The sequence below is a fragment of the Fundicoccus sp. Sow4_D5 genome, from assembly GCF_052116365.1.
GTDB lineage: Bacteria > Bacillota > Bacilli > Lactobacillales > Aerococcaceae > Fundicoccus.
The window spans coordinates 1-41,368 of record NZ_JBQKLF010000016.1 but is presented as its reverse complement, the minus strand read 5'-3'; the positions used below and the strand labels follow the sequence as shown (position 1 = coordinate 41,368).

Genomic DNA, 41,368 nt, shown 5'->3' with positions numbered 1-41,368 from the left:
CTTGTTAGCGTGGCTACTTAAATGAACCTGATATGCGGACTAGTGGACTCGAAATGGCTATCCAAAGACTCGTCCTGCTGGAGAGGTGGATCTGAGAGCGCGGAATAATCAAATTTATTTAGTCTAACCAATTAATTAAGCCAGTAAGCAGATAGACTCTCTATCGTGCTTACTGGCTATTTATATACGTAGAACATGCTCTCTTATTTTGCCTTAAAACTATTATCTGAGGATAGTTAGTAAAGAGGCAAGTTGGGGAAAAGAAAAAGCGTCACTCACCTTTTAAAAGGCTAGCGACGCTTGGATAATTACAAAATGATCAATCGTTCGTTTCGTAACGATTGATTAACCCCAAACAGAGTCAAGGATCATTGTTTGTTTTCTATCAGGACCTACTGAAAGAGTTGCGATTTTTACACCAACTAATTCACTAATGCGACGAACATAATTTTGAGCATTTTGTGGTAACTCTTCGTATGTTTCACAACTAGTGATATCTTCAGACCAACCAGGTAATTCTTCATAAACTGGAATACACTCACCAAGTTGTTTTAAGCTTGCTGGGTAATATTCGATAGTTTCACCAGAACTAGTACGGTAAGCAGTACAGATTTTAACTGTTTCTAAACCACTTAAAACATCAATACTGTTTAGTGATAAATGAGTAATACCTGAAACTCGTTTTGAATGGCGCATTACAACACTATCAAACCAACCAATACGTCTTGGGCGACCTGTAGTTGTTCCGTATTCACGACCCACTTCACGAATTGTATTGCCAACTTCATCGAATAGTTCTGTAGGGAAAGGACCGTCACCTACTCTAGATGTATATGCTTTACACACACCAACAACAGTATCAATTTTAGTAGGGCCCACACCACTACCTATTGTAACGCCACCTGCTACAGGGTTTGAAGATGTTACGAAAGGATAAGTTCCTTGATCGATATCTAACATAACACCTTGAGCCCCTTCGAATAAGACACGTTTACCATTATCGAGTGCATCGTTTAAAATAACTGATGTTTCATCAACATATTTCTCGATTTCTTGACCATAGGCAAAGTACTCTTCGAAAATATCGTCGAATTTCAACGGGCTATGTCCGTATACTTTTTCAATTAGTTTATTTTTTTCTTCTAAATTAATTTTTAAACGTTCTTCAAATATTTCTTTATCTAATAAATCGGCAATTCGGATACCTACTCGGGCAGCTTTATCCATGTATGCTGGTCCGATACCTTTAATTGTCGTTCCAATCTTATTGTCACCTTTTGAATCTTCTTGAAGTTGATCTAAAAGAATGTGATATGGTAAGATAACATGCGCTCTCGCTGAGATTCGTAGATTGTCGGTAGAAACACCTTCATCTTTTAAGTAATTTAACTCTTTGACGATTGATTTTGGATTGATGACAACACCATTTCCAATAACGCTAATTTTGTCTTGAGCAAATATTCCAGAAGGAATTAAGTGCAACTTGTAAGTTTTACCATCAAACTTAATAGTGTGCCCGGCATTGTCGCCACCTTGATAACGTGCAACAACTTCTGCATTTTCGCTCAGGAAGTCAGTAATTTTCCCCTTACCTTCGTCTCCCCACTGAGTTCCTACAACAACAACTGATGACATATAAACGACTCCTTTATATCCTATTTTAAGAATATGAATTCTAATTCGTACTTTGACTGCATTCTGCAGGGTTAGTAAAAACCTCAACACGGTACACCCTATTATACGCTAAATTCTTTACGATTTCTTTATTAATATAGTGTAGTTTACTAAATGATAGAAATTGATCTGTAAAACGTCACGTTTAGTGATCAGATTTTAACTCATTTATGTTTCAACTTAACATGGCATTTACTCATTTTTATCAAACCATTAGAACTGCAAAGCCTACTCATAGAAAATACTATAAGTGACAAAGATATGCAAGAAACCCAACGGGCAATAAACTTAGTGGAGCCAACTTAAAACAAAAAAACTGACACAGCTAGTTTACTTAACGAGCGTGTCAGTTTTTTATAAGGCTTCAGTCAATTAAAGTAGATTTTAGTAGAAAGCCCAATAATTGAGGCCATCTTCTAAAAATATCCGTTCATCAATTCCTTGGATACTATACATCTTAGAAGGATCATCGTTAGGATCATTCACGTAGACCTTTCCGTCTTCGTATCCCCTTATAACTAGGATATGACCCGTTTCAGTGAAAAAGCCAGGTTCAACAGAGGCAACAATAATCTGGCCTTCTTGAACAGCTTCCATCGCAGTGTAAAAATCACTACCGAAGTTAGTCATGGAATAGCCAAAGTGTTGTGCGAAGTCATAAAAGATTGTCCATGAGGTACCAGCATTATGAACGTAATACGTTTCTTTACTCCAGTCCAAAATATCCTGAGGAAGCACTTCTTTTCCAGAATTATTTGCATGAACCATTGCTAGAGACACAATGGCACAGCCGTTTTCTCCAAGTTGTTGTGAAGTATTAGATCCATATCTTAAATCACGCCACTCAGGATCTTTTTGCAGTAGTAAAGGAACATCAATTTGTTGTATTTCTTGTAAGTTCTCTTCTTGGGCTGGATGTTCTGGTAAAAATAATGCACCTAATTCATCTAATGTTAGATTTGTATCATTAATTGCAGCGAGTATGTCTTTTTGCGCTGTTAATGGATTGTTTTGATATTCAGTTTCAATAATCTTTTGAACCTGTTGTTCAAGTACTGTATCGGACGGTTGATATTTATTTAATATAGTATTAAAATCTTTTTCTTCAACTTTTACAAGTTCTGTTTGCGAAGAAATATCTACCGAGCTTTCTGATTCAGGACTTGTCAGGATGTTTGAAACGGTTGTGTTATTTTTAAATGAATCTTCAGCAATGATAGCATTATTATGTGCCGTTAAATTACCGAGATGAATGATTAAAAATACACCAACCACAATAAAAATAATTGAAAAAAGTGTTGCGAAATAATTTACTTTTGTTGCTTTAGGCATAACTTGCCTCCTCGTGTCTCAAATATGCATTTGACAATATGCATCGATATTATTCTAGCACATATCTATCTCATTGTACTTAAATTTTGTTTCAAATTAGTGAATAATTCTATAATAATACATACTTGTAATCTGTTTGAGAAGTCTATGCTAAAAGTATTCGTGAATTAGATAAAATTTTAAGCATTATTATAAACAAAAAACGATTCATTGTTAAATAATTCGACAAAGTGCATCAAATCAATTAAAATCGTGTTATATAATGTGACATCAAGTGTGAAAAAAAAGTTGACTATCAGTATCGTGATTTTTATAATTAAAACAAATTTTAAGGAGTGCGGCCAATGGCAGAAAAAGAGTTTAGAAAATCATTAGCGGTTTTTCCAATAGGAACTGTTATGCAATTGACAGGCTTATCTGCCCGTCAGATACGTTACTATGAGGATTATCAACTGGTTACGCCACAAAGAAGTGACACGAACCGAAGAATGTATTCGTTAAATGACGTTGATCGATTGCTTGAAATCATAGATTTATTAGATGAAGGAATGACATTGAAAGGAATTCAAAAACGTTATTCAAGTCCGCCGATCGAACCAATTGAAGAGGATAAGATTAGATTAACCGATCAAGATGTTCGACGGATTCTGCGTGATGAGTTAGAAATTCAAGGTCGCTTTCACTAATTTAAACGAAATGTGGGGGAAATTATTATATGACAACGAAATGGACTAAAGAAGCAATCATTAAAGATGCACAAAGCAAGAATGTACGTTTTATTCGTTTAATGTTTACGGATATTGCAGGAACAATTAAAAACGTAGAAGTTCCTTTTTCTCAATTAGAAAAAGCGCTTAATGGAAACATGATGTTTGATGGCTCTTCAATTGAAGGATTCGTAAGGATTGAAGAAAGTGACATGTATTTGGTACCTGATTTTGATACTTGGTTAATCTTTAACTGGCACGCAGATGAAGAAGCCGGAAGAATTGCACGCTTAATCTGTGATGTTGAAAATACGGATCGGAAACCATTTCCGGGAGACCCACGTAGTAACTTAAAACGTATGTTAGAAAAAATGCGTAAGTTAGGCTTTACTGATTTTAACTTAGGCCCAGAGCCAGAATTCTTTTTATTCAAATTGGATGAAAAGGGTGAACCAACGATGAGTCTGAATGATAATGGTGGTTACTTTGACTTAGCGCCAACAGACTTAGCTGAAAACTGCCGTCGAGACATTGTGCTTGAATTGGAAGAATTAGGTTTTGAAATTGAAGCCAGTCATCACGAAGTGGCACCCGGACAACATGAAATTGATTGGAAATACTCAGATGCTATCACTGCGTGTGATAACATTCAAACGTTCAAATTAATTGTAAAATCTGTAGCTCGTCGTCATAACTTGCATGCAACTTTTATGCCAAAACCTATTTTTGGAATTAATGGTTCCGGAATGCATTTTAACATGTCCTTATTTAACAAAGACGGAAATGCATTTTATGATGAGTCTACCGATGACCAATTATCACAAACAGCTTTATATTTCATTGGAGGCATGCTGAAGTATGCTCGCTCATTTACAGCTGTTTGCAACCCCACAGTGAATTCATACAAACGACTAGTGCCTGGCTATGAAGCACCTGTTTACGTTGCGTGGAGTGAGCAAAATCGTTCACCACTGATTAGAATTCCTGCGTCAAGAGGAAATTCGACTCGCGTTGAAATACGTAGTGTGGATCCATCTGCGAACCCTTACCTTGCTTTAGCAGTATTATTACAAGCGGGCTTAGAAGGGATTGAAAAAAAATTAACGCCGCCATCATCCGTCGATCGTAATATTTATGCGATGACTCGTGAAGAACGTTTAGCAGAAGGTGTGAACGACTTACCTGGTTCATTACGTGAGGCTTTAAAAGAATTAAAAAAAGAACCCGTAATTTTAGATGCATTAGGTCCACATATTGCGGAAAACTTTATTGCAGAAAAAACGATGGAATATTTTGCTTACCAAAAACATGTTACTCAATGGGAAGTTGATAAATATTTAAAACTGTATTAAACAATAGTATGATGAACCTATCAAGTAAAATTGATAGGTTTTTCAGTATATATTTTATGGAGGAGTGAGTGTTAGTGGTAAAGCAAAATGATGTTTTAATGCAATATTTCGAATGGTATTTGCCAGATGACGGAAATTTATGGAAGCAGCTAAAAGATGATGCGGCTCATTTGCAGAAACTTGGAATTAATAATCTCTGGATGCCACCTGCATCAAAAGCAACTGGTTCCGGAGACACTGGCTACGGAATCTATGATTTATTTGACTTAGGAGAATTTGATCAAAAAGGATCAATTCGCACGAAGTACGGGACCAAAGATGAGTATATTGAGGCAATTAATGAGTTGAAAGAGCATAATATTCGACCCATCGCGGATATAGTTCTAAATCATAAAGCAGGCGCAGACGAGAAAGAGACTTTTAAAGTACTTAAAATGGATTCAGATAATCGTCAAAAAGCCTTGTCAGAACCTTATGATATAGAAGCATGGACTCACTTTACGTTCCCAGGACGTCAAGGAAAATACAATGAATTTGAATGGCATTATTATCATTTTACAGGAATAGATTATGATGCACGCAATGATGAGTCTGGTGTTTACTTGATTCTAGGTGAAAATAAGGGCTGGGCTGATAATGAGTTAGTTGATTCTGAAAAAGGGAATTTTGACTACCTGATGTTTACGGATATCGACTATTCTCATCCAGATGTTATTCAGAATATTAAAGATTGGGCCCGTTGGTTTATTGAAACAACTGGTATTCAAGGATTTCGTTTAGATGCTATTAAACATATTGATGCCAAATTCATTGAGCACTTTATACAAGCTGTAAAAGATGCAATGGGGGAAGAGTTTTATGTGTTTGGTGAATATTGGCAAGCGAACTATGATGCGAAACGAAACTATTTAGAAGCCATTGATTATGAGTTTGACTTGTTTGATGTCGGCTTACATATGAATTTCTTTGAAGCTTCAAACCAAGGAGCTAATTACGATTTAAGGAAAATTTTTGATAATACATTGATGCTACATAATCCTTGGAACGCAGTGACCTTTGTTGATAATCATGACACACAAAAAGGGCAGTCCTTAGAGTCAGAAGTAAAAGAGTGGTTTAAATCTTTGGCCTATGGTTTGATTTTACTAAGAGAAGAAGGTTTGCCATGTGTATTCTATGGCGATTACTATGGGGTCGAAGGTGAGAATGGTCATGAAGGTTATCAAGATATGTTGAATGCTCTACTATACGTCAGAAAACATCATGCTTATGGTCAACAAACGGATTATTTTGATCATCATAATTGTATTGGTTGGGTACGTTTAGGTAATGACGACCATCCTGATGGTGTTGCAGTAATTCTTAGCAACAGTGAAGAGGGCTGGAAAGAAATGAATATGGGACCTGCAAATGCCGGGAAGGTTTTTGTGGATTATTTAAATCATCATGAGGCAGAAGTAACCATTAGTGAAAACGGTTCTGCAACGTTTCCTGTGAAGGCTGGTTCAATTTCGGCTTGGGTAAACAAAGAGGCTCATTATTCATAGAGTGCTATTAAGGGAATAATTAAGTTGAAGAATATGATTTTTTTCTTTAAATTAGGATGAATAATCTGTATCGTAGAAAAAACCGACAAAAAACCTCTTAGCGAGTGAGACTGCTAAGAGGTTTTTTGGATGATTATACGCTATATTAGGATTAACGACGAATGACTTCTTCAGTCGCTTTATCAAAGAAGTGAGCTTTGTTCATATCGAATGATAAATCAATCACTTCACCCGGTTTGTGGTAGTCACGAGCATCTACACGAGCAATAAATTCTGTGTCGCCAACTGATGAGTAAAGCATTGTTTCAGCACCAAGTAATTCAGAAACAGATACTGTTGAAGTAACGACTGAGTCTGGTGAAGCTTCTAATGCAACCATTTCAGAATGGATATCTTCTGGACGAATACCAAATACTAATTCTTTACCGTCATAACCACGTTCTACTAATAATGAACGTTGTGGTTCTGTAACGATTAAATCTAAACCTTTACCGTTTGTGATTTTACCGTTGTTAAATGTAACATTAAAGAAGTTCATCGCTGGTGATCCGATAAAGCCTGCAACGAATACGTTGACTGGTAAGTCATAAACTTGTTGTGGCGTTCCAATTTGTTGGATGAATCCATCTTTCATGATGACGATACGTGAAGCCATTGTCATCGCTTCAGTCTGGTCATGAGTTACATAGATAGTCGTTGTGTCTAAACGTTGGTGTAACTTAGCGATCTCAGCACGCATTTGTACTCTAAGTTTCGCATCTAAGTTTGATAAAGGCTCATCCATCAAGAACACTTTCGCGTCACGAACAATCGCACGGCCTAAAGCCACACGCTGACGTTGTCCACCTGATAAGGCAGCTGGTTTACGGTCTAAATATTCTCTTAAGCCTAAAATATCTGCAGCATTATCAACACGTTCTTTAATTTCAGCTTTAGGATACTTACGTAATTTTAAACCGAATGCCATGTTGTCAAAAACAGTCATATGTGGGTATAAAGCGTAGTTTTGGAAAACCATCGCGATGTCACGGTCTTTAGGTGCCACATCGTTCATTAAACGATCGCCAATGTATAATTCACCTTTAGAAATATCTTCTAATCCGGCGATCATACGTAGCGTAGTAGACTTACCACAACCAGAAGGCCCTACGAATACGATAAACTCTTTATCTTCAATATCTAAGTTAAAGTCTGTAACTGAATAGTTTGTAGCACCATCATACATCTTGTGGATGCTATCTAATTTAATTTGTACCATTTAATCAAGCTCCTTTGTTTATTACTTATCTGTAATATTAAATTTATTATAGTTGAAAGCGTTTTAAGAAACCATTGGCTCATTGCACAAAAAAACCTCGTCATAGTGTACACAAAGGGTTGTAAACCATTACAAAGGAATAATAACGGGAATGTGTGAATAAATTGTGTTATTTATGGATTAAATTCCACAGACAGCATAAAATTTGGTAGAATATAGAATGATATTGTGGAAAAGAGGGTCCGGATGAAAATAGAAAGAAAACGTGGCTTCGAAGTTATTTCAGCCTATCATGATAAAGGAATTAATATACCTGTTAGAGCAACCCATAAGGCAGCGGGTTACGATCTTGAATCAGCTGAAGACATTATTTTGCCGACATTTTGGAAACAGATTTTTAGATTTGTACTTACAGAGTTAAAACAATGGATTTTTTCTTCACCAAAAAAAGAAGACTTAGGTGAACTCCCCTTAATAGAAAGAATTTTAAAACCTACATTAGTACCGACAGGTTTGAAAGCTTATATGCAAGACGATGAATATATGCAAATCGTCAATCGATCAAGCAATCCCCTGAAAAGATTTTTGGCCTTACCTAATGGAATTGGTATTGTGGATGCTGACTACTATAATAATGAGAGTAATGAAGGACACTTATATGTTCAGTTAATTAACTTTGGCTTAGTTGATCAAGTAATTACAAAAGGCGATCGAATTGCTCAAGGAATTTTCTCTCCTTATTTAATTGTCGACGGCGATCAAGGGGGGACATCAGAAAGAAGCGGTGGTTTCGGTTCTTCTGATAAATAAATGATTAATCAAGGAGTGAACAAATGGCTAAAAAAAGAGTAATGTTTGAATGTTTAGCTTGTGGTTATGAATCTCCTAAATGGTTAGGGCGCTGTCCTAACTGTGGTGCCTGGAATCAGATGGAAGAACAGTTAGTCCAAAGTGAATCTGCTTCTAAACAAGCGAAAGTTCAAGTAACAACATCTAAACATCAACAAACCGGACGTGCACTAAAACTAGACGAAATTACCTATAATAGTGAAACCCGTTTTTCAACAAAGTTTGATGAGTTTGATCGTGTGTTAGGTGGTGGAGTCGTACCAGGTTCACTGGTATTAATCGGTGGAGATCCTGGTATAGGAAAATCTACCTTGCTACTGCAAGTTTCAGTACAACTCGCAAATGCTGGTCAAAAGGTTTTATATGTAACGGGTGAAGAAAGTGCTCAACAAATAAAAATGAGAGCAATTCGTTTAGCTTTAAAAGGTGACAATTTTTGGTTATTAGCTGAAACTGATTTATTAACGATTGGTTCTGAAATTGAAAGAATTGAACCAGACATCGTGATTATTGACTCTATTCAAACGATGCAAGTTCCCGAGCATACGGGAGCAGTCGGTAGTGTGTCTCAGTTACGTGAAGCGACGAGTGTCTTAATGCGAATTGCAAAAGATAATCAAATTGCGATCTTTATTGTTGGACACGTGACAAAAGAAGGGAATATCGCTGGACCAAGAATGCTAGAACATATGGTAGACACGGTGTTATATTTTGAAGGTGAAAGACATAATCGTTTTCGTTTACTACGGGCGGTCAAAAACCGTTTTGGATCGACAAATGAATTAGGAGTCTTTGAGATGTTAGAGGTTGGTTTACAGGAAGTTGGGAACCCCTCAGAACTCTTCTTAGAGGAACGATTACCCGGAGCGACAGGTTCAACCGTTGTGGCTGCTTTAGAAGGCACACGGACTATTTTAGCTGAGGTACAGTCGCTTATGACACCCACTGCTTTCGGTAATGCGAAACGAACAGCAAGTGGTATTGATTATCAACGTATCTCATTGTTATTAGCAGTAATGGAAAAACATTGTTCTATGTTAGTCCAAAATCAAGATGCTTTCTTTAAAATCACTGGTGGTGTTAAACTTAATGAACCTGCGATTGATTTAGCAATTGGCATTAGTATTGCTTCGAGTTATTGGAATAAAGCCACAAAGGCAGATGATGTGTTCATTGGTGAAATTGGTTTAACTGGTGAAATTCGTCGTGTTAGTCAAATCAAGGAACGATTAAAAGAGGCGGATAAGCTTGGTTTTAAACGAGCGTTTATTCCTAAGAATAACTTTAACGATCTTGATATTGATTTTGAAATTGAGCTAGTTCCTGTCGCAACGATTAAACAAGCTGTAGAACGTGTGTTTCCACGACAATAAATAAAGCGAAACAGGCGTTGTTTTTTTAAAAAAAAAACAGATACTTTTTACTGTTTAATTATTTTATAGGAGGTGAAAAAATGTTCAAAAGAGTCGTTATGTTTTTATCAGTTATTGTAGGATTGAGCTTTGGCTTTACCGTGGGTCCGTATATATGGACATCGCTGGGATCAGACAATCGAATACTTAACAATCCATATTTAAATGGACTTATTTTTGTTATTATATTTATTATTCTGGGTTCGTTAGTTGCACCGTTGATAGAAAAAGGAATTAAGCGATTATTGGAAATCATCAATAGTCAGACGACGACAAATTTAATTTTGGGAACGATTGGTTTGCTAATCGGATTATTAATTGGTTATTTCCTAGCGTTACCATTCGCAAGTTTAAACATCCCATTTGTGTCATCCACTTTACCGCTTATTCTTTCAATCGTTTTTGCTCTGATTGGGTATCAAACAGCAACTAGTCGTAAAGATGAATGGCGTAAGCTATTTAATCGACAAGCCAGTGAAAATGAATTTGAAGCTGAAATAGAATCACAAGTATTAGAAAGAAAAGTAGGCGAAGCCTTTCATAAGTATAAGTTACTTGATACAAGTGTTATCATCGATGGAAGGATTGCTGATATTGTTAAAACTGGATTTGTCGAAGGGATTCTAGTCATTCCGAATTTTGTTTTGAAAGAATTACAGTATATTGCCGATTCGTCAGATTCTTTGAAGCGTGCTAAAGGTCGTCGAGGATTAGATATCTTAAATACACTTCAAAAAGATGACGAAGTACCCATTGAGTTTTATGAAGGTGACTTTGAAGAAATTGCTGAAGTCGATTCAAAGTTAATCCGTCTAGCCAAGCTAATGGATGCGGCAATTGTAACGAATGATTACAATTTGAATAAGGTTAGCGAATTTCAAAATGTAACGGTCTTTAATATTAATGCGTTAGCCAATGCTGTAAAACCAGTAGTTATTCCTGGAGAACTGATGCGTGTCCAGATTATCAAGGCGGGAACTGAAAGAAAACAAGGTGTTGCTTACTTGGAAGATGGTACAATGATAGTTGTAGAAGAAGGCCAACATTATATGAATGAATGGCTTGAAGTAGTCGTAACAAGTGCATTGCAAACAGCAGCAGGACGTATGATATTTGCAAAACCAGCCCATTCCCAAGACCGTATTGAATAAAAATATTGTAAATAAAGATTAATAATGAAGTTTTTTATTGAAGGAGAATTGTATAATGAGTGACAAAATTCGTGTGAGATATGCACCAAGCCCAACAGGAGAATTACATATAGGGAATGCGCGTACAGCGTTATTTAACTATTTATTTGCCCGTCATCATCAAGGTGAGTTTATTATTCGTACAGAAGATACTGATATCAAGAGAAACTTAGCGCATGGTGAAGAGAGCCAATTAGCGAACTTAAGTTGGTTAGGTATTGACTGGGATGAAGCACCAAACAAACCAGGCGAATATGGTCCTTACCGCCAATCAGAACGTTTAGATATCTATAACCCATTAATTCAAGATTTAGTGGATCGTGACTTAGCTTATAAATGTTACATGACGGAAGAAGAATTAGAAGCTGAAAGAGACGCTCAAAAAGCTCGTGGAGAAATGCCACATTATGGCGGACAACACGCTAATTTAACAGCCGATCAACAAGCTGCTTTCGAAGCAGAAGGCCGCGAAGCAGTCATTCGTTTCCGTGTGCCAAGTGACGTTGTATATGAATTTAATGATTTAGTAAAAGGACCGATTAAATTCGAATCACGTAGTATTTCAGGTGACTGGGTAATTAAAAAGCGCGACGGTATGCCAACTTACAACTTTGCAGTAGCGGTTGATGATCATAAAATGGCTATTTCACACGTTTTACGTGGAGATGATCATATTGCAAACACACCAAAACAAATGATGGTATATGATGCATTTGGTTGGGATTATCCTGAGTTTGGTCATATGACATTAATCACCAATAGTGAAACAAATAAAAAATTAAGTAAACGTGATGGTGCGATTTTACAATTTATCGAACAATACCGTAACTTAGGCTACTTACCAGAAGCAATGTTTAACTTTATTACGTTATTAGGCTGGTCACCGGTAGGTGAGGAAGAGATATTTAGTCGTGAAGAATTAATTGAAATGTTTGATCATAAACGTTTATCAACTTCGCCAGCAGCTTTCGATACGAAGAAATTAGAGTGGATTAATAATACGTATATGAAGAAAGCCGCGTTAGAAACAGTAGTATCTTTATCATTACCTCATTTAATCCAAGCAGGTAAAGTAAGCGAAGATGCATCAGAAAAAGAACTTGCATGGGTAAGTAAACTAGTCAGTCTTTATCATGAGCAAATGTCTTTCGGTGCCGAAATTGTTGAATTATCTAGTCTGTTTTTCAACGAAACGTTAACGATTGATGATGAGAGTCGTGAAGTATTAAGTGCTGACACAGCAGCAACCGTTATTGAAGCAATGAAAAATAAATTATCTGAGTTATCAGATGAAGCGTTTGAAGCCAGTAATATCAAACCTCTTACTAAGCAAATTCAAAAAGAAACAGGTATTAAAGGACGTAACCTCTTTATGCCAATTCGTATTGCAGTAAGTGGGCAAATGCACGGTCCAGAACTTCCTTTATTAATTGAAGTATTGGGCAAAGAAAAAGCCATCAATCATATTGAACAAGTAATGTCTCAACTATAAGGCATTAACTTGATATTCACTAGCTGCCGAACGAGTTTTATTGCGAGGCAGCTAGTTTTGTCTATAATGAGAATTAGCAATGTGTTACAATGAGAGGCAAATTAACTAAAAAAATAGAATAAACAGCATAGAAGGAGCATGACCGATGAGTATTCAACTTTATAATACGTTGACCCGGAAAAAAGAGGCATTTAAACCAATTGAAGAAGGAAAAGTGAGATTCTATGTCTGTGGGCCAACGGTATATAACTACATACATATTGGGAATGCTCGCAGTACAGTCGCTTTTGACACGATTCGTCGTTACTTAGAGTTTCGTGGATATGAAGTAAACTATGTCAGCAACTTTACAGACGTTGACGATAAAATTATCAAAGCTGCTAAAGAAGAAAACTTAACACCTGTAGAAGTTGCGGATAAATACATTGAAGCATTCACACAAGATACAAGAGCAATTAACGTAAAGCCAGCGACGATTCATCCACGCGTGATGGATAATATTCCAGAGATTGTTTCTTTCGTTCAATCATTGGTGGATCAAGACTTCGCTTATGAATCTGAAGGAGATGTATACTTCAGAACGAATAAATTTGAAACTTACGGTCAACTCTCTGACCAGTCAATTCAAGATTTACTCGTCGGAGCAAGCGAACGTGTAGATGAAACATTAGCGCAAAGAAAAGAGGATCCTTTAGACTTTGCTTTATGGAAAGCGACTAAAGCAGATGATGAAATTAATTGGCCATCACCATGGGGCGCTGGACGACCAGGTTGGCATATCGAGTGTTCAGTTATGGCGACTAAATATTTAGGTAATACTTTAGATATCCATGGTGGCGGTCAAGATTTACAATTTCCCCATCACGAGAATGAAATTGCTCAATCAGAAAGTCATACCCATGAAGTGTTTGCCAACTATTGGTTACACAATGGTTTCGTTACAATGGGTTCTGATGAAGAAAAGATGAGTAAATCTTTAGGTAACTTTGTACTATTAAGAGATATTCTAAAAGAAGTTGAACCAATGGTTGTTCGTTTCTTATTAGGCACAGTGCATTACCGTCGACCATTGAAATACGATTGCAACGCCTTACAAGATGCACAAGCAAATGTGGACAAAATCCGCGAAGTGTTAAGAAAACTATCTTATCGTGCACAAGATGCAGTTACGATAGAAAATGAATTGACTGAAACACAAGAGTGGTTTGATAAAATCGCAGGACATAAAGCTGCTTTTATTAAAGCGATGGATGACGATTTTAACGCTGCTAATGGTATTACAACAGTCTTAGATTTAGTAAAAACGAGTAATCAATACTTAGAAAAAGCGACAGTAAACCAGACTGTCTTAGATGCTTTAACAGAATTATTGACTCAACTACTTGATATCTTTGGTTTAGACTTATCAGAAAATCAATTGCTAGACCAAGACATTCAAGACTTAATTGATGAACGTAAAAAAGCGCGTTTAGCAAAAGACTTTGCACGTAGTGATGAAATACGGGATCAATTGAAGGGACAAGGAATTATTCTAGACGATACACCACAAGGCACACAATGGAAGCGAGTGAAATAATGGGCAGTTCAGTTACAGTACAAGCAATTGATTTATTAAACGGTTCAACATTAGCTTATGTAGGAGATGCTGTGTACGAATTAGCAGTTAGAAAACACGTGCTTTCCAAAGGGATTACACAAGTGAATCACTTGCATCGCGCAGCGGTAACATACGTCGGGGCAGTAGGCCAAGCTAAAGTAATGTTGCATTGGATTAAGCAAGAGGATTTCTTAACCGCGCAAGAAATTACAATGTACAAACGCGGTCGAAATCACAAGGCAAATACGAAGGCTAAGAATGCTTCGATTGGTGATTACCGACAAGCAACTGGCTTTGAATCTTTATTGGGATGGTTAGCTTTGACGGAACAAACCGATCGATTAAATCAACTAATCAAAGAAGCAATCACAATGATTGACGAAGGAGAACAAGTAAATGAGTAATCAAAAACCACGTGGGAAAGGCAAACGTCATGAACGACCAAGAAAAAAAGACGCTTATCTACAGAATAAACGAGAGCAAGATATTGATGAAAAAGAGCAAAATAATGAAATTTTCTTTGGGAAACATGTTGTTTTCAACATTTTCAATGAGAATAAACAAGTAAATAAATTATTTATTCAAAAAGGAGTATCTGGGCCGCAAATTACGGATATACTTGCCTTAGTAAAACAACAGGGTGTCGTTTACCAAGAGGTACCGAAATCGAAGTTAGATGAATTGACGAATGGTGGAAATCACCAAGGTGTCGTGGTAACAACTCCTGCATTTCACTATCAGAGTTTCGAAGATATATTTGCCTTAGCAGAAGAAAGAGATGAAGCGCCTTTTATCTTAGTTTTAGATGGGATTGAGGATCCTCATAATCTTGGTTCGATTCTGCGTACGGCTGATGCTACAGGGGTTCATGGAGTGATCATCCCTAAACGTCGCGCCGTCGGCTTAACTGGTATTGTAGCAAAAACATCAACTGGAGCAATTGAACATGTTCCTGTCGTACGAGTAACGAACATTGCTCAAGCAATTGAACACCTTAAAGAAAAAGGAGTTTGGGTGTTTGCAACAGCAATGAATGGTGAAGATGTGCGAACTTGGAATAGCCAAGGAGCCATCGCGCTAGTTATCGGGAATGAAGGACACGGCGTTTCACAATTAGTTGAGGAATCAGCTGACGGAACGATCACCATTCCAATGGTTGGACATGTTCAAAGTTTAAATGCGAGCGTTGCAGCTGCCGTTTTAATGTATGAAGTGGCAAGAAATCGAATTCCGATGCCTCCTTCAACTAAATAAGTACGGAGGTGAGTGCAATGAAGCGGCAAGAAATAATGTTCGTGGACGGCTATAATATGATAGGTTCATGGCCAGAGTTGGCTCGCTTACAGAAGCGTGATGAAATACAAGCGGCACGAGATTTACTTTTGTTTGAATTGACAAATTACCGGAAATACAAAGACATTCAAACTTTGGTAGTCTTTGATGCACAGTTTGTGCCAGGTTTAACGAAAACTTATGATGAGTACGAAGTGCAAGTTGTCTTCACTAAAGAAGGGGAAACAGCTGATGCCTATATTGAACGTGAAGTAGAAAACTTTATCAATCCCTTAAACCGTGTCTACGTAGCCACTAGTGATAGTGCAGAACAATGGATGATTTTCCAAAAAGGTGCTCTGAGAAAATCTGCCAACGAATTGTGGATGGATCTAGAATATGCCAAACGTCAAATCAAACAAGATGTCCGAGAATATTATAATGATAAACTTCGAAGGCGAAGTCCTTGGGAAGTTGAACAATTAGCTGAATTAGATGCTTTGCGTATCTGGTTAGAGAACGATTCGGATTAGAAAGTACCAGCTTTCCTTTTAAAATAAAGGGAGGTAACAGATTTGCGGTTATATGAATCAACAACAAACGAAGATTTGGTTGCTATTTTGAAGGAAGAAATGTTAGATGAGGCTTTTGAAGAACTATTTAACCGATTTATACCAATGATCTATAGTATTCGTAGTGTTTACACGGTACCTGAATTTCAATTAGATGATTATTTTCAAGAGGGTAGAATTACATTGTTAAATGCGATTGATACTTTCGAATGTAATCGTAATGTTTACTTTGCAAGCTTTTTGCACAGATTATATAAGAATCACATTTATAATAAGCTAAGAAAAGTTTACTCACTTAAACGCCAAAATGGGTTTTGTGATTTGTCGATCGACACGCCCCACATTAGTGAAAAAACCTCTCAAGAAATCAATATTCTAGAGGTTATCTCTGATCCACATTGTTTTGAACCTGAAGCAACGATGATGATTAAAGAGAGAGCGAATGATTATTTCACACAACTTTCTGCGTTAGAAAAAAAAGCGATTGTCAGTTTTTTAGGACATACCACTTATGAAAATGTGGCGAAAGAATTGGAGCTGCCTGTTGATACTATCAGAAGTGCCATGAGTCGTGCTCGCCGGAAAATACGTCTAGAATTTAATGAAGTTGACTAATTAAGAATTTATTTTTATATAAAAAACCCAGACTACATCTTGACATTTTCACATTCAAGCCATATCATTAACTCTGACGCAAAATGTCATGTAAGGAGGGATTGCTATGGCACAGAAAAAGGCAGCCTTAGCGTGTACGGAGTGTGGCCAACGCAATTACCAGATGACGCCTACTCAAATGGGTAAAACAACGCGATTGGAAATCAAGAAGTTCTGTAGATATTGTAACAAACATACACAACATAAAGAGACTAAATAGATAGGATGATGATGATGGGTTACTTTAAAAATGTAATGACAGAAATGAAAAAAGTTACTTGGCCATCAGCGAAAGAAGTTAGAAAATATACAACAACTGTCATGGTAATGGTTGTACTATTTGCTTTATTCTTTGCTGTTGCAGATTATGGCTTCTCTAACCTTATCAACTGGTTAGTTACTTTATAATTAAAGGAATAGCTTCTATATAAACAATGGAAGTGTTATAATACCTATAGTTGAAAACCTACAATCTGTAGGTTTTTTTATTATGTTAGCAAATCGACTCAATAGATATCCCAATGAAGGAGCAATTAAAATGGAAATAAGCAAAGATTGGTATGTATTGCATACTTACTCAGGCTACGAGAACAAAGTTAAAGAAAATATCGAAATGCGTAAAGAAAGTATGAATATGGAGAATAATATTTTCCGTGTTGAAGTACCAGAAGAAGAGGTCACTGTCATGCAAGAAGGTGGCACAAGCAAAACGAAAATGGAAAAGACATTCCCAGGTTATGTCTTAGTTGAAATGGTTATGTCAGATGATGCGTGGTTTATCGTTCGTAATACACCAGGTGTAACAGGTTTCGTTGGTTCTCACGGAGCTGGAAGCAAGCCATCACCACTTTTACCAGAAGAAGTTGAAAGCATATTAGGTAATGCACCAGCAGCGCGTATCGACTTAAATGTTGAAGTAGGCGACCATGTGGAAATTACTGAAGGAGCATTCTCTGGCTTATCAGGTAGAGTTGAAGAAATTGAAGTAGAGCAACAGAAAATGAAAGTTCTTATTGAAATGTTTGGTCGTGAAACGGTTGCTGAACTTGAATTCCACCAAGTAAAAAAAGATAATTAATAAACAATCATCTCACTGAGAAACTATTTATAGGGTCAAGGTGAGTTTTTTGTTTTAAATGACAACTAGGTCATTTATATGTTAAATTATTGAAGAACGTACAGGGCGAGAAACAGATCTAAGGAATGATCCCCCTTGTACAAACAGACGAAACGAGGAATTTATCATGTTAAGTTACCATAAATTATTAAAATGGGCGACGCCTGCATTGTTCATGTTGGTGCTATTACTCAATTACTTTACATCTTTTGGTATTATTTTGCCTTTTAGTCAATCAGAAATTTCGAATCAATATCAAAATCTCTTTGCGCCGGCAGGTTTCACTTTTAGCATTTGGTCAGTGATCTATCTAGGAGTAATTGTTAGTCTAACTCTGGGGTTTAAAGTATCATCAAGTCACGAAAATTTAGCTAAGGGTTACCGACAATTAGTTCAACCCATTTATATCGAGTGGATGTTTTACAACATTCTTTGGACGATTGCTTGGAGTAATGACCAAGTGTTGATTGCTTTAATTGCGATGGTTCTATATGCACGTCGCATGTTGCAACTGATGACGCTCATCAGTGGGACTGCCATCTTAAGACAATCCCCTTGGTTATTGAAATATCCAACAGGTCTACATGCCGGTTGGTTGATTGTAGCAACCTTTGCTAACTTAACGACTTATGCAGTCAGCATTGGACTTGATGGAACAGGTACTTTAGGCTTTTGGTGGGCAATTGGCATGATGGTAGCAAGTCTGGCCACTGTTGTTTATTATTATGGAAAATATGGGAATGAAGCTATTATATTACCAGTATTATGGGCATTGATTGGAATAGTCGTTAAACATAATCCAGGAAGTGGATATGAGCATGCCAATGAATTATTAGCTTGGATAGCTGTTGGTCTATTCGTTCTTGGTAGCACCATTTATGCTCATCTATTTAAATTACAACTAAAGCAAATGAAGAAATAAAAAAAGCGTGTGTTGACTGATCAAAAGATGAGCCAACACACGTTTTATTTATTTATCGAACCAATATTTCAGCAATTTCTTCTAATTGTAAGCCGGTTGAATCTAAGCCACCACCACTTAAGTACCATAAGTCAGGTGTTAAGAAGATCAAACGACCAGTCTCAGAAGCGCGAATTGTTTGTAAATCATTACGTTGCATCAACATTTTTTGTTCATGAGCATCCTTTTCGGGATCATAGCGCATAGCTGCTGAACGGTTAATGATGAACACACGATCGGCATCTAAATCAGCAATTTCTGGAACCTTAATGCTTTCGCCTAATTCAGTAAAGCTGTAATCACGATCAACGGGTGTAAACCCTAGCAGAGTGAAAAATAAGGCGAAACGCGAATTAGGTTTGAACGTTGTAAATTTATTTTCATTATGTAGTAGTAATAATGTTTTACTCGGTGACACCTGACTAGTAGTGCGAATTTTATCTGCGCGTTTATTTAGATCAGTTAATAGACGCTGTGCCTCTTCTTCTTTACCAACGATTCTGGCTAATTCTAGATTTATTTCATCGAAATTAGACCAGTAGTTAGAAGTATCGGTCTCATAGTTAAATACAGGTGCAATCGTTTCTAACTCTTCCACTAAATGCAAAGTCCGAGCGGAAACAATAATTAAATCAGGGTTGAGCGAACGAATCAACTCAAGGTCAATATCTTTTAAGGACTTAGTATCAATCACTGAATCAGGCATACTGCTAATGTATTCAGGGATTCGATGTTTTGGCGCACCTACTACTAGGTTTTCAACGCCTAAAGCGCGTAGCGTGTCATAAGCATCATATCCAAGTGTCACAATACGAGACGGGAGAGTGTCAAACGTAATCTTTGCCTCTGGTTTTACATAAGAATTAAATATATTCATCATCATAACCTCCATATTTGATCATCCTTATTGTTATATTAACAGAAGCATCATTAAAAAACGATTAAAAGGAACTTTATTTGGCAAAAAGCTTGGAATATTAACTTATGCGTGCTATAATATCGCAGTGCGTCAAATAGTGCACATGAGTGGGAGGGGCCTAGGCTCCAATTACCACATCACGAACAAAAAATATTAAGGAGGAATGTTTCGTGGCTAAAAAAGTCGTAACACAAGTCAAACTACAAATCCCAGCGGGACAAGCAAGTCCAGCTCCACCAGTTGGTCCAGCTTTAGGTCAAGCACAAGTTAATATCATGGGGTTCTGTAAAGAATTCAACGCTCGTACACAAGATCAAATGGGTATGATTATCCCTGTTGTGATTGATGTATACGAAGACCGTTCATTTACATTTATTACTAAAACTCCACCAGCTCCAATCTTATTGAAAAAAGCTGCTGGAATTACTAAAGCATCTGGTGAACCAAACAAAAACAAAGTTGCTTCAGTAACTAAAGAACAAGTTAAAGAGATCGCAGAAACTAAAATGCAAGACTTAAACGCAGCAGACGTAGAAGCTGCTATGCGCATGGTTGAAGGTACTGCTCGCTCTATGGGAATCACAGTCCAAGACTAAGCACAAGGTAGCTTCTGTCCCCGTTTTCTATCGGGGGTGGGAGGAATAACCGCTAATACCACAAATTATAGGAGGAACAACAATGGCTAAAAAAAGTAAAAACTTTGTAGCGGCAAAAGAAAAAGTTGACCGCACAAAAAAATATGATGCCGCAGAAGCAATCGCATTAGCTAAAGAATTAGACTTTGCTAAATTCGATGCAACTGTTGAAGTATCTTACAACTTAAATATCGATGTTAAGAAAGCTGACCAACAAATCCGTGGCGCAATGGTATTGCCACATGGAACTGGTAAAACACAAACTGTAGTAGTTATCGCTCGCGGTGACAAAGCTAAAGAGGCGCAAGCAGCTGGAGCAGACTACGTAGGTGAAGCAGAACTAATCTCTAAGATTAGTGATGGTTGGTTAGACTTTGATGTTATGGTTGCTACACCAGACATGATGGGTCAAGTAGGTCGTTTAGGCCGTGTCTTAGGACCAAAAGGTTTAATGCCAAACCCTAAAACTGGTACTGTAACTATGGATGTTACAAAAGCAATTGATGACATTAAAGCTGGACAAGTAACTTACCGTGCTGACAAAGCAGGTATCGTGAACGTTCCAATCGGTAAAGTTTCGTTTGAAAATGACAAACTTGCTGAAAACTTAACAGCTTTACACGAGCAAATCGTTCGTTTGAAACCAGCATCAGCAAAAGGTACTTACATTACTAACTTAACGTTAACAACTACGTTTGGCCCTGGTATTAAATTAGATACAGCAACTATTTAATTAGTTGAAAGATCGGGATGATAAGAAAATCTTTATAAACTAAAGATTGACTCTCAAATTCATTTCCGCTAATATATATAAGTATTTACGACCAAAGACAGTAAGTGGCGAATGCCTTAATTTCTTACCGAGGAAGTTCCGAAGTGATGAGGAATCTATCTCTATGTCTAGGCGACATAGAGATTTTTTTATAACGAAAAAATCTCTAAATCAAAATTGATGGAGGTGAAACTGTTGACAAAAGCAATTATGATTAAAAAGCAAGAAGAAGTATCTTTGATTGCCGATGAATTAAGAGGCGCAACTTCAGTAGTTGTTGTTGATTATTTAGGTTTAACGGTAGAGGAAGTTACTAGCTTACGTAAACAATTACGTGATAGTAACACTAAGATGCAAGTTGTGAAAAACACAATCTTACGTCGTGCTGCTGTTGAAGCAGGCATTGAAGGACTAGAAGATGTATTCGTAGGACCATCAGCTGTTGTATATAGCACTGATGAAGTAGTTGCACCAGCGAAAATTGTAGCTGAATTTGCTGAAAAAGCAAACAAGTTATCAATCAAAGGTGGTTTAATTGAAGGTAAAGTAGCTTCAGCTGATGACATTAACGCATTAGCGAAATTACCAGACCGCGATGGACTATTATCTATGTTACTTTCTGTATTACAAGCACCAGTTCGCAACACTGCATTGGCTGTTAAAGCTGTTGCAGAAGCGAAAGAAGAAGACGCAGCTTAATTAAAACTAAACATATAAACGGAGGAAAACCAAAATGGCATTAAACATTGAAAATATTATTGCTGAAATTAAAGAAGCAACAATTATCGAATTAAACGACTTAGTAAAAGCAATCGAAGAAGAATTTGGCGTAACAGCAGCAGCTCCTGTAGCAGCAGCAGCAGGTCCAGCAGCAGAAGTAGAGCAAACTGAATTTGACGTTGAATTAGTATCAGCTGGTTCATCTAAGATTAAAGTAATCAAAGCAGTTCGTGAAGCTACTGGTTTAGGCTTGAAAGAAGCTAAAGAATTAGTAGATAGCGCTCCAAAAGTAATTAAAGAAGGCTTATCTAAAGACGATGCAGAAGCATTGAAAGCATCTTTAGAAGAAGTTGGCGCTTCAGTAGAAGTAAAATAATCTTTTACTCTCATAAAACGTACCTAGTATATTCTAGGTGCGTTTTTTTTTTTTTTTTTAATCAGAGAATATATTTTTGGGGTTTCGTTCAGCTTGTTGTTTTTCAAGGCGGTGGTCGCTTTCAAATTCTTATGTTTGTGAGGGCTTTTTCAGCTTCATAGACGAGGCACGCTTAGTTGATGAAGATAGATAAAGAAAAAAAATCAGCCTCATGAAGAGACTGATAAGTCGTAACTTATTTAGCATATTCAGCAATTAATTGTTCAAGGATAATGGCAACGCCATCGATTGTATTTGCTGGTGCAATGTTTTGCGACATAGCTTTAATATGATCAGGCGCATTATCCATCGCATAGCTATGTTTAGCCATCTGTAACATTGAACGGTCATTGAGTGAGTCGCCAATTGTTGCAACTTCATCTAGTGTATAACCTTGTGATTTAGCATAAGCTTCAACGGCTAAACCTTTCTGAGCATTAATGTGTGTGACTTCAATATTATCAGCAGCAGAAGAGGTGACGTCTAAATCAGAGAAATTACTTAGGTATTGACGAATTTGATCCAATAAATCCGTATTGGAACTGAAAAGTAGAATTTTTAAAGCGGGGTTATCTTTTGTTAATTCCATTTCAGTAATAGGTTTAACATCACCATAATGTGCGAGTAACTGAGCGTTAGTTACTTCATCAGTACCATCTGCTGCAGCGAGAACTTCTTCTTGACTAACATTCATAAAGTGTGCAATTCGTTTGATGAAGCCTTCATAATCTGCAACATAATAATTATTGGGTGTTGAAACAGCATAATCGATAGCTAAAGTATCTAAATGTTGAATAACACTTAAGACGGTTTCAGTTAATAAAGGATTTGAATCAGTCAAGGTACCATCTTTTTCATGAATCGATGCACCGTTTAAATTGATCATGCGACAGTATATATCTTGAGCTTGTGTCAGAACAGAGGCTGATTTAAAAGAGCGACCTGTTGCGATAATGAATTCAATATCAGTCGTTTCTTGTAATTTTTTTATTGCGGCAGCCGTTCTGTCGCTTATCACGTGGTTTTCATTAAGTAAAGTGCCGTCCATATCAGATGCAAAAAGTTTGATCATTGTTGACCTCCATTACGTTTTATCTAGTTTTAGTGTAACATGAATAGCCTAAAAAGTGATATAGTTATGGTACATGAATATGTTTTCTTAAGGAGCGAGAGAATGAGCGATCATTATTATACAAATAAACCTCAAAGTAGCCATGAACTAAAAGAGATTAGTGCAGAAGTTGGAAAACAAAGTTTACGCTTAAAGACAGATAGTGGTGTTTTTTCTAAGAATCGTATGGATTTCGGTTCTAAATTACTAGTGGAAACTTTTATTGAAGGGAAAGCAATGACTGGTGAGGAAAAAGTACTTGAGTTAGGCAGTGGCTATGGTCCTTTATTGTTGGCAGTGGCGAAACATTTTCCGCTTGCCAACTATGTAGGGGTTGAAGTTAATGAGCGTGCGCTTGAATTAGCGCAACAGAATACGCAATTAAATAAAGTGGCGAACGTTGAATGGTTGTTGCACGATGCGACGACTGTGCCTGTTGAGGCTGACTATGACTATGTATTAACGAACCCACCCATTAGAGCGGGCAAGCAAGTGATACGTGAATTTGTTCTAACGGCTGAAAAAGCACTGAAAGCGGATGGTGAACTCTGGTTAGTGATTCAGAAAAAGCAAGGAGCACCTTCTATGTCCGATTTTATGGAAGAAGTTTTTGGTAATGTTGAACTAATGGGCCGTGATAAAGGTTACTGGATTTTAAAAAGTGTTAAATAATATTAAGCTGATATTCTACAAATAGGATGTCAGCTTATTTTTATTGTATTAGAGTTTTCTCATTTTAGATATTTTGCTTGTTGTTAGAAGATTTATGTTTTATACTGTGATTATAAACAAAAGTCTTTCGAAAGGACATTTGTTGTAAAAGGAGGCGATGATGAGTTGTTAACACAAAACGAGCAACGTGTATTGGCTTTAATTGAAAAAGATCCATTTCTTACTCAACAAGAAATTGCTTCTCAATTAGATTTACCGCGCTCTACTGTCGCAACGATAGTTTCGTCATTGACGAATAAAAAGCAGTTGTTGGGTCGGGCTTATATTGTCAACCATGGCGCTGAAATTTTCTGTATAGGTGGAATGAATATTGACCGCAAGTATTTACTGGAGGCAGAGCTAATGCCTAAAACCAGTAATCCAGTCACTTCTTCAATGAGTGTCGGTGGCGTAGCACGCAATATTTCAGAAAACCTTGGACGCTTAGGGTTAAATGTTAACCTATTGTCAATCGGTGGTCGAGATCAAGATTTCGAAACTTTAAAGCAAGCGACGGAACCATTTGTTAATTTTCAACACGTGACGCAACTAGGGGAGTACTCAACAGGTTCTTATGTGGCATTACTAGATGACGACGGAGATATGCAGTTAGCTTTAGCGGATATGTCAGTAGCTGACACAATGAACCGTGAGTGGATAAGTTCTTATCAAAATCTTTTAGCTCAAGCTAAGATGATTGCATTGGATTTGAATGTACCATTAGAAACAACAGAATATGTCATTGAATTGGCGCGCAATAACGATATTCCACTTGTGATTATTCCGGTAAGTTCACCTAAGATGGCGCACTTACCACGTCAACTAGAGGGTGTTAAGTGGCTCATCGTCAATCTAGACGAGTCTGAAACTTTTTTCAATAAAAAAGTTGAAACACCAGAAGATGTTGAAGAGCTTGTTGAAAACTGGTTAGCCTTAGGTGTTGAAAATGTTATTATCACACGCGGCCAAGCGTCAACGTTCTATGGTAATCAAGCGGGTGAAAGAAAACAATTTGTACCACCTGTTTCGCCTTACGTCGAAGATGTCACAGGAGCTGGAGATTCTTATGCTTCAGGTTTAATTTACGGACAATTACAAGGCTACTCGCCAGTCGAAAGTATCCAATTGGCTATGACAAATGCTTATCACACCATTCAATCGCCTAAAACAGTACGCTTAGATTTAACGCAAGATATACTAGAAAAACAAACAGAAGAATTAAAAGAAAGAGGGATCATTTAAATGACACATCCATTATTATCAATTAGCAAAGAAGTACAAGCAGCTTTTGACAACAACCAACCAGTGGTAGCTTTAGAATCAACAATTATTTCTCACGGAATGCCTTACCCTAAAAACGTTGAAATGGCTAAAACAGTAGAACAAATCATTCGTGACAACGGTGCAGTACCAGCAACCATTGCGATTATGGATGGTAAATTTAAAATTGGTTTAGAAGAAGAAGACTTAGAATTGTTAGCAACGGCTGAAAACGTAGCAAAAGTATCACGTCGTGACTTAGCAAATGTCTTCGCAACAAAACAAATTGGCGCAACAACAGTCGCAACAACAATGATCGGTGCTAAATTAGCAGGAATTAAAGTGTTCGTTACAGGCGGAATCGGCGGCGTTCACCGTGGCTACGAAGACCACATGGACGTTTCAGCAGACCTAGAAGAATTAGGTCAAACAGATGTAACAGTAGTATGTGCGGGAGCAAAAGCGATTCTAGACTTGCCTCGAACATTAGAGTACTTAGAAACAAAAGGCGTGCCGGTAGTCGGTTACCAAACAGACTACTTACCAGCTTTCTATACACGTACGTCAGAGTACAAGTTGAACTTACGTAGTGATTCTACTGAAGAAATTGCTGACATGATGCGTTACCAAAAAGAACTGGGCTTAACAGCTGGAATCTTAGTTGCGAACCCTATCCCAGAAGAAGATGAGATTCCTCATGAAGAAATCGATGCCATTATCGCTCAAGCACTTAAAGAAGAAAAAGCTGCTGGCGTCAAAGGGAAAGACTCAACACCCTTCTTATTAGGTAAGATTGTTGAATTAACTGAAGGAAGAAGTTTAGAAACAAATATTGCTTTAGTATACAACAATGCAAAAGTTGGCGCGCAAATTGCTGCTGACTATCATAAAAAATAATTTAAAGACTCACACAAGAGGTTGCTAGCACCTTTGTGAATATCCCCTCAGTCATCGATCAGATGACTGAATTTTTTTGTGCTTAATATGAGTTAGCGTGTGATTCAGTTGGGTAGTCTATTATGATAGATACAAAGAGAAGAGTTGGTTTATGAATGAGATGATAGTTTTTGATTGCTAAATGAAATATTATGGCGTGTTTTGATTGAAAGTGATTGATTTTTATTTTAACTTTGTGTATGCTTAGAATAAGGAAGTGATGAAAATGCTTACAGAGGAGCGATTTGCTGTGATTCGGTCCTTGCTAGCGGATGATTCGGTGGTGAAGATTCAGGCGATTGTGGAAGCAACGCAGGCTTCAGAATCGACGGTTCGACGGGATTTGTCGCAATTAGAGGATTTGGGTGAGTTGGTGCGTGTGCATGGCGGAGCCAAACGGGTTTTTTCTGTGGATTTGGAGCCAAGTGTAAGCGAAAAGCGTTTGCAGTTTCAATCTGAGAAGTTGGCAATTGGACGCTATGCGGCGTCTTTGATTAAGGATGGCGAATTTGTATTTATTGATGCTGGGACGACAACATTAGCGATGGTGCCTTTTATTCAGGCTGAGAATGTGACGATTGTGACTAACGGTTTGGAGTTAGCCGCTCAGTTGGCTGATTCCAAGTTTACAGTGATTTTGCTAGGTGGTTTGATTAAGCCGAATACGCGAGCGATGATTGGGTCCGATACGCAAAAGCAGTTGCGTCAATATCGCTTTTCACGTGCGTTTATGGGGACGAATGGGATTAATGCCAGATTTGGTTTTACGACGCCCGATACTCAAGAAGCTCATGTGAAGGAGTCGGCGATTGGTCAGGCGAGTCGTGTCTATGTGTTGGCAGATAATAGTAAGTTTGACAAGGTGTCTTTTTGTCAGTTTGCAGATTTTGATAAGGTGATGGTCGTGACGAATCAGTTATCAAAGTCTTTGCATGAGAAGTTTGCGCCTTTATTAGACTTGGAGGAGGTTTGATGGATGTTATATACAATTACGTTTAATCCAGCTGTGGATTTAGTGATGAAAACTGATGTAGTTCATCTAGGTGAGTTGAATCGTGTCCAGAAGGATGAGTATGTCGCAGGTGGTAAAGGGATTAATATGTCGGTCTTATTGAAGCGTTTGGGACATGATAATATTGCGACGGGTTTTATTGGCGGTTTTACGGGCACTTTTGTTCGTGAGAGTCTTGAAAATGAAGGGGTGCAGACGGCTTTTCATCAGTTGGATGCAATCACGCGAATCAATGTGAAGTTACATACGGCCCAGGAGACGGAGTTAAATGCGAATGGACCGACAGTTACTGAGGCGGACGTAGCTGAATTAATGGCTTATTTCGATCAGAACTTAGTCGCGGGAGATGTGGTTTTTCTAGCAGGAAATGCGGCACCAGGGATGACGAGTGATCATTATGTGAAGGTCGCTGAATTATGTCGAGTTAAAGAGGCTTTATTCGTTTTAGATTCGAATAAATCATTATTGACAGCTTGTTTGCCACAGCGTCCGTTTTTAATTAAACCGAATGCTCAAGAGTTGAGTGAGATCTTTGAGACGCCGGTGGATACTTTAGATGATGTGATTGCTAATGCGCGTAAGCTACAAACTTTGGGAGCGCAGAATGTTATCGTGTCGCTTGGTGGCGAAGGAGCGGTTCTGGTGACGGATAGTCAAGAGATTTTCCGTTCGAGTGTGCCGCAAGGGACTGTCGTGAATTCCGTTGGTGCAGGGGATTCGATGGTGGCTGGTTTTATGGCAAAGTATATTGAAAGCAAGGATTATGCACAGAGTTTAAGGCAAGGGGCTGCTTGTGGGAGTGCAACAGCTTTCTCCGTGGGGATTGCTGAAGCAGAATTGGCAATGTCTTTAGTAGATGAAATTCAAATAAAAAGGATTGGTGAAGAATCATGAAATTAGCTCAATTATTTGTAAAAGCGGCGATGGATTTAAACTTGCAAACAGAGGATAAAGCGTCCACCTTACGTTATTTAGCTGAACGTTTTGCTCAAGCCGGTGGTGTCAGTGATGTTGATAGTTATGTTGAGAAGTTAAGTGCACGAGAAGCGCAGTCAACGACGGGTGTTGGCGATGAAATTGCGATTCCTCATGCTCAAGATGTGACAATTAAAGAAGCAGCCATTGTTTTTGCACGTTCCCAAACTGGGGTAGAGTGGGCTTCTTTCGATGGACAACCAGCGAAATTGATTTTTATGATTGCTGCACCTGAAGGTGGCGGTGAACACTTACAAGCTTTAGCGAAATTATCGAGTATTCTAATGAAGCCAGAAGCTAAGGCTGCTTTATTAGAAGCTGAAACTGCCGAGGCTGTTGTGGATGTGATTGCTCACTATGAAGCAGAGAAAGAAGCAGCTGAATTGGCACAAGCTAATGAAGAAGTAGCAAATTCGGCAACAACAACAAGCCAACTAACCGCAGAAGCAGTTTCAACAAGTCCTGAGACAGATGAGGTATACATTCTTGCAGTAACTGCTTGTCCAACAGGAATTGCCCATACTTATATGGCTGAAGAGAAATTAAATCAAGCTGCTAAAAAAGCTGGCTATGCGATTAAAGTTGAAACTAACGGTCAAACGGGTGTTGGCAATCGCTTAACGAAAGCAGATATTAATCGAGCAACCGCGATTATAGTGGCGGCAGATAAGCAAGTTGAGATGGCGCGTTTTGATGGCAAGCCAGTGATTGTGACAAAAGTAGCTGATGGTATCAATAAAGCTACTGAATTAGTTGAGCGAGCAGCTGCACAAGATGCAAAGATATACCGTGCGAACCAAGCGGATATGGCTGCTGGAGCAAACGATGAGACGGATGAAAAAGAATCACTAGGTCGTCAGTTTTATAAACATATGATGAACGGTGTATCGCACATGTTGCCATTCGTGGTTGCTGGCGGGATTTTGATTGCCTTTTCTTTCTTCTGGGGGATCAATTCAGCGAACCCAGCTGACCCAACTTACAATGAAGTCGCACATGTCTTAAAAACTTTAGGTGATTTATCCTTCGCGATGATGTTACCTGTTCTAGCAGGTTTCATTGGTCAATCGATTGCTGACCGTCCAGGTTTAGTGATTGGTTTCATGGGTGGTGTATTTGCAAACCCAGGTGTTTTATCGGGATTTAATGATGCGGGAATTTTTGCGGATACGATTGCTTCAGGTTTCTTAGGTGCCCTAGTTGCTGGTTTCTTAGCGGGTGGAATTGTTTGGGTCTTACGCAGAGCGCTCAGCTGGTTACCTAAATCGCTCGAAGGCATGAAACCTATTTTCCTATTCCCGGTTTTGGGCGTCTTAACGATGGGTTTATTGATGTTCTTCGTTATCAATGCGCCGATGGGAGGAATTATGATTGGGCTACAGAATCTATTAAACAGTGTGCCGCGTGAGTTATCACTTGTTTTAGGGTTTTTAGTAGCCGCGATGATGTCGATTGATATGGGTGGCCCACTGAACAAAGCCGCTTATGTAACAGGAACAGCCCTAGTAACAGCAGCAGATGGTGCTGGTTCAGACGTGATGGCAGCAGTTATGATTGGTGGGATGGTTCCGCCACTGGCAATTGCGATATCTGCAACGCTGAATAAAACCTTATGGGCTCCTGAACAAAGAGACAGTGCCTTAGTTAACTATGTCATGGGTGCAGCTTTCATTACAGAAGGAGCGATTCCTTTTGCAGCAGTCAACCCATTGAAAGTTATCCCGTCATTAGCAATTGGTAGTGGGGTAGCGGGTGCCTTGAGTATGTTGTTTGGTAGTGTGAGTTATGTACCGCACGGTGGTTTATTCGCTGTAATAGCCGGAGGAGTCACGAATCCAATCATGTATATTGTCTCTTGGCTAGTAGGTGGTTTCGTCGGAGCGATTCTATTGAACGTTTTGCTGAAAAAAGACACAGATAAATAATCCTAAAAGTACAATATCGCTTCGAAGACTCTGGTCAAGAGTCTTCGAAGCGATATTTTTGTGTTTATTTATAGAAAAAGTGAGTCAAAGCTACTGTTTATAAATTTTGAACGTAGCTAATATGGAGTTTAGGGCTTAATTCTTGCTAGGAGAAAGAGGTGCTTGTGTGTTCAGAGCGCTCAATGATTTCCATGAATTGTTTACCAGTAATGGTCTCTTTTTCGTAAAGGAATTTAGAGAGCTCATCCAACAGGTCACGGTTATCGATCAGAATATTTTTAGCTTTAGTATATTGGTTATTTATGAGGGTAATGATTTCGCGGTCAATCGCTGCTTGTGTTTGGGTTGAGCCAGTCGCGCTTGCTTCATTACCTAAGTACTGATTATTTCTTTGTTCGAAAGCAACCATCCCGAAAGTATCGCTCATTCCATATTGACTAATCATCGCGCGGGCTAATTGGGTCATTCGCTCAATGTCATTCGAAGCTCCTGTCGTAATGGAAGAGAAAGCCACTTCTTCGGCAGCACGACCTCCGGCTAAGGTGGCTAATTGATTTTCTAAGAACTCTTTAGAGTGCAAGTAGTCATTACCATTTTTGGACACTTGCATAGTATAACCTAAGGCACCAGATGTTCTTGGAATAATGGTTATTTTTTCTACAGGTGATGAACCTGTTTGCTTAGCTGCTACTAGAGCATGACCTATTTCATGATAAGAAACGACCCACTTTTCTTTATCAGACAAAATTGCATGTTTCTTTTGTTCGCCCGCCACGATTGTTTCGATACTTTCTTCAAAGTCAACTTGTGTGGCGAAGTCACGTTTGAAACGGACCGCTCTTAAAGCAGCCTCATTTACAATGTTGGCCAGTTCAGCGCCAGAGGCACCAGATGCCATGCGAGCGATGCGGTTATAATCGAGAGGTGTTTCGTGCTGGATTTTACTGGTGTGAACTTTTAAAATATCTTCACGTCCTTTTAAATCAGGTAACTCGACGCGAACTTGGCGGTCAAAGCGTCCTGGGCGTAGTAAGGCAGGGTCTAGAGATTCCGGTTGGTTAGAAGCAGCAAGAATCATGACGCCATTATTACCTTCAAAGCCATCCATTTCAGTTAAGAGTTGGTTGAGTGTTTGTTCTCTCTCGTCGTTACCGATTGCTTGCCCTCGTCTTTTACCGATGGCGTCTATTTCATCGATAAAAATGATACAAGGTGCTTTTTCTTTGGCTTGCTTGAACAAGTCACGGACTTTAGCCGCCCCTGCTCCGGCGAACATCTCTACGAATTCTGAACCAGACATTGAGAAGAAGGAAACTTTTGCTTCGCCCGCAACGGCTTTGGCTAACATGGTCTTGCCTGTTCCTGGAGGGCCGACTAATAAGACGCCGCTCGGCATTTTTGCACCAACAGCACTGTATTTTTCGGGATTATTTAAAAAGTCTACGATTTCAGCAAGGCTTTCTTTGGCCTCGTCTTGTCCGGCAACATCATAAAAGGTTAAGCCGTCAGTCGATTGTACATAAACACGGGCGTTACTTTTACCTAAGTTAAATTGCATGGCGTTTCCACCACCTGCTCGTTTAAGCATCTTTCTTGAAAGCCACTGGCCAATGGCGACGAAGATCATTATTTGAAAAATGAAACTTAGAAAGGAGGTCAGTGGGGAAGCCTGTTCAAGAATTTCGCCAGTAAAGGCAATGTCGGCATCAAAGAGAAATTGAGTTAGCCCTGGATCTTCAACCATGGCTGTTTTATAGATCGATTGATCCTCGCTACTTGTGAAGAGGATTTGATTCTCACTCGGCTGTAATTGAACTTGATTCACCTGACCTTGGTCAACCATTGTTAGGAAGTTATTGTAATTGACTTGCTCTATCTGGCGATCAGAATACCATGGCATAGCGATGAAGTTAAAGACGACGAGGCCTAACAAGACAATGCCGTAATAATAGAAGAGCGAACGTTTAGGGTTTTTAATTTCTTTCATATAGAAGATCTCCTTTTGGAATACTAAAGAATCAGACGCTAGATACTGTCTGCTTTTATATTATGATGTGAATATTAATTTTGTGTGAACATATTCATATAGGGAAAACAGTTTTGTGAAAAATCAAGTGAAAAGGCTCTTGACATTCAATTATCATGCGAGTAGAATAGATAGACGCAAGAGTAGGCATAGATGTGGGATTACACTTTGAAATATTGTCCAAAGTGCAGTTCTATTACAGATTAAACAAAAGATACAGTGGAGCTTTGTAAGAAATCACGATTCTTTTGTTCTTTTTTTGCTCAAAAATAGGGTAAAAAAGATTTTGTTATAGAATGTTAATATTCGTAACGCAATCGTAACATCTTGCCAAGTCGTAAATATTTTGAGGGGTGAACAGCTTGAGTCAACATCATATCGTCAAATATGGTAAAAAAGCAGAACGTCGTAGCTACGCTCGCATTGATGAAGTTCTTGAATTGCCAAACTTAATTGAAATTCAAACAGATTCTTATCAATGGTTCTTAGACGAAGGTATTAAAGTTATGTTTGATGACGTTTCTCCAATCGTCGATCACAGTGATAACTTAGAATTACATTTCGTTGATTATGAATTTAAAGAGCCGAAGTATTCAGTTAAGGAAGCTCGTGCACATGATGCTAACTATTCAAAACCAATCTACGTAACATTACGTTTAATCAACAAAGAAACACGCGAAGTAAAAGAACAGGAAGTCTTCTTCGGAGATTTCCCAATTATGACCGACATGGGAACATTTATTTATAATGGGGCGGAACGTGTCATTGTTTCACAATTAGTTCGTTCTCCAGGTGTTTACTTCCACGACAAAGTGGATAAAAAAGGTCGCCATAGTTTCACCTCAACTGTTATTCCTAATCGAGGCGCTTGGTTAGAGTTCGAAACTGACGCAAAGGGAATCGCTTATGTTCGTATCGACCGTACGCGTAAAATTCCTTTAACTGTCATGATGCGTGCTCTAGGCTTTGGTTCAGATGATGATATCTATGATATTTTATCTGAAACGGAATTATTAAATACAACAATTGATAAAGATGTTCATAAGAACATTGCGGACTCTCGTGTTGAAGAAGCATTGAAAGATGTTTATGAGCGTTTACGTCCAGGTGAACCAAAGACAGCAGAAAGCTCACGTAACTTATTAGTTGCACGCTTCTTTGATCCACGTCGTTACGATTTAGCACCAGTTGGTCGCTATAAAGTAAATAAAAAGTTACATCTAAAAAACCGTCTATTAAACCTGACTTTAGCTGAAACATTAGCTGATCCAGAAACTGGTGAAGTCATTTTTGCTGAAGGTACAGAATTAGATGCAGATAAGATTGAAGAATTAGCAGTACATTTAGACAATGGTTTAAATTTAGTGACTGCCATGCCTTCTCCAGATGGTGTTATCGGTGAGCCGATTGATTTACAAATGGTGAAAGTTTACTCACCTAAAAACCCTGAATTAGTAGTTAACGTGATTGGGAACGCAAATATCGAAGGCGTTAAGAGTTTAACACCAGCTGATATTATTGCTTCTATGAACTACTACTTACTATTAAGTGAAGGTATTGGAACGTCTGACGATATTGACCATTTAGGTAACCGTCGTATTCGTTCGGTCGGTGAATTATTGCAAAACCAATTCAGAATTGGTTTGTCAAGAATGGAGCGTGTTGTACGTGAACGTATGTCGTTACAAGACATTTCAACGATTACGCCTCAACAATTAATTAACATTCGTCCAGTTGTTGCAGCAATCAAAGAATTCTTTGGTTCTCACCAACTGTCACAATTCATGGACCAAGTTAACCCGTTAGGTGAGTTGACTCATAAACGTCGTCTATCTGCCTTAGGGCCTGGTGGTTTAACGCGTGACCGTGCCGGATATGAAGTTCGAGATGTTCACTACTCTCACTACGGTCGTATGTGTCCGATTGAAACGCCTGAGGGACCAAACATCGGGTTAATTAACAGTTTGTCTTCTTATGCGAAGATTAACAAATATGGTTTTATCGAAACACCTTACCGTAAAGTGGATAAAGTAAATGGCGGAGTAACAGATGAAATCGTGTATTTATCTGCGGATGAAGAAGATTTATACGTTGTTGCACAAGCGAACTCGCTATTAAATGAAGATGATACGTTCGTTAATGATGTTGTAATGGCTCGTTATATTTCAGAAAACTTGGAAGTTCCTATTAACCAAGTAGACTACATGGACGTTTCACCTAAACAAGTAGTTGCAGTCGCAACAGCGTGTATTCCTTTCTTGGAAAACGATGACTCGAACCGTGCGTTGATGGGTGCCAACATGCAACGTCAAGCCGTTCCTCTAGTTAATCCACAATCTCCAATTATCGGAACAGGTATGGAATATAAAGCAGCCCATGACTCTGGTGCAGCTCTAATTTGCCGCCGTGGTGGTGAAGTAGCTTACGTCGATTCAAACGTCATTAAGATTAAAATTGCTGACGGAACCGTCGATGAATATAGCTTAATTAAATTTGCACGTTCAAACGCGGGTACATGTTACAACCAGCGTCCAATTGTTGAAGTTGGCGATCATGTTGATGATCAAGATATCTTAGCAGATGGATCATCGATGCAGAATGGGGAAATGGCTTTAGGTCAAAACCCGTTAGTTGCCTTTATGACTTGGGACGGTTATAACTATGAAGATGCGATTATCATGTCTGAACGTTTAGTTAAAGATGATGTTTATACGTCAATTCACATTGAAGAGTATGAGTCAGAGTCTCGTGATACTAAATTGGGACCAGAAGAGATCACACGCGAAATTCCAAACGTAAGTGAAGAAGCCTTGAAATTCTTAGACAAAGACGGAATCATTTCGATTGGAGCGGAAGTAAAAGATGGCGACATCTTAGTGGGTAAAGTAACACCTAAAGGTGTTACGGAATTATCTGCTGAAGAACGTTTACTACACGCAATCTTTGGTGAAAAAGCCCGTGAAGTGCGTGATACATCGCTACGTGTTCCTCACGGTGGTGGCGGAATCGTTCACGATGTCAAAGTCTTTACTCGTGAAGCTGGTGACGAACTAGCTCCAGGTGTAAACAAACTTGTTCGCGTCTTTATCGTTCAAAAACGTAAGATTAGTGAAGGGGATAAGATGGCAGGGCGTCACGGAAACAAAGGTGTTGTGTCATTGATTATGCCTGAAGAAGATATGCCATTTATGCCAGACGGTACACCGATTGATATCATGTTGAACCCATTAGGGGTACCATCTCGTATGAACATTGGACAAGTATTCGAATTACACTTAGGTATGGCTGCTCGCCAACTAGGAATCAAAATTGCGACACCAGTATTCGATGGTGCTAGCGAAGAAGATGTTTGGAACACTGTTCGAGAAGCGGGAATGGAACACGATGCAAAAACAACCTTATATGATGGACGTACAGGTGAGCCATTTGACCGTAAAGTCTCTGTAGGTGTTATGTATATGATTAAATTAGCCCACATGGTTGATGATAAGTTACATGCGCGTTCAACAGGACCTTACTCACTTGTTACTCAACAACCATTGGGTGGTAAAGCTCAATTTGGTGGGCAACGTTTTGGAGAGATGGAAGTTTGGGCGCTTGAAGCATACGGTGCTGCTTACACTCTACAAGAAATTTTAACTTACAAATCAGATGACGTCGTCGGACGTGTTAAAACATATGAAGCGATTGTTAAAGGTCAGCCGATTCCAAAACCAGGCGTGCCAGAATCATTCCGCGTATTGGTAAAAGAATTACAAGCTTTAGGTTTAGATATGAAAGTTCTTGATGCTGATGATCAAGAAATTGAATTAAGAGATGATGACGATGAAGATGACGTAATCAACTTCAACGCATTAGACAAATACCGTGAAGAACAAAAAGCGGCAGAGTCTCAAAAAAAGATGTCGTAAAATCAGACAAATAAGTCGATGAATCATTAGATAAAGACATAAAATGCCTTGGAGCCATTTGGAGATAAGGCACTCCATGCAACTTGCAGCCAGCGGAGTGTTATTTCTCCGCAAGCTGATAAGTGACAAAATAAAAGGAGGTCGGCCCCTTGATAGATGTTAATAAGTTCGAATCCATGCAAATAGGATTAGCATCCTCCGAAAAAATTCGTAGTTGGTCTTACGGTGAAGTTAAAAAACCGGAGACAATCAACTATCGTACATTAAAGCCTGAGAAAGACGGTCTTTTCTGTGAACGAATTTTTGGACCAACAAAAGATTGGGAATGTTCATGTGGTAAATTAAAACGTGTACGTTACAAAGGTCGTGTATGTGATCGTTGTGGTGTTGAAGTGACGCGTGCTAAAGTGCGTCGTGAGCGTATGGGACATATTGAATTAGCTGCCCCAGTGACACATGTCTGGTATTTTAAAGGTATTCCGAGTCGTATGGGTCTTGTATTAGATTTAAGCCCACGCTTATTAGAAGAAGTAATTTATTTTGCATCATATATTGTAATTGATGCAGGAGATACGCCTTTAGAGCATAAATCATTACTGACAGAAGCAGAATATCGTGAGAAAAAACGTGAGTACGGCAACCGTTTCTACGCTAAAATGGGTGCTGAAGCAATCAAAGAGCTGTTACAAAACGTTGACTTAGAAAAAGAAGTGACTGAATTACGTGAAATGTTGAAGACTGCAACTGGTCAAAAGCGTACTCGTGCGATTCGTCGTCTAGATATTCTAGATGCTTTCCTAGAATCAGGTAACAGACCTGATTGGATGGTCTTAGATGTATTGCCAGTTATTCCGCCTGACTTAAGACCTATGGTTCAGTTAGAGGGTGGCCGTTTCGCTACAAGTGACTTGAACGATTTATATCGTCGAGTCATTAACCGTAATAACCGTCTAAAACGCTTATTAGACTTGGGCGCACCAAATATTATCGTTCAAAACGAAAAACGTATGTTACAAGAAGCAGTGGATGCTTTAATTGATAACGGACGTCGTGGCCGTGCGGTAACTGGACCTGGTAACCGTCCATTAAAATCTTTATCACATATGTTAAAAGGGAAACAAGGTCGTTTCCGTCAAAACTTATTAGGTAAACGTGTGGATTATTCAGGTCGTTCAGTAATTGTTGTTGGACCAAACTTAAAAATGTACCAATGTGGTTTGCCAAAAGAGATGGCAATTGAATTATTCAAGCCATTCGTTATGAAAGAGTTAGTTGAACGCGAAATCGCAAGCAACATCAAAAATGCTAAACGCATGATTGAAACTCAAGATGACGTGATTTGGCCAGTCATTGAAGAAGTCATTAGAGAGCATCCTGTTCTACTTAACCGAGCACCTACGCTTCACCGTCTAGGTATTCAAGCTTTCGAACCAACATTAGTAGATGGTCGTGCGATTCGTCTACATCCTTTAGTCTGTGAAGCGTATAACGCTGACTTTGACGGGGACCAAATGGCTGTTCACGTACCTTTATCGGAAGAAGCTCAAGCTGAAGCACGCCTGTTAATGTTAGCTGCGCAAAACATCTTGAACCCTAAAGATGGTAAGCCAGTTGTTACACCTTCTCAAGATATGGTTTTAGGTAACTACTACTTAACACTTGAAGAACCAGGTCGTGTAGGTGAAGGATTAGTCTTAAGTAGTGTTGGGGAAGCAGAAATTGCTTACTTAAACGGAGAAGCTCACTTACATACTCGTGTGGCGATTCCTACAACTGCTTTAGAAGGAAAAACATTCACTGATTGGCAAAAAGAACGTTTAATGGTAACGACAGTAGGTAAATTATTCTTCAACGAAATTATGCCGCCAGAATTCCCATACCTAAACGAACCAACAAATGAAAACTTAACAGAGAAAACACCAGATAAATATTTCTTAGAACCAGGAACTGACGTTGTAGCGGCAATTGCTGCAATGGAAATGGTTAACCCGTTCAAGAAAAAACATTTAGGTAACATTATCGCTGAAGTCTTCAAACGATTCCACATTACCGAAACATCTAAAATGTTGGATAGAATGAAAGACTTAGGATATAAATACTCTACTCGTGCTGGTTTAACGGTAGGAGTAGCTGATGTCCTTAGATTAGACACTAAATATGCTATCTTAGATGACGCACATTCACGTGTTGATAAGATTGCTAAGCAATATAAACGTGGTTTAATTACAGAAGAGGAACGTTACGGAAGTGTTATCCGTACTTGGGAACAAGCCAAGGATAAAATCCAAGATGACCTTGCTAATAATTTACCGCGTCTAAACCCAATCCACATGATGTCTGATTCAGGAGCTCGTGGTAACATTTCTAACTTTACTCAACTTGCCGGTATGCGTGGAAACATGGCTGCTCCAAGTGGTAAGATTATCGAATTACCAATCACATCTAACTTCCGTGAAGGTTTATCCGTTTTAGAAATGTTTATTTCTACTCACGGTGCCCGTAAAGGAATGACTGATACGGCCTTGAAGACAGCTGACTCAGGTTACTTAACGCGACGTTTAGTAGACGTTGCTCAAGATGTTATTGTCCGTGAAGATGATTGTGGAACAGATAAAGGTGTAACAGTTGCTGAAATCGCTGATGGCAATAGTATTATTGAAACATTAGAAGAGCGTCTAATTGGACGTTATACTCAAAAAACTGTTTACCATCCTGAAACTGGCGCAATGATTGTACCAGGCAATGTTGAAATTACTGAGGATTTAGCAACTGTGATTATCAATGCAGGTATTAAAGAAGTGACAATTCGTTCAGTATTTACTTGTGATACCGACCATGGTGTATGTAAACACTGTTACGGACGTAACTTGGCGACAGGATCACGTGTTGAAGTGGGTGAAGCGGTTGGTACAATCGCAGCTCAATCAATCGGTGAGCCTGGTACTCAATTAACGATGCGTACCTTCCATACGGGTGGGGTTGCCGGTGGTGGAGATATCACTCAAGGTTTACCTCGTATCCAAGAAATCTTTGAAGCGCGTGTACCGAAAGGACAAGCGACAATCACTGAAGTAGATGGAATCGTAGAGTTAATCGAAGAAAAACCATCAGACCGTTCGAGAGATGTCACTGTAAAAGGTGTAACAGATACTCGTACTTATAATATTCCTTATACTTCACGCTTACGTGTGAAAGAAGGCGATCATGTAGATCGTGGGGAAGCATTAACTGAAGGGTCTATCGATCCGAAAGAACTCCTAAGAGTTACAGACGTTATTACAGTAGAAAACTACTTATTAAGAGAAGTTCAAGCTGTTTATCGTGGGCAAGGGGTAGAAATCGGAGATAAACACGTTGAGGTAATGGTTCGACAAATGTTACAGAAAGTTCGCGTAATGGATCCGGCATCGACAAACATCTTGCCAGGAGCATTAATGGATATCTCTGACTTTACTGACGCAAACGCTAGCGCCATTAAAGCTGGCGACGTACCCGCAACAGCTAGACCAGTATTACTAGGAATCACTAAAGCCGCTTTGGAAACTAAATCATTTATTTCTGCAGCGTCGTTCCAAGAAACTACTCGTGTTCTAACTGATGCAGCAATTCGCGGTAAGAAAGACGTCTTATTAGGCCTTAAAGAGAACGTTACAATTGGTAAGTTAATTCCAGCTGGTACAGGAATGACTCGTTACCGTAAAATTGAAACAAACATCGATACGCCTGAAAAATCAGACGAACTAGTCTTAGAAGAAACACCACAAATGAAATAACATAAAAAATACCGTCAACACTTCAAAAGTGCTGGCGGTATTTTTTTTCTATAAATAAAGACACACTATATAGAAGGATAAACTGATAAATGGAATAAAAGGCAGATCCTTTGACTGATTATTAAGCCACCACACACTCCCGTACCAGAATAAGATGCCTAAACTTGCGGCGATAAATAAAAATGTAGGGAATTGGACTATCGGTATGGCAAGCTCAAGAATTAATAGAAGTTTAATATCTGCTCCGCCAATCCAATCATGACGAATAATATAAAAGAATAGCCCAAAACAACCGAAAAGAGCTAAATTAAACAAAAGTAAGAGTGTGTCCTGTCCCTGCCAATTAAACTGGTAGAGCAGCCATGCTAATAAGCATAGTTGCAAAGTGTCAGGCACCCACCGTTCGCATAAGTCACAATAGCTCATCAGAAGTAATAGAAAACATGTAAACAAGTGTTGACCAGATAAACGATCATAATGAAAGAAAGCATGAAGAAATAAGCAACCAGTGAAAAGCTCAGACAGCCAATAGAAGGGACTAAGCACTTTATGACACTGTCGACACTTACCCCTTTGGATAAAATAAGAAACAAGCGGCAGGAGTTCATACCAACTCAAAAGACTTTGGCAGCTATCGCATTTGGACCGAGCAAACAAGTGAAACTGACCACGTGTCCAAAGGCCAGCAATGCAAAAGAGGAAAGACCCAACCATACAGCCGGAATAGAAGACAAAGAATGTTATTATCATTTAATCACCTCCTCTATAAATACGCAAAAGAAGGCCAAATATGCTTTTGTTAATAAAAATTACAAAAAGTTGCTTAAAAAGTCTAAAAAAGTTTGACAAAAGGGTCATTCCCATGGTATATTATTATTTGTTGCTAAGGCAGATACAAACAACGAAAAAAATAATTCAAAAATACATTTGACACCACGTCAAACGTATGGTATTATTTAAAAGTTGCTGAAAGAGAAGTGAACAAAAGTATAAGAGAAGGTTAAGATTAACCCAATCAGCTTTGAAACGCTTTCAACTTAGTAATATAAAGTGTATAATAATTACACGGTCAAAACAATGTTGAAAAACTTAAAACAAATTTAAAAAACTTGTTGACAAGTAACTGACTGACATGTTATTATAAATAAGTTGTCACAGCGAAACAAACTGTTCGTAGCTGACACAAAGCTCATTGAAAACTAAACAAAGATAAACACCAAGATGTGTAAGAGTTTATTGGCTACGGCTGATAAACACAACCGAATAAATTTCGAGACACTG

35 protein-coding genes and 1 other annotated feature are annotated in these 41,368 nt (G+C 38.5%); of the genes, 28 read left to right on the top strand and 7 right to left on the bottom strand.

Annotation, left to right across the window (positions count from 1 at the left end):
* Positions 1-345: 345 nt before the first annotated feature.
* Both ACTQ45_RS13110 and ACTQ45_RS13105 read right to left on the bottom strand, forming a co-directional pair.
* Entirely contained in the window at positions 346-1,635 is a 1,290-nt protein-coding gene (locus tag ACTQ45_RS13110) for an adenylosuccinate synthase (RefSeq protein WP_441751743.1), read from the bottom strand.
* 423 nt (positions 1,636-2,058) lie between these two features.
* On the bottom strand, positions 2,059-3,006 hold the full coding sequence (locus tag ACTQ45_RS13105; RefSeq protein WP_441751745.1) for a C39 family peptidase: 948 nt from the start codon (positions 3,004-3,006) through the stop codon (positions 2,059-2,061).
* Between the two features lie 344 nt (positions 3,007-3,350).
* Between ACTQ45_RS13105 and ACTQ45_RS13100 the strand changes: the two genes are divergently transcribed.
* The 3 genes from ACTQ45_RS13100 (at position 3,351) to ACTQ45_RS13090 (ending at position 6,612) form a co-directional block, all read left to right on the top strand.
* Positions 3,351-3,692, top strand: coding sequence for a MerR family transcriptional regulator (locus ACTQ45_RS13100; RefSeq protein ID WP_441751747.1), 342 nt, complete (start codon positions 3,351-3,353; stop codon positions 3,690-3,692).
* A gap of 29 nt (positions 3,693-3,721) precedes the next feature.
* Positions 3,722-5,065: a type I glutamate--ammonia ligase gene (glnA, locus tag ACTQ45_RS13095; RefSeq protein ID WP_441763996.1), complete on the top strand. Its 1,344-nt coding sequence runs from the start codon at positions 3,722-3,724 to the stop codon at positions 5,063-5,065.
* Between the two features lie 74 nt (positions 5,066-5,139).
* Positions 5,140-6,612, top strand: a complete 1,473-nt coding sequence (locus ACTQ45_RS13090) for an alpha-amylase (protein ID WP_441763995.1) — start codon at positions 5,140-5,142, stop codon at positions 6,610-6,612.
* Between the two features lie 151 nt (positions 6,613-6,763).
* Here the strand turns inward: ACTQ45_RS13090 and ACTQ45_RS13085 are convergent, their stop codons facing one another.
* Positions 6,764-7,870: an ABC transporter ATP-binding protein gene (locus ACTQ45_RS13085; RefSeq protein ID WP_441763994.1), complete on the bottom strand. Its 1,107-nt coding sequence runs from the start codon at positions 7,868-7,870 to the stop codon at positions 6,764-6,766.
* Positions 7,871-8,116: 246 nt separating this feature from the next.
* On the opposite strand from ACTQ45_RS13085, the gene ACTQ45_RS13080 reads away from it, so the two are divergent.
* From ACTQ45_RS13080 to ACTQ45_RS13020, 13 genes are all read left to right on the top strand, one after another.
* Positions 8,117-8,680, top strand: coding sequence for a dUTP diphosphatase (locus ACTQ45_RS13080; protein ID WP_441751755.1), 564 nt, complete (start codon positions 8,117-8,119; stop codon positions 8,678-8,680).
* A 23-nt stretch (positions 8,681-8,703) separates the two neighbouring features.
* Positions 8,704-10,092, top strand: a complete 1,389-nt coding sequence (gene radA, locus ACTQ45_RS13075; protein ID WP_441763993.1) for a DNA repair protein RadA — start codon at positions 8,704-8,706, stop codon at positions 10,090-10,092.
* Between the two features lie 80 nt (positions 10,093-10,172).
* Positions 10,173-11,282, top strand: coding sequence for a PIN/TRAM domain-containing protein (locus ACTQ45_RS13070; RefSeq protein WP_441751757.1), 1,110 nt, complete (start codon positions 10,173-10,175; stop codon positions 11,280-11,282).
* 55 nt (positions 11,283-11,337) lie between these two features.
* Positions 11,338-12,813 (top strand): glutamate--tRNA ligase, encoded by a 1,476-nt coding sequence (gene gltX / locus ACTQ45_RS13065; protein ID WP_441763992.1) that lies wholly within the window; start codon positions 11,338-11,340, stop codon positions 12,811-12,813.
* A 145-nt stretch (positions 12,814-12,958) separates the two neighbouring features.
* Complete coding sequence (gene cysS, locus ACTQ45_RS13060; protein ID WP_441763991.1) at positions 12,959-14,389, top strand: cysteine--tRNA ligase; 1,431 nt, start codon at positions 12,959-12,961, stop codon at positions 14,387-14,389.
* A complete protein-coding gene (locus tag ACTQ45_RS13055) occupies positions 14,389-14,814 on the top strand; it encodes a Mini-ribonuclease 3 (RefSeq protein WP_441763990.1) in 426 nt (141 codons plus the stop codon). Before cysS ends, ACTQ45_RS13055 begins: the two co-directional genes overlap by 1 nt.
* Positions 14,807-15,664, top strand: coding sequence for a 23S rRNA (guanosine(2251)-2'-O)-methyltransferase RlmB (gene rlmB / locus ACTQ45_RS13050; protein ID WP_441751764.1), 858 nt, complete (start codon positions 14,807-14,809; stop codon positions 15,662-15,664). The genes ACTQ45_RS13055 and rlmB overlap by 8 nt, the downstream gene beginning before the upstream one ends.
* 17 nt (positions 15,665-15,681) lie before the next feature.
* On the top strand, positions 15,682-16,215 hold the full coding sequence (locus ACTQ45_RS13045) for an NYN domain-containing protein (RefSeq protein WP_441751765.1): 534 nt from the start codon (positions 15,682-15,684) through the stop codon (positions 16,213-16,215).
* Between the two features lie 42 nt (positions 16,216-16,257).
* Positions 16,258-16,869 carry a sigma-70 family RNA polymerase sigma factor gene (locus ACTQ45_RS13040; RefSeq protein WP_441763989.1) on the top strand — a complete coding sequence of 204 codons (612 nt, stop codon included), beginning with the start codon at positions 16,258-16,260 and terminating at the stop codon, positions 16,867-16,869.
* 106 nt (positions 16,870-16,975) lie between these two features.
* A complete protein-coding gene (gene rpmG / locus ACTQ45_RS13035) occupies positions 16,976-17,128 on the top strand; it encodes a 50S ribosomal protein L33 (RefSeq protein ID WP_441751769.1) in 153 nt (50 codons plus the stop codon).
* A gap of 14 nt (positions 17,129-17,142) precedes the next feature.
* A complete protein-coding gene (gene secE, locus ACTQ45_RS13030; RefSeq protein ID WP_441751771.1) occupies positions 17,143-17,316 on the top strand; it encodes a preprotein translocase subunit SecE in 174 nt (57 codons plus the stop codon).
* Between the two features lie 130 nt (positions 17,317-17,446).
* A complete protein-coding gene (gene nusG, locus ACTQ45_RS13025; protein ID WP_441751773.1) occupies positions 17,447-17,986 on the top strand; it encodes a transcription termination/antitermination protein NusG in 540 nt (179 codons plus the stop codon).
* 166 nt (positions 17,987-18,152) lie between these two features.
* Complete coding sequence (locus ACTQ45_RS13020) at positions 18,153-18,947, top strand: hypothetical protein (protein WP_441751775.1); 795 nt, start codon at positions 18,153-18,155, stop codon at positions 18,945-18,947.
* A 52-nt stretch (positions 18,948-18,999) separates the two neighbouring features.
* Here ACTQ45_RS13020 and ACTQ45_RS13015 read toward each other — a convergent pair whose 3' ends face one another.
* Positions 19,000-19,863 (bottom strand): ABC transporter substrate-binding protein, encoded by an 864-nt coding sequence (locus ACTQ45_RS13015; protein WP_441763988.1) that lies wholly within the window; start codon positions 19,861-19,863, stop codon positions 19,000-19,002.
* A gap of 212 nt (positions 19,864-20,075) precedes the next feature.
* Here ACTQ45_RS13015 and rplK point away from each other — a divergent pair, with 212 nt between their 5' ends.
* The 4 genes from rplK (at position 20,076) to rplL (ending at position 22,408) form a co-directional block, all read left to right on the top strand.
* Positions 20,076-20,501 carry a 50S ribosomal protein L11 gene (gene rplK / locus ACTQ45_RS13010; RefSeq protein ID WP_311454218.1) on the top strand — a complete coding sequence of 142 codons (426 nt, stop codon included), beginning with the start codon at positions 20,076-20,078 and terminating at the stop codon, positions 20,499-20,501.
* An 82-nt stretch (positions 20,502-20,583) separates the two neighbouring features.
* Positions 20,584-21,273: a 50S ribosomal protein L1 gene (gene rplA, locus ACTQ45_RS13005; RefSeq protein WP_441751779.1), complete on the top strand. Its 690-nt coding sequence runs from the start codon at positions 20,584-20,586 to the stop codon at positions 21,271-21,273.
* A gap of 73 nt (positions 21,274-21,346) precedes the next feature.
* Positions 21,347-21,471, top strand: a sequence feature (ribosomal protein L10 leader region).
* Positions 21,472-21,507: 36 nt separating this feature from the next.
* Positions 21,508-22,011 (top strand): 50S ribosomal protein L10, encoded by a 504-nt coding sequence (rplJ, locus tag ACTQ45_RS13000; RefSeq protein ID WP_441751781.1) that lies wholly within the window; start codon positions 21,508-21,510, stop codon positions 22,009-22,011.
* 34 nt (positions 22,012-22,045) lie between these two features.
* Positions 22,046-22,408, top strand: a complete 363-nt coding sequence (gene rplL, locus ACTQ45_RS12995; RefSeq protein WP_441751783.1) for a 50S ribosomal protein L7/L12 — start codon at positions 22,046-22,048, stop codon at positions 22,406-22,408.
* 235 nt (positions 22,409-22,643) lie between these two features.
* Here the strand turns inward: rplL and ACTQ45_RS12990 are convergent, their stop codons facing one another.
* Entirely contained in the window at positions 22,644-23,519 is an 876-nt protein-coding gene (locus tag ACTQ45_RS12990; protein ID WP_441763987.1) for a Cof-type HAD-IIB family hydrolase, read from the bottom strand.
* A 102-nt stretch (positions 23,520-23,621) separates the two neighbouring features.
* Between ACTQ45_RS12990 and ACTQ45_RS12985 the strand changes: the two genes are divergently transcribed.
* The 6 genes from ACTQ45_RS12985 to ACTQ45_RS12960 all read left to right on the top strand — a co-directional run bounded on the left by ACTQ45_RS12985 (position 23,622) and on the right by ACTQ45_RS12960 (position 30,377).
* Positions 23,622-24,230 carry a class I SAM-dependent methyltransferase gene (locus ACTQ45_RS12985; RefSeq protein WP_441751787.1) on the top strand — a complete coding sequence of 203 codons (609 nt, stop codon included), beginning with the start codon at positions 23,622-23,624 and terminating at the stop codon, positions 24,228-24,230.
* A 165-nt stretch (positions 24,231-24,395) separates the two neighbouring features.
* Positions 24,396-25,511, top strand: coding sequence for a PfkB family carbohydrate kinase (locus tag ACTQ45_RS12980; RefSeq protein WP_441751789.1), 1,116 nt, complete (start codon positions 24,396-24,398; stop codon positions 25,509-25,511).
* On the top strand, positions 25,512-26,426 hold the full coding sequence (locus tag ACTQ45_RS12975; RefSeq protein ID WP_441751791.1) for a pseudouridine-5'-phosphate glycosidase: 915 nt from the start codon (positions 25,512-25,514) through the stop codon (positions 26,424-26,426). It begins immediately after the preceding gene.
* Between the two features lie 265 nt (positions 26,427-26,691).
* Entirely contained in the window at positions 26,692-27,438 is a 747-nt protein-coding gene (locus ACTQ45_RS12970; protein ID WP_441751792.1) for a DeoR/GlpR family DNA-binding transcription regulator, read from the top strand.
* A gap of 3 nt (positions 27,439-27,441) precedes the next feature.
* Positions 27,442-28,371, top strand: coding sequence for a 1-phosphofructokinase (gene pfkB, locus ACTQ45_RS12965; RefSeq protein WP_441763986.1), 930 nt, complete (start codon positions 27,442-27,444; stop codon positions 28,369-28,371).
* On the top strand, positions 28,368-30,377 hold the full coding sequence (locus tag ACTQ45_RS12960) for a PTS fructose transporter subunit IIABC (protein ID WP_441751796.1): 2,010 nt from the start codon (positions 28,368-28,370) through the stop codon (positions 30,375-30,377). Before pfkB ends, ACTQ45_RS12960 begins: the two co-directional genes overlap by 4 nt.
* Positions 30,378-30,522: 145 nt before the next feature.
* On the opposite strand, the gene ftsH is transcribed toward ACTQ45_RS12960, so the two are convergent.
* Positions 30,523-32,364, bottom strand: coding sequence for an ATP-dependent zinc metalloprotease FtsH (gene ftsH, locus ACTQ45_RS12955; RefSeq protein ID WP_441751798.1), 1,842 nt, complete (start codon positions 32,362-32,364; stop codon positions 30,523-30,525).
* 401 nt (positions 32,365-32,765) lie between these two features.
* On the opposite strand from ftsH, the gene rpoB reads away from it, so the two are divergent.
* Entirely contained in the window at positions 32,766-36,314 is a 3,549-nt protein-coding gene (gene rpoB, locus ACTQ45_RS12950) for a DNA-directed RNA polymerase subunit beta (RefSeq protein ID WP_441763985.1), read from the top strand.
* A gap of 149 nt (positions 36,315-36,463) precedes the next feature.
* A complete protein-coding gene (gene rpoC / locus ACTQ45_RS12945) occupies positions 36,464-40,087 on the top strand; it encodes a DNA-directed RNA polymerase subunit beta' (protein WP_441751802.1) in 3,624 nt (1,207 codons plus the stop codon).
* 48 nt (positions 40,088-40,135) lie between these two features.
* On the opposite strand, the gene ACTQ45_RS12940 is transcribed toward rpoC, so the two are convergent.
* A complete protein-coding gene (locus ACTQ45_RS12940; RefSeq protein ID WP_441763997.1) occupies positions 40,136-40,801 on the bottom strand; it encodes a prepilin peptidase in 666 nt (221 codons plus the stop codon).
* Between the last annotated feature and the right edge of the window lie 567 nt (positions 40,802-41,368).

What these genes read in the sequence shown, in the direction of transcription:
- ACTQ45_RS13020 (WP_441751775.1), top strand. Translation starts at nt 18,153, where the DNA reads ATGTTAAGTTACCATAAATTATTAAAATGGGCGACGCCTGCATTGTTC.
- rplA (WP_441751779.1), top strand. Translation starts at nt 20,584, where the DNA reads ATGGCTAAAAAAAGTAAAAACTTTGTAGCGGCAAAAGAAAAAGTTGAC.
- ftsH (WP_441751798.1), bottom strand. Translation starts at nt 32,364, where the DNA reads ATGAAAGAAATTAAAAACCCTAAACGTTCGCTCTTCTATTATTACGGC.
- ACTQ45_RS13045 (WP_441751765.1), top strand. Translation starts at nt 15,682, where the DNA reads ATGAAGCGGCAAGAAATAATGTTCGTGGACGGCTATAATATGATAGGT.
- ACTQ45_RS12940 (WP_441763997.1), bottom strand. Translation starts at nt 40,801, where the DNA reads ATGGTTGGGTCTTTCCTCTTTTGCATTGCTGGCCTTTGGACACGTGGT.
- ACTQ45_RS12990 (WP_441763987.1), bottom strand. Translation starts at nt 23,519, where the DNA reads ATGATCAAACTTTTTGCATCTGATATGGACGGCACTTTACTTAATGAA.
- ACTQ45_RS12960 (WP_441751796.1), top strand. Translation starts at nt 28,368, where the DNA reads ATGAAATTAGCTCAATTATTTGTAAAAGCGGCGATGGATTTAAACTTG.
- ACTQ45_RS12975 (WP_441751791.1), top strand. Translation starts at nt 25,512, where the DNA reads ATGACACATCCATTATTATCAATTAGCAAAGAAGTACAAGCAGCTTTT.
- secE (WP_441751771.1), top strand. Translation starts at nt 17,143, where the DNA reads ATGGGTTACTTTAAAAATGTAATGACAGAAATGAAAAAAGTTACTTGG.
- gltX (WP_441763992.1), top strand. Translation starts at nt 11,338, where the DNA reads ATGAGTGACAAAATTCGTGTGAGATATGCACCAAGCCCAACAGGAGAA.
- glnA (WP_441763996.1), top strand. Translation starts at nt 3,722, where the DNA reads ATGACAACGAAATGGACTAAAGAAGCAATCATTAAAGATGCACAAAGC.
- nusG (WP_441751773.1), top strand. Translation starts at nt 17,447, where the DNA reads ATGGAAATAAGCAAAGATTGGTATGTATTGCATACTTACTCAGGCTAC.
- ACTQ45_RS13085 (WP_441763994.1), bottom strand. Translation starts at nt 7,870, where the DNA reads ATGGTACAAATTAAATTAGATAGCATCCACAAGATGTATGATGGTGCT.
- rplL (WP_441751783.1), top strand. Translation starts at nt 22,046, where the DNA reads ATGGCATTAAACATTGAAAATATTATTGCTGAAATTAAAGAAGCAACA.
- ACTQ45_RS13080 (WP_441751755.1), top strand. Translation starts at nt 8,117, where the DNA reads ATGAAAATAGAAAGAAAACGTGGCTTCGAAGTTATTTCAGCCTATCAT.
- ACTQ45_RS13055 (WP_441763990.1), top strand. Translation starts at nt 14,389, where the DNA reads ATGGGCAGTTCAGTTACAGTACAAGCAATTGATTTATTAAACGGTTCA.
- pfkB (WP_441763986.1), top strand. Translation starts at nt 27,442, where the DNA reads ATGTTATATACAATTACGTTTAATCCAGCTGTGGATTTAGTGATGAAA.
- ACTQ45_RS13070 (WP_441751757.1), top strand. Translation starts at nt 10,173, where the DNA reads ATGTTCAAAAGAGTCGTTATGTTTTTATCAGTTATTGTAGGATTGAGC.
- ACTQ45_RS13100 (WP_441751747.1), top strand. Translation starts at nt 3,351, where the DNA reads ATGGCAGAAAAAGAGTTTAGAAAATCATTAGCGGTTTTTCCAATAGGA.
- cysS (WP_441763991.1), top strand. Translation starts at nt 12,959, where the DNA reads ATGAGTATTCAACTTTATAATACGTTGACCCGGAAAAAAGAGGCATTT.
- ACTQ45_RS12970 (WP_441751792.1), top strand. Translation starts at nt 26,692, where the DNA reads ATGCTTACAGAGGAGCGATTTGCTGTGATTCGGTCCTTGCTAGCGGAT.
- rpmG (WP_441751769.1), top strand. Translation starts at nt 16,976, where the DNA reads ATGGCACAGAAAAAGGCAGCCTTAGCGTGTACGGAGTGTGGCCAACGC.
- ACTQ45_RS13015 (WP_441763988.1), bottom strand. Translation starts at nt 19,863, where the DNA reads ATGAATATATTTAATTCTTATGTAAAACCAGAGGCAAAGATTACGTTT.
- rlmB (WP_441751764.1), top strand. Translation starts at nt 14,807, where the DNA reads ATGAGTAATCAAAAACCACGTGGGAAAGGCAAACGTCATGAACGACCA.
- ACTQ45_RS13110 (WP_441751743.1), bottom strand. Translation starts at nt 1,635, where the DNA reads ATGTCATCAGTTGTTGTTGTAGGAACTCAGTGGGGAGACGAAGGTAAG.
- ACTQ45_RS13105 (WP_441751745.1), bottom strand. Translation starts at nt 3,006, where the DNA reads ATGCCTAAAGCAACAAAAGTAAATTATTTCGCAACACTTTTTTCAATT.
- ACTQ45_RS12985 (WP_441751787.1), top strand. Translation starts at nt 23,622, where the DNA reads ATGAGCGATCATTATTATACAAATAAACCTCAAAGTAGCCATGAACTA.
- radA (WP_441763993.1), top strand. Translation starts at nt 8,704, where the DNA reads ATGGCTAAAAAAAGAGTAATGTTTGAATGTTTAGCTTGTGGTTATGAA.